The 57,671-nt window shown below is 52.5% G+C and carries 51 protein-coding genes, 1 tRNA gene and 2 pseudogenes (1 of these 54 running past the window's edge); 24 read left to right on the top strand and 30 right to left on the bottom strand.

The window, feature by feature from the left end:
* Positions 1-824, bottom strand: the 5' portion of a protein-coding gene (plsX, locus tag Q0721_RS04620; RefSeq protein ID WP_299026046.1) for a phosphate acyltransferase PlsX. Its footprint begins 202 nt before the window's first position; 824 of the gene's 1,026 nt are visible here — the first part of the coding sequence; its start codon is at positions 822-824; the stop codon falls past the left edge of the window.
* A 91-nt stretch (positions 825-915) separates the two neighbouring features.
* Here plsX and Q0721_RS04615 point away from each other — a divergent pair.
* Positions 916-997 (top strand) — tRNA-Leu (locus Q0721_RS04615).
* Between the two features lie 32 nt (positions 998-1,029).
* Here Q0721_RS04615 and Q0721_RS04610 read toward each other — a convergent pair.
* Genes Q0721_RS04610 through Q0721_RS04600 form a run of 3 tightly spaced genes read right to left on the bottom strand, consistent with a single transcriptional unit; the run spans position 1,030 to position 4,236 of the window.
* Positions 1,030-1,992: a polyprenyl synthetase family protein gene (locus Q0721_RS04610; protein WP_299026235.1), complete on the bottom strand. Its 963-nt coding sequence runs from the start codon at positions 1,990-1,992 to the stop codon at positions 1,030-1,032.
* A 5-nt stretch (positions 1,993-1,997) separates the two neighbouring features.
* Positions 1,998-2,831, bottom strand: coding sequence for a TatD family hydrolase (locus Q0721_RS04605; protein WP_299026043.1), 834 nt, complete (start codon positions 2,829-2,831; stop codon positions 1,998-2,000).
* Entirely contained in the window at positions 2,815-4,236 is a 1,422-nt protein-coding gene (locus Q0721_RS04600; protein ID WP_299026040.1) for a phosphoglucomutase/phosphomannomutase family protein, read from the bottom strand. Before Q0721_RS04600 ends, Q0721_RS04605 begins: the two co-directional genes overlap by 17 nt.
* A 202-nt stretch (positions 4,237-4,438) precedes the next feature.
* Here Q0721_RS04600 and Q0721_RS04595 point away from each other — a divergent pair, with 202 nt between their 5' ends.
* From Q0721_RS04595 to alaS, 3 genes are all read left to right on the top strand, one after another.
* Positions 4,439-5,653, top strand: a complete 1,215-nt coding sequence (locus Q0721_RS04595) for a cysteine desulfurase (protein ID WP_299026037.1) — start codon at positions 4,439-4,441, stop codon at positions 5,651-5,653.
* Between the two features lie 3 nt (positions 5,654-5,656).
* On the top strand, positions 5,657-6,598 hold the full coding sequence (locus Q0721_RS04590) for a thioredoxin domain-containing protein (protein WP_299026034.1): 942 nt from the start codon (positions 5,657-5,659) through the stop codon (positions 6,596-6,598).
* Between the two features lie 137 nt (positions 6,599-6,735).
* Positions 6,736-9,483: an alanine--tRNA ligase gene (gene alaS / locus Q0721_RS04585; protein ID WP_299026031.1), complete on the top strand. Its 2,748-nt coding sequence runs from the start codon at positions 6,736-6,738 to the stop codon at positions 9,481-9,483.
* A 68-nt stretch (positions 9,484-9,551) separates the two neighbouring features.
* On the opposite strand, the gene Q0721_RS04580 is transcribed toward alaS, so the two are convergent.
* The 6 genes from Q0721_RS04580 to Q0721_RS04555 form a co-directional block, all read right to left on the bottom strand.
* Positions 9,552-10,097, bottom strand: a complete 546-nt coding sequence (locus Q0721_RS04580; RefSeq protein ID WP_299026029.1) for a type 1 glutamine amidotransferase domain-containing protein — start codon at positions 10,095-10,097, stop codon at positions 9,552-9,554.
* A 139-nt stretch (positions 10,098-10,236) separates the two neighbouring features.
* Entirely contained in the window at positions 10,237-10,845 is a 609-nt protein-coding gene (locus tag Q0721_RS04575; RefSeq protein ID WP_299026026.1) for a DoxX family protein, read from the bottom strand.
* A 211-nt stretch (positions 10,846-11,056) separates the two neighbouring features.
* Positions 11,057-12,532, bottom strand: coding sequence for an aminomethyl-transferring glycine dehydrogenase subunit GcvPB (gcvPB, locus tag Q0721_RS04570; protein WP_299026023.1), 1,476 nt, complete (start codon positions 12,530-12,532; stop codon positions 11,057-11,059).
* Positions 12,525-13,877 carry an aminomethyl-transferring glycine dehydrogenase subunit GcvPA gene (gene gcvPA, locus Q0721_RS04565; RefSeq protein ID WP_299026020.1) on the bottom strand — a complete coding sequence of 451 codons (1,353 nt, stop codon included), beginning with the start codon at positions 13,875-13,877 and terminating at the stop codon, positions 12,525-12,527. Before gcvPA ends, gcvPB begins: the two co-directional genes overlap by 8 nt.
* Position 13,878: 1 nt before the next feature.
* Entirely contained in the window at positions 13,879-14,271 is a 393-nt protein-coding gene (gene gcvH / locus Q0721_RS04560) for a glycine cleavage system protein GcvH (RefSeq protein WP_299026017.1), read from the bottom strand.
* 120 nt (positions 14,272-14,391) lie between these two features.
* Positions 14,392-15,942 carry an AAA family ATPase gene (locus Q0721_RS04555; protein ID WP_299026014.1) on the bottom strand — a complete coding sequence of 517 codons (1,551 nt, stop codon included), beginning with the start codon at positions 15,940-15,942 and terminating at the stop codon, positions 14,392-14,394.
* A gap of 528 nt (positions 15,943-16,470) precedes the next feature.
* Here Q0721_RS04555 and glmS point away from each other — a divergent pair.
* The 4 genes from glmS to Q0721_RS04535 all read left to right on the top strand — a co-directional run bounded on the left by glmS (position 16,471) and on the right by Q0721_RS04535 (position 23,446).
* Positions 16,471-18,312, top strand: coding sequence for a glutamine--fructose-6-phosphate transaminase (isomerizing) (gene glmS / locus Q0721_RS04550; protein WP_299026011.1), 1,842 nt, complete (start codon positions 16,471-16,473; stop codon positions 18,310-18,312).
* Positions 18,313-18,631: 319 nt separating this feature from the next.
* Positions 18,632-20,803 carry a cytochrome c3 family protein gene (locus Q0721_RS04545; protein ID WP_299026009.1) on the top strand — a complete coding sequence of 724 codons (2,172 nt, stop codon included), beginning with the start codon at positions 18,632-18,634 and terminating at the stop codon, positions 20,801-20,803.
* An 86-nt stretch (positions 20,804-20,889) separates the two neighbouring features.
* The gene (locus Q0721_RS04540) at positions 20,890-22,251 is read left to right on the top strand and encodes a cytochrome c3 family protein (protein ID WP_299026006.1); all 1,362 of its coding nucleotides are present in this window, start codon (positions 20,890-20,892) and stop codon (positions 22,249-22,251) included.
* A 4-nt stretch (positions 22,252-22,255) separates the two neighbouring features.
* Positions 22,256-23,446, top strand: a complete 1,191-nt coding sequence (locus tag Q0721_RS04535; protein WP_299026003.1) for a cytochrome b/b6 domain-containing protein — start codon at positions 22,256-22,258, stop codon at positions 23,444-23,446.
* A gap of 27 nt (positions 23,447-23,473) precedes the next feature.
* Here the strand turns inward: Q0721_RS04535 and Q0721_RS12355 are convergent, their stop codons facing one another.
* Positions 23,474-24,070 (bottom strand): hypothetical protein, encoded by a 597-nt coding sequence (locus Q0721_RS12355; RefSeq protein WP_366519177.1) that lies wholly within the window; start codon positions 24,068-24,070, stop codon positions 23,474-23,476.
* On the opposite strand from Q0721_RS12355, the gene Q0721_RS04530 reads away from it, so the two are divergent.
* From Q0721_RS04530 to Q0721_RS12340, 15 genes and pseudogenes are all read left to right on the top strand, one after another.
* On the top strand, positions 23,954-24,205 hold the full coding sequence (locus Q0721_RS04530) for a hypothetical protein (protein WP_299026000.1): 252 nt from the start codon (positions 23,954-23,956) through the stop codon (positions 24,203-24,205). The genes Q0721_RS12355 and Q0721_RS04530 overlap by 117 nt on opposite strands.
* Before the next feature lie 73 nt (positions 24,206-24,278).
* Positions 24,279-24,917, top strand: coding sequence for an NADH-quinone oxidoreductase subunit NuoB (nuoB, locus tag Q0721_RS04525; RefSeq protein WP_366519176.1), 639 nt, complete (start codon positions 24,279-24,281; stop codon positions 24,915-24,917).
* Positions 24,910-25,290, top strand: a pseudogene (locus Q0721_RS12350) (NADH-quinone oxidoreductase subunit C); the annotation flags it as partial. The gene nuoB and the pseudogene Q0721_RS12350, both read left to right, overlap by 8 nt.
* Before the next feature lie 273 nt (positions 25,291-25,563).
* The gene (locus tag Q0721_RS12345) at positions 25,564-26,649 is read left to right on the top strand and encodes an NADH-quinone oxidoreductase subunit D (protein ID WP_366519175.1); all 1,086 of its coding nucleotides are present in this window, start codon (positions 25,564-25,566) and stop codon (positions 26,647-26,649) included.
* Positions 26,650-26,662: 13 nt separating this feature from the next.
* Complete coding sequence (locus Q0721_RS04515; protein WP_299025994.1) at positions 26,663-27,271, top strand: 4Fe-4S binding protein; 609 nt, start codon at positions 26,663-26,665, stop codon at positions 27,269-27,271.
* A 5-nt stretch (positions 27,272-27,276) separates the two neighbouring features.
* Entirely contained in the window at positions 27,277-27,609 is a 333-nt protein-coding gene (locus Q0721_RS04510) for a hypothetical protein (RefSeq protein WP_299025991.1), read from the top strand.
* A gap of 45 nt (positions 27,610-27,654) precedes the next feature.
* Positions 27,655-28,740, top strand: a complete 1,086-nt coding sequence (locus Q0721_RS04505) for an Mrp/NBP35 family ATP-binding protein (RefSeq protein ID WP_299025988.1) — start codon at positions 27,655-27,657, stop codon at positions 28,738-28,740.
* Between the two features lie 4 nt (positions 28,741-28,744).
* Complete coding sequence (ricT, locus tag Q0721_RS04500; RefSeq protein WP_299025985.1) at positions 28,745-29,626, top strand: regulatory iron-sulfur-containing complex subunit RicT; 882 nt, start codon at positions 28,745-28,747, stop codon at positions 29,624-29,626.
* 22 nt (positions 29,627-29,648) lie between these two features.
* Positions 29,649-30,368, top strand: coding sequence for a PIG-L deacetylase family protein (locus tag Q0721_RS04495; RefSeq protein ID WP_299025982.1), 720 nt, complete (start codon positions 29,649-29,651; stop codon positions 30,366-30,368).
* Positions 30,369-30,377: 9 nt separating this feature from the next.
* Positions 30,378-31,556 carry a M20 family metallopeptidase gene (locus Q0721_RS04490; protein ID WP_299025979.1) on the top strand — a complete coding sequence of 393 codons (1,179 nt, stop codon included), beginning with the start codon at positions 30,378-30,380 and terminating at the stop codon, positions 31,554-31,556.
* Positions 31,553-32,455 (top strand): helical backbone metal receptor, encoded by a 903-nt coding sequence (locus tag Q0721_RS04485; protein WP_299025976.1) that lies wholly within the window; start codon positions 31,553-31,555, stop codon positions 32,453-32,455. The genes Q0721_RS04490 and Q0721_RS04485 overlap by 4 nt, the downstream gene beginning before the upstream one ends.
* 144 nt (positions 32,456-32,599) lie before the next feature.
* On the top strand, positions 32,600-34,000 hold the full coding sequence (gene gdhA / locus Q0721_RS04480) for an NADP-specific glutamate dehydrogenase (protein WP_299025973.1): 1,401 nt from the start codon (positions 32,600-32,602) through the stop codon (positions 33,998-34,000).
* Between the two features lie 151 nt (positions 34,001-34,151).
* Positions 34,152-36,407: a GAF domain-containing protein gene (locus tag Q0721_RS04475; RefSeq protein ID WP_299025970.1), complete on the top strand. Its 2,256-nt coding sequence runs from the start codon at positions 34,152-34,154 to the stop codon at positions 36,405-36,407.
* Positions 36,394-37,485, top strand: coding sequence for a response regulator (locus tag Q0721_RS04470; RefSeq protein WP_299025967.1), 1,092 nt, complete (start codon positions 36,394-36,396; stop codon positions 37,483-37,485). The genes Q0721_RS04475 and Q0721_RS04470 overlap by 14 nt, the downstream gene beginning before the upstream one ends.
* Positions 37,486-37,573: 88 nt before the next feature.
* A complete protein-coding gene (locus tag Q0721_RS12340; protein WP_366519171.1) occupies positions 37,574-38,053 on the top strand; it encodes a YkgJ family cysteine cluster protein in 480 nt (159 codons plus the stop codon).
* 30 nt (positions 38,054-38,083) lie between these two features.
* Here the strand turns inward: Q0721_RS12340 and Q0721_RS04465 are convergent, their stop codons facing one another.
* The 4 genes from Q0721_RS04465 to Q0721_RS04450 all read right to left on the bottom strand — a co-directional run bounded on the left by Q0721_RS04465 (position 38,084) and on the right by Q0721_RS04450 (position 41,423).
* Entirely contained in the window at positions 38,084-38,485 is a 402-nt protein-coding gene (locus Q0721_RS04465) for a zinc ribbon domain-containing protein (RefSeq protein WP_299025965.1), read from the bottom strand.
* A 147-nt stretch (positions 38,486-38,632) separates the two neighbouring features.
* On the bottom strand, positions 38,633-40,054 hold the full coding sequence (locus Q0721_RS04460) for an ATP-binding protein (RefSeq protein WP_299025962.1): 1,422 nt from the start codon (positions 40,052-40,054) through the stop codon (positions 38,633-38,635).
* A complete protein-coding gene (locus Q0721_RS04455) occupies positions 40,051-40,755 on the bottom strand; it encodes a response regulator transcription factor (protein ID WP_299025959.1) in 705 nt (234 codons plus the stop codon). The genes Q0721_RS04460 and Q0721_RS04455 overlap by 4 nt, the downstream gene beginning before the upstream one ends.
* Positions 40,756-40,778: 23 nt before the next feature.
* Entirely contained in the window at positions 40,779-41,423 is a 645-nt protein-coding gene (locus tag Q0721_RS04450) for a corrinoid protein (protein ID WP_299025956.1), read from the bottom strand.
* Between the two features lie 87 nt (positions 41,424-41,510).
* Between Q0721_RS04450 and Q0721_RS04445 the strand changes: the two genes are divergently transcribed.
* Positions 41,511-43,427 carry an ASKHA domain-containing protein gene (locus tag Q0721_RS04445; protein ID WP_299025953.1) on the top strand — a complete coding sequence of 639 codons (1,917 nt, stop codon included), beginning with the start codon at positions 41,511-41,513 and terminating at the stop codon, positions 43,425-43,427.
* On the opposite strand, the gene eda is transcribed toward Q0721_RS04445, so the two are convergent.
* The 15 genes and pseudogenes from eda to Q0721_RS04370 form a co-directional block, all read right to left on the bottom strand.
* The gene (gene eda, locus Q0721_RS04440; protein ID WP_299025950.1) at positions 43,424-44,074 is read right to left on the bottom strand and encodes a bifunctional 4-hydroxy-2-oxoglutarate aldolase/2-dehydro-3-deoxy-phosphogluconate aldolase; all 651 of its coding nucleotides are present in this window, start codon (positions 44,072-44,074) and stop codon (positions 43,424-43,426) included. The genes Q0721_RS04445 and eda overlap by 4 nt on opposite strands.
* A gap of 11 nt (positions 44,075-44,085) precedes the next feature.
* Positions 44,086-45,018: a phosphotriesterase gene (locus Q0721_RS04435; RefSeq protein ID WP_299025947.1), complete on the bottom strand. Its 933-nt coding sequence runs from the start codon at positions 45,016-45,018 to the stop codon at positions 44,086-44,088.
* Between the two features lie 18 nt (positions 45,019-45,036).
* Positions 45,037-46,161: a uroporphyrinogen decarboxylase family protein gene (locus Q0721_RS04430; RefSeq protein ID WP_299025945.1), complete on the bottom strand. Its 1,125-nt coding sequence runs from the start codon at positions 46,159-46,161 to the stop codon at positions 45,037-45,039.
* Between the two features lie 31 nt (positions 46,162-46,192).
* Positions 46,193-47,488, bottom strand: coding sequence for an FAD-dependent oxidoreductase (locus tag Q0721_RS04425; RefSeq protein ID WP_299025943.1), 1,296 nt, complete (start codon positions 47,486-47,488; stop codon positions 46,193-46,195).
* Positions 47,489-47,498: 10 nt separating this feature from the next.
* The gene (locus tag Q0721_RS04420) at positions 47,499-48,281 is read right to left on the bottom strand and encodes an SDR family NAD(P)-dependent oxidoreductase (protein ID WP_299025941.1); all 783 of its coding nucleotides are present in this window, start codon (positions 48,279-48,281) and stop codon (positions 47,499-47,501) included.
* On the bottom strand, positions 48,278-49,075 hold the full coding sequence (locus Q0721_RS04415; protein ID WP_299025939.1) for an SIS domain-containing protein: 798 nt from the start codon (positions 49,073-49,075) through the stop codon (positions 48,278-48,280). Before Q0721_RS04415 ends, Q0721_RS04420 begins: the two co-directional genes overlap by 4 nt.
* A gap of 35 nt (positions 49,076-49,110) precedes the next feature.
* Complete coding sequence (locus tag Q0721_RS04410; RefSeq protein WP_299025937.1) at positions 49,111-49,878, bottom strand: GntR family transcriptional regulator; 768 nt, start codon at positions 49,876-49,878, stop codon at positions 49,111-49,113.
* 120 nt (positions 49,879-49,998) lie between these two features.
* The gene (locus Q0721_RS04405) at positions 49,999-50,976 is read right to left on the bottom strand and encodes an ROK family protein (protein ID WP_299025936.1); all 978 of its coding nucleotides are present in this window, start codon (positions 50,974-50,976) and stop codon (positions 49,999-50,001) included.
* 79 nt (positions 50,977-51,055) lie between these two features.
* Positions 51,056-51,970 (bottom strand): sugar phosphate isomerase/epimerase, encoded by a 915-nt coding sequence (locus Q0721_RS04400; RefSeq protein WP_299025934.1) that lies wholly within the window; start codon positions 51,968-51,970, stop codon positions 51,056-51,058.
* A 17-nt stretch (positions 51,971-51,987) separates the two neighbouring features.
* Positions 51,988-53,154, bottom strand: coding sequence for a Gfo/Idh/MocA family oxidoreductase (locus tag Q0721_RS04395; protein WP_299025932.1), 1,167 nt, complete (start codon positions 53,152-53,154; stop codon positions 51,988-51,990).
* A gap of 30 nt (positions 53,155-53,184) precedes the next feature.
* A complete protein-coding gene (gene deoC / locus Q0721_RS04390) occupies positions 53,185-53,892 on the bottom strand; it encodes a deoxyribose-phosphate aldolase (RefSeq protein WP_299025929.1) in 708 nt (235 codons plus the stop codon).
* A gap of 27 nt (positions 53,893-53,919) precedes the next feature.
* Positions 53,920-54,864, bottom strand: coding sequence for an ABC transporter permease (locus tag Q0721_RS04385; protein ID WP_299025926.1), 945 nt, complete (start codon positions 54,862-54,864; stop codon positions 53,920-53,922).
* Positions 54,861-55,838 (bottom strand): ABC transporter permease, encoded by a 978-nt coding sequence (locus Q0721_RS04380; RefSeq protein ID WP_299025923.1) that lies wholly within the window; start codon positions 55,836-55,838, stop codon positions 54,861-54,863. Before Q0721_RS04380 ends, Q0721_RS04385 begins: the two co-directional genes overlap by 4 nt.
* Before the next feature lie 9 nt (positions 55,839-55,847).
* Positions 55,848-57,347: a sugar ABC transporter ATP-binding protein gene (locus Q0721_RS04375; RefSeq protein ID WP_299025920.1), complete on the bottom strand. Its 1,500-nt coding sequence runs from the start codon at positions 57,345-57,347 to the stop codon at positions 55,848-55,850.
* A 6-nt stretch (positions 57,348-57,353) separates the two neighbouring features.
* Positions 57,354-57,671 (bottom strand): annotated as a pseudogene (locus Q0721_RS04370) (sugar ABC transporter substrate-binding protein); the annotation flags it as partial.

Genomic DNA, 57,671 nt, shown 5'->3' with positions numbered 1-57,671 from the left:
TCAAGCATTTTGCGAATGTGGCTGAAGGCTGGTTTTGCTAGCAAGGCCCCCAATTTGGTGCGCCAGGAGGCCATAAGTGCTTCGCGTAGTACGTCTGTGATCAGTTTGGCCACCGCTTCACTAGATTTTAGCATGACGTTGCCTGTGAACCCATCGGTGACCACAACATCGGCTTCCCCATTGAAAACCTCTTTTCCCTCTACATTCCCGATGAAGTTCAGGCCGCTTTTCTCGAGCAGGGGGTAGGTTTCTTTCACCAATTGATTGCCTTTGCCTGGTTCTTCGCCGTTAGAAAGTAATCCCACGCGGGGGTGTGGCTTGCGCAGCACTTTTTCGGCGTAAACACTTCCCATAATGGCAAACTGGAGCAAAAATTCCGGGCGGCAATCGGCGTTCGCGCCAATGTCTAGAACGACGCAGTAACCACCCCGAACTGGGAACAGAGCCGTTAAGGCCGGTCGGGCAACGCCGGGAACGCGACCGAGAACGCGCAAAGCGTTGAACATGACCCCACCCGTATTTCCGGCACTGACAAAAGCCTGAGCCTTACCCTTTTTGACCAGTTCAAGCCCTACGGCCATTGAATTGCGGGGCTTTAGGCGCGCTGCTTCAACGGGTTTATCGGCCATTTCCAGCACGTCTGGGGCGTGCTCAATAGATATGGGCAAATTGTGAGTGTTAAGGGCGCGGAGGCGGGGTTCAAGGCGGGATTGATCACCAACTAAGATGACTTCAAGGTTCAGGGCTTCTGCTGCCATAAGCGCGCCCTGGATTTCAGGCTCGGGATAGCGATCGCTTCCCATTGCATCAAGTGCAATAGCCATGGTCTCTCCTTCTCTCAGGGTGAGTGTTTAATTGGGTAGTCATCGGCTTGACATTAATACCTAGTAAATTATATAATAAGCCGCGGATGATGCGCTGGTGCTGGAACTGGCAGACAGGCATGGTTGAGGGCCATGTGCCGAAAGGCGTGCGGGTTCAACTCCCGCCCAGCGCACAGGAAAGGGCCCATCCCTAAGGATGGGTCTTTTATGTCTTTCGGCGGGTGACAAACCAGGTTAATTCCTCTAGATATTGACGTTCTGGGCTTTCGGGCAGGGCATATAGATCATCCAGTGCGTTTTGGACAAACCGCTCGGCCTCGTGATGCGCTTCTTCGATGGCTTGGCTTTGTCGAATGCGTTCAATCAAATCTAGAATGTCTATTTCGTTTTGAAGGCATTTGCCTTGAAGCAGCGTTTTTGAAAGGGGATCCTCCGGGTAGGCGCGCAGATAGTTAATCGTGGGCAGGGTAATGATTCCCTGGCGTAGGTCGCTACCAATTGGCTTGCCTAGTTGGGGCTCTTCTCCAGTGAAATCAAGGATATCATCAACGATTTGAAATGCCATTCCTAATTCACGTCCAAAATGGCGTAATCGTGCGATCAAATTGTCGTCCTCGGTACTGATCATTGCTGCGCAACCGGTGGATGCCTCAAACAAGGATGCTGTTTTGGCGTAAATGCGCTGGTAGTAATGATCGAGTGCAGTTTGGCACGGTTGCCCAAACATCTGGCTAATTTCTCCGTTGACAATGATGGTCAGAGTCTCAGCAAAGAGGCGCATTACAGGGATGGAATTAGTTTCAGCAGCCAGTTTCGCCGCACGTGCGAAGAGAAAATCACCGGTGAGCACTGTTGCCCCAGGTGACCAGCGCGCATTAAGCGTGGGAATGCCGCGGCGGAGCAGAGCACCATCGATGAGATCGTCGTGCACCAGTGTAGCCGTGTGAAGTAATTCAATCGAAGCCGCCAGGGTGATCAATTGAGGTTCCGATGCACCCAACATTCGGCCCACCAGCAGGGTTAGGGTGGGGCGAATCCGTTTCCCGCCAGATTTCAAAAGGTGATCGAGCGCAGCCTGTAAATCAGTATGATACCCCTCGGCTTGGGCTCTGATTAATTCCTCAACCTGGTGAATTTGATCTAGGACAGGGACAAAGAAAGAGGTCATGGTGCTCAAAGCAAACTCCAATATTGGGGCAGATTAAAGAGACGAGTAGCGTTTGTACTAGTTATGCACGCTAGTTCCTTAAGAGGGATGTCTCGCAGAGCACAAATTTTTTCGGCTACCAGTACTAGGTTGCTTGGTTCATTACGCTTTCCCCGGTACGGGATAGGGGTCAAATATGGGGAGTCGGTTTCAAGGACCAACATCTCCAAAGGCATATTCTGGATGATGGCTTGGGTGCGCTCATGGGTGCGATAGGTGATGGACCCCGCCAGACCGAGGCAGAACCCTAGCCGGGTGATCCAGGTCATTTCGTCGAGGTCGCCTTCGAAGGCGTGAAAAACCCCCATAGATGGCTTGGCCGAGGCATGGGAGAAATGGAGGGATTCTACCCACTGGCCTATTATTCTTTGCAGATCCTGGAAGGAGGCGCGCTGGTGCAAGATTACCGGCAATCCCCGCTCCGCCGCCAGATTCAGCTGGGCGGTTAAGATGGCTTGTTGCAGTTCGGGTGGGGCGTAGTTACGGTAGTAATCCAAGCCAATTTCACCAATGGCCACTACTTTAGAGTGCGTGCAGAGGGCTCGAAGTTCCGCAAGGGTGCGGCTGTTCCAAGATGTGGCGTAGTTCGGGTGCACACCAACTGCCGCGAAAACAGTAGGGTAGTGCTCGCTAAGAGCGACGGCTGCCTGGCTGGTTTCAAGGTCAATACCCGGCACAATCAACATGCCTACCCCACGAGATTGAGCCCGGGCTATCACCTCGTGAAGATCATGCTGAAACGGCTCCAGATAAAGGTGGCAGTGTGTATCTATCCAGATGGTCTCAGGCAAGTCCGGCAATGCGTAATCCATCCTGTAGAATGGGCTGAACACGGTCGGGATACGTAGTTTCACAGTACACACGAATAATCGGTTCGGTGCCTGAGAAGCGGATAAGCATCCATCCGCCGTCCTCTAACAAGAACTTAAAGCCGTCTAGTGTGTTGAGCCCCACTACCTTAAGGCCGCCAATCGTCTGTGGATTGGCATTGAGGATCATAGCCTCGCGCGTCTTTCGGTCTCCTGTGAACTGTTTATCAATGCGATCGTAATAGTGAGGTCCCACTTTGCTGAAAAGGAGGTCAAGGAGTTGGGAGGGCTTGCGATTGAGGCGTACCATCATATCCAGGAAATACAACCCAGCTAAAATACCATCCCGTTCTGGGACATTGCCGCGGAAGGCATAACCACCTGATTCTTCACCTCCGATCAGGGCGTTAGTTTCCAGAAACTTGGGTGCCACATACTTAAACCCAACGCCTGTCTCATATACAGGGACACCGTAAATCTCCCCAAGTTTTTCCAGCATGCTAGTAGTTGAAAGGGTCTTAATGATGGGCCCACGTTCGCCGCGTACCTCAAGAAGGTAAAATGCAAGTAGCCCATATACCTGCAACTGATTAACAAACCGTCCGTACTCATCGCCGATACCAACACGATCGGCGTCGCCATCAGTGACGATTAGCACATCGGCTCCGCGCTCAACAGTCGTTCGAAGCCCCACATCAATGTTGGGGGGGATGGGTTCAGGACGTTTCATTTCTGGAAAGATTGGATTGCGGGTGTTGTGGATTTCAAAGATCTCGGTTTTTCCACCAGCCAGCAAGCGTGGAAACCATCCGGCACCGTTGCCCCACATAGCGTCAACGACAATTTTCAAGCCAGCATCTCGAATGGGTTGCAAATCAATGAGCGATTGGAGATGTTCAATGTAGGCGGGGGCAGGATCAAAGCGCACTAGGCGCCCCTGCGCCTCGGCTTCATAGGCGGACATTCGCTGGACAGCACTTATATCGTCGGGAATGGCGCTTTCGATTTGCTTGAGTCCCTCGGGATCAATGGCTCCTCCTCTAGCATCCCGAACTTTGAAACCATTGTCCGTAGAAGGGTTGTGCGAAGCGGTAATGTTGATAGCTCCAACCGCCTTTCGCTCAACCACCGCATAGGCAATAACCGGGGTGGGCGTGGCTTTGTCGGTGAGATAAACGCGGAATCCGTTGCCACATAATACCTCGGCGGCTGCTTGGGCAAAGTTTTCAGAATGAAAGCGTTTATCGTAGCCGATCACGACCCATTCATCGTTGTGTCCTTTGGTTTTCAGGTAGTGGGCGAATCCCTGGGCACACCGGCGAACATTGTCAAATGTATAATCCTCGGCAATGACGCCGCGCCATCCGTCGGTGCCAAACACGATTTTATGTCCCATAGCGTCCTCCCCGTTGTTGCCGAATGTGATAATCCTAACAAAAGTAACCCTATTATATCAAGGGTAGCGTAGATGTGGCGGTGTAAAACAGATTTTGTCCATGCTTTGCTGTTGCAGGATAGTGCTTTCGATCACAATCTGCCTTATAATTAGGGAGTAACTCCTGAGCCGATGCCGGAAAAAGACTTTGGGAGAAGTGTCCATGAATATAACCAAAATCCGCGCCGATTTTCCGAGCCTGGAAGTCGGAAATGGGCGTAAACCGGTGATTTATTTTGATAACGCTTGCCAGACATTGAGACCACGCCAGGTGATAGAAGCGGTTCAGCGCTACTATCAGGAATTTCCGGCATGCAGTGGACGCAGCATGCATCGTATGGCTACCGAAGTAACGCGCGAGGTTGACCAGGCCCGCGAGAAGGTGGCTAAATTCCTGAACGCGGGTCGCAAGGAAGAGATTATTTTTACCCGAAACACCACGGAGGGAGTAAACCTTATTGCTTCGGCTCTTAACTGGAAAGCCGGGGATGTGATCCTGGTTTCGGACAAAGAACATAACTCCAATCTCATTCCCTGGCAGATGGTAGCAAAACGACATAGTGCTATTCTGCGCGTTGTACATACTCGTGCAGATAATACATTTGACATGGAAGCCTTTGAGCAAGCCCTAAAAGCAGGTCCGGTTAAACTGGTAGCGATGGGGTACACGTCCAACCTGGATGGGGTAACTATCCCCGCGGCCGAGATTGTCAAGCGGGCCCATCAGCAGGGCGCTTTGGTGTTCCTGGATGCGGCCCAGACGATCCCTCATCAACGAGTCAATGTGCGTGCCCTGGATGTGGATTTTCTGGCGTTTTCGGGACACAAGATGATGGGGCCTTCAGGGACAGGGGTGCTGTATGGAAAGTATCGCTTATTGGAGCAACTGGAACCCTTCCTGGTAGGTGGAGACACCGTTTCGTCTTCTACTTATGAAACATGCCAGTTTTTACCCCCGCCAGAGAAATTTGAAGCCGGGTTACAGGATTATGCCGGAATAATCGGATTAGCGGCAGCCGTGCAGTACATACAATCTATAGGTTTTGATACCATAGAGAAGCAAGAAAGGCTGCTCAACGAGTTCCTGAGCGAGGGCTTAGAGGAGATTCCTGGGGTCCGACTCATCGGGCCTTCCGATCCGCGTCTGCGGAGCGGAATCGTTGCTTTCTATATTGAAGGGGTTGATCATCATCGTATTGCTCTGATGTTGGATCAAATGGCCAATATTGCGGTACGCTCCGGGCAGCATTGTGTTCATTCTTGGTTCAACGCACGAGGTGTGGCGGGCTCAGTGCGGGCTTCGGTTTATGTCTATAACACCCTGGAAGAAGCCAAGCTGTTTCTCGACTCGCTTATCAAGATCCGAAAGGTGTTGTAAACCATGTTTTGTATTATTGCGTTCATTGTTCTTTCGATCCTGGGCATCTTCAGCGCATCCAATCGCCAGTTAGCTAAAGAGGCCTTGGATTGTGTTCTACGCCGGGTAACTCTGCGTCCATGTACTACCGGCTTTGATGAGAAAATGAAGGCAAAGATATTGGGGTACGTGATCACCCGTTCTGAAACCGGTGCCCGTTTTCTAAATCGCTATTTTGAGCCATTGTCTTGGATATTCTTTTTCCTGTTGGTGGGGAGCACATTTTTTGCAGCACGGGGGGTCTTCCTTTACTACACTACAGGAAGTTGCAATGGCCTCAATCAGAGTGGGTTTTGTGTGTTTGATCCTACTGGGCAGAACACGCAATTTTCCAGCGTAGATGAAAGCTGTCCGGTAACCTCAGGGGGCGATGTTGTATTAACTCTTGAGGGTGTGAATCTGAGCGGTTTTCCAAGACTCACCGGCGGTGCAAACGCCAAGCCAATTGTCTTTATTGGGTCCTATGGTTGTGATTACTCGCGCAAAGCCTATCCCATGATCCGACGGTTGGTTCAAAGGTATGGTGCGGAGTTGATTTTCCTCTACTATCCGGTCAAAGAGCACAGCGATTATTTGGCAAAAGTGGGTTATTGTGCCTATAAACTGGATCCGCAAAGGTTCTGGGATTTGAACGATCGCCTCTTTGCAGCCGATAAATCCCGGCTGGAGGATGAGGCGTTTGTGCAGGGGGTGTTGGAAGAAAGCGGTTTCAATGCTCAGTCGGTGCAGTTTTGTGCCAAGGATTTCCAAACTGAGTGGGTGGTGAAGCAGCAATTGGCAGAAGTGCGAAAGACAAATTTCTATGGTACCCCCACTGTATTCATTCAGAACGAAGCCCTGATTGGCCCTAAACCCTATCGGGTGTATGCAATTGCTCTGGAAGGATTGCTTTACTGGCTAAAGTAGAGCAGACGGGCGGGTACAAGCGAATTTACCCAAAGCGAACCCCACCCAATCAGGTACGGTTGATTCTTACCTGAGGATGTCTTATAATCTTCGTCAGACAATTTATGTCCGAAAACTTTGTGTGTTAGAGGCGGCCTATGACAAACAAACGATTTAGTGGAGCCTATATTCGACAGTCATTCATTGATTTCTTTGTGGAGCGTGGTCATACTTTTGTGCCTTCGTCTTCATTAGTGCCCGGGGGGGATCAGACCTTGCTTTTTACGAATGCTGGCATGGTGCAGTTTAAAGATGTATTTCTAGGTACGGATCAACGCCCTTATAAACGGGCAGTCAACTCGCAAAAGTGCATGCGTGTAGCCGGAAAGCACAATGACCTTGAGGATGTAGGACGGGATGACACCCATCACACCTTTTTTGAGATGCTAGGCAATTGGTCCTTTGGTGACTACTACAAAAAGGAAGCTATTGCCTGGGCCTGGGAGTTGCTCACCGAGGTATGGGGGTTGGATAAAAATCGGCTGTGGGTGACTTGTTTCAAGGACGAATATGGGGAAATACCCACAGACGAAGAGGCAGCAGAAAACTGGGCCAAGCAACCGGGGATGGATTCCGGTCATATCCTTTTCTTTGGGCGTAAGGACAACTTTTGGGAAATGGCCGAAACCGGGCCATGCGGGCCTTGCAGTGAGATTCATATCGACTTAGGCCCCGAGTTTTGTGATAAACGTGATGTGCCAGGGCATGTTTGTCGTGTTAATGGCGATTGCAAGCGTTTTTTGGAACTGTGGAATCTCGTGTTCATCCAGTACAACCGGTTAAGCCCTACCCGGTTGGAGCCTCTACCGGCCCGCCATGTTGATACCGGGATGGGGCTGGAACGAATTACGGCCATTCTGCAAGGGGTTTCTTCTAACTACGCCACGGATTTGCTTGCGCCTCTTTTAGATAAAGTGCAAAAATTAACCGGACATACCCTTGAGGAACGTAAAGCCAACATCACCCCTTACCGAGTCATTGCCGATCATTCCCGTGCGGCTGCTTTTCTGATAGCGGATGGTGTGGTGCCTGGCAATGTGGGCCGCAATTATGTGTGCCGAATGATTATCCGTCGGGCAGCACGGTTTGGACGCAAAATTGGTCTGTTTGATCCCTTCCTAGCCAAAGTGGCTGACACGGTGATTGAGATTTATGGGGATGCCTACCCCGAACTGGTCAAAAACCGCGACGTGATCAGGGATAACCTGACCCGTGAGGAAATTCGTTTCCGGCGCACAGTTGAACAGGGCTTGAGCCAACTTGAGGTTTATCTGGCGGATGTGCAAGCGCGCGGTGAGCGCATCCTGGATGGGGAGCGTGCTTTTGATCTTTATGCCACTCATGGACTGCCGTTGGAGTTGATCCGCGACGTAGCCCAGGAGGAAGGGTTGGACGTAGATCAAGAGGGCTTCTTGCGTGCCATGGAAGAGCATCGAACGATCTCAGGGGCCGGTAAAGCCTTTGGCCCTCTGGGAGGTGAAAATGTGGACGTTTACCGCTCTATTCTGCAAGAGTTGCAGCAACGTGGCCAGTTAGGGCCTGAGGGAGTGATTTATGACCCCTACACCAGTCTGGAGGTCGAGGGGCGGGTACTGGCCCTAGTTCGCGACGGTACCCGCGTAGAAGAGGCCATTGCCGGGGATGCGATTGAGGTAATCTTACCTCGCACATGCTTCTACGTTGAAGCGGGTGGCCAGGTTTCAGATACTGGTCGTATCGTTGGTCTGGAGGGCGCCGATTGGGAAATTCGGGTCAATGATACGCGCAAACCCGCGGCGGGGGTGGTAGTCCACATTGGTGAGGTGGTTCGTGGCCGGCCACGCGTGGGCGATAAGGCTCTGGCGCAGGTGGATGCTGAACGTCGGCGTGATATTATGCGCAATCACACGGCTACGCATCTCTTGCATGCCAAATTACAGGCTATTTTGGGGAAAGAGGCGCGTCAGGCCGGCTCATTGGTAGCGCCTGACCGTTTGCGCTTCGATTTCACATACCCCGAAGCGCTAACTACGGAACAATTGGAAGCCATTGAAGCCGCTGTTAATCAAGCGATCTATGAGGATTACGAACTGGAAATTGAGCACAAACCCTTGAGCCAAGCCCTGCAGGAGGGGGCTATGGCGCTGTTTGGTGAAAAGTACGGCGAGGTTGTACGTACCATTGTGATTGGTGAAGAAGAGCCGATCTCTTATGAATTGTGCGGAGGAACTCACGTAGAGTCCACGGGAGACATTGGGATTTTCATCATCACCAGTGAAAGCAGTGCTGCTGCCGGAATTCGCCGTATTGAAGCGGTGACTGGGCGCGAAGCGTATGCTCTGATTCGTAAGCGCTTGAATGAGCTTTCCAATGTTGCGGCGCTGTTGAATTGTGGTGTAGATGAGATTCCAGAGAAGGTAATGGCTTTAGTTCAAGAGGTGGAGCACCTGCGTAAGCAGAATACCCAGTTGCGTCAGCAAATGGCGTTGGCGGAATTTGAGCAACTGATGCAGCGGGTGCACTCTGTTGATGGAATCCGGGTGCTCACAGCAGTGATAAAAGAGGCCGATGCAGAAATTCTACGACAATTGTGTGATCGCTACCGTCAACAGTATCGTGAAAATGCGGTAGTAGTGCTTGCCACAGTAAGCGAAGAGCGTCCAATCATCATTACCGCCCTGACCGAGGATCTTGTGAACCGCGGTTTCCATGCTGGCGATTTGGCGAAGGAGGTGGCTCAAGTTGTTGGCGGAAGCGGCGGTGGCCGTCCTCATATGGCACAGGCGGGCGGGAAGGATGCTACTAAGCTCTCGGCTGCGCTGGATAGGGTGATTCCCTGGATACGGCAACGCTTGAGTAGCCGATGATGGGTCTTATAGATGTAATAAACCATCCCTCTATTAGAGGGATGGTTTATTGATAAGGCTTAGGAGTTTCACCGTTTGGATTGTTTCTCTTTTTGTTCAAGCAGGGCCTGAACAAGTTCACGACAAAAATCAGGGATATCAGCCACCACCCGTCCCCACACAATATTGCCGGAACGGAAGGCAGGGGCATCGCGCCAGGTGGCCCCGGCATTAATGAGATCGTCCTTGATCCCCTCACTGCCAGTTGCTTCATGCCCCTTCACGATGCCTGCACTAATACCGACCAGACCCGCATGGCAGATCATGGCAACTGTCTTGCCTTGGCTGTAGAAATCGCGAACCAGCCTCTTGACCGCTTCGTAACGGCGAAGTTTATCGGGGGCCCATCCCCCCGGAATCACGATGGCGTCAAAGTCTTCGGCTTTCAGGTCGGCCACATTGACCTCAGCGCGCCCTGTCAAGCCCCCTTTGCCCACCAGTTCTTCACCTGCTTTGAGGCCAGCAACGACAACCTCAGCGCCCTCTTCCTTGAGGCGCATTAGGGGAACATAGAATTCTAAGTCCTCGAATCCGGGACCAATAAGATAAACAATTCGCATCCCCTTGAGTCGCATGGGTCAACTCTCCTTATAAAGTGGGATTTATATCCTTTGCTTTCAGGGCAATTATAATGTGAGTTGAGGGAGTGTATTGGTTGGGAATGAAACAGGCCGCCCATGGAGGCGGCCCATTGATTCTTGTATGTCAGTGTTATCAAACTGCTGAGGCTGTTTTCTCGGTGGTCTTGGCCTCTTTCTGACGGCGGAAGAGCAACCCTGGTTGCCAAGGGGTGCCAATGTAAACCAATAGCCAGCGATCGAGCCCGATCCACCCGGCTGTCTTCCAGGCTAGGATGAGCAAGATAGAAAGCACTAACATTACCGGGTTCGTGCTGGCCGTGCCGGCCATCATGAAATTCCAATTCATGAACCCTCCTATGAAGGCTGAAAACCAGACGAAGATGCCCAAGATCAGTGCAATTCCGACAGCAATCTCGCCGAACACCACGAGCTTGGCAAACCAGGTATAGCTGCCACTGTCGAGAAGCATTTGGATAAAGGCACGGTACCAGTCAAAGGCAATGGGAGGACGGGCTGGCGGTTCAGGTATAGTGACGGCGCGTTGCCAGAAACCCTTAAGGGCCTCACCCGTTTGTACCCAGGCCGGATTAGAAAGCTTGCCTAGACCCGATTCGAGCCAGGTGTATCCCAGATAAAGTCGTGTGATCAGCCAGAGCCACGCCGATGCTGTTTTATTAAACAGAAAATCCGTCCACGGTGGGCTGGCAAGGCGGTACTCTTTGATGGACTGCAAAGTAGCCATAGTTCTCGCTCCTAATTTGAAGATGGTTTTCTACTTTCAATTTTAGGTGGGTGGATTGGGTTTTTTAAAGAGGGAGAATACTCAATCTCACATAGGCGTTTTGGCTAATGAAGAAAATCACAATATTGGGGTGATAAGTGTAAAAACGGGACGGGCTTTTCTTTTGCCGTCCCGTTTTTAGTCTTTATGGTTTGGTTGGAGAAGTTAGGATCTATGCAGGCTGTCTTTCTCTTTCAGGGAACCAGCAACAAAGAACCAGTTCTTTGGCAGCCTTAACCTCGTCTAGGCGTCCTACTGGTGTGTTGTGCGGTGCGCTCTTGAGCAGTTCGGGCTGGGTGTGAGCTTCTTCAGCGATTTTAATCATAGCGTCGGCGAATTTATCCAGCGTCTGTTTGCTCTCGGTTTCGGTGGGTTCAATCATAAGCGCTTCACGCACAATCAGCGGGAAGTAATTGGTCGGTGGATGAAAGTCGTAATCAATTAGGCGCTTGGCCACATCTAAGGCGTGAATTTCTGGAGCGTCGTCCCAGATCCCCTCTGTGACGAACTCATGCTTGCAAATGCGGTCGTAGGGCACTTTGTAAACGTGACGCAAGCGGGCCAAGAGATAGTTAGCATTAAGCACAGCATGTTCGGCGACCTTGCGGAGACCCTCGGCGCCGTGCATCATGATATAGGTGTATGCGCGCACCATGACGCCAAAGTGACCGTGGAAGGCTTTAACGCGGCCGATTGAACGGCTGGGCATTTTGAATCCATAGAGCGGAGGAACCTCATCGCTGCCTTCCTCAAGGATGGTCACGATGGGGCCGGGAAGGAACTCGGCTAGGGGTTCGATGACCGCAACCGGGCCTGACCCCGGGCCACCTCCGCCATGGGGTGTAGAAAACGTCTTGTGCAAATTGAGGTGGAGGATGTCGAAGCCCATATCGCCGGGGCGAGCGATGCCTAAAAGCGCATTCAGATTAGCCCCATCACCGTATACAAGGCCGCCGGCTTCGTGAACAACGCGGGTGACCTCGAGGACATTTTCTTCAAATAATCCTAGAGTATTGGGGTTGGTTAACATCAGCCCCGCTACCGTCTCGTCGCAGGCGGCCTTGAGGGCTTCTAGATCCACGTTGCCGCGTTTATCACTGGGTAGTTGCACCACCTCGTAACCGCTCATTGCCGAAGAAGCGGGATTTGTGCCGTGTGCCGAGTCAGGAATGAGGATTTTCGTGCGTTTAGTGTCTCCGCGAGATTTGTGATAGGCCCGAATGATCAGCACCCCGGTTAGTTCTCCATGGGCCCCGGCGGCAGGTTGCAGGCTGACTGCACCCATTCCAGTGATTTCCTTGAGTAGTTCCTGTAATTCATACATCAAGGCCAGGCTGCCCTGAACCGTATCTATGGGTTGTAGGGGATGAGCCAGGGCGAAACCGGGCAAGCGGGCCATATCCTCATTGATCTTGGGGTTGTATTTCATGGTGCAGGAGCCCAGAGGGTAGATCCCATAGTCAACGGCGTAGTTCTTCTGGGAGAGGTGTACAAAATGGCGCACAACATCCACCTCGGTGAGCTCCGGCAAGGGTAGTTCTTTACGCACAAAGCCCTCAGGGAGGGCGCTCTTAGGAACATCGGGTTCAGGAAAACGCACACCGCGGCGGCCAGGGGAAGATAACTCAAACAAAGTGGGCTCAGTCATGGGCGAACTCCTTCAGATACTCAACCAGGGTTTCGATTTCCTCACGGGAGTTCATCTCAGTTACGGCAATCAACATATGATTCGTGAGGGCGGTGTAGTCCTGACCAAGATCATACCCGCCCAGGATGCCGTAATCGAGCAGGTACTCATTGATCTCCGCCACCGGTTTAGGGCATTGCACGACGAATTCGTGGAAGAACGGTTGGGTGTTCAAGACACGGTAACCAGGGATTTCGGCAATGCGTTGGGCGGCATAATGGGCTTTGTGATAACACAATTCCGCTACCTGACGTAGCCCTTCTTTACCTACCAGAGCGAGGTAAACGGTGGCAGCTAGGGCCATTAACCCCTGGTTCGTGCAAATGTTGGAGGTGGCTTTCTCACGGCGGATATGTTGCTCTCGGGCCGTTAGGGTCAGCACATAACCCCGACGCCCCTGAGTATCTACGGTTTCACCAACCAAGCGACCGGCAATGCGGCGTACATATTCCTTGCGGGTAGTGAAAATGCCAAGGTAAGGACCACCAAACGATAGTGGAATGCCCAAGGGTTGCCCATCACCGACCACAATGTCTGCACCGAACTCTCCCGGTGGCTTCAGGAGCCCCAACGCGATAGGATTAACTACCACACAAAGAAGCCCACCTGCCTGATGAACTTTTTCAGCCAGGGGAGCAAAGTCGTGAATTTGACCGAAGAAATCGGGATATTGCACGATTACCAGCGCTGTGTTGGAATTTACCAGACCCCCTAGGCGTTCCAAGTAGTTCATGGGGTTGTCTTCAACTTCATCGCCCACGATTTCCAGATTCTCATAACCCGACATGTAGGTGCGAAAGACCTGGCGATATTGAGGGTGAATGCCGGGTGAGAGAACAAAACGGGTGCGTTTGCCACGGAAGGTGTGGTAAGCCATAATTCCAGCCTCAGCGGTGGCAGTGGCACCATCATAGTGGGAGGCGTTGCTCACTTCCATACCAGTAAGGGCGCACATCAGGCTTTGATATTCAAAGATGGCCTGCAGCATGCCCTGTGAAACTTCGGGTTGATAAGGAGTGTAGGCAGTATAAAACTCGTTGCGACGCAGGATGTGATCAACGGCAGCAGGAATATAGTGGTTGTACGCACCTGCACCGAGAAAACAGGCCAGATCCTGGGTGGTCTCATTGGCCAGGGCCATCTGTTGGAGTTGCGCCGACACCTCCATCTCGGTCAAGGCTGGAGGAAGGTTGAGGGTGGGGTAGCGCACTTTTTCGGGGACATCCTGGAACAGATCATCAATGGAAGATACCCCGATCGTCTTCAACATTTCGGAACGTTCGGAGTCAGTGTGGGGTAGGAACATATCAATGCTCCCTTTCTTCGCAATACTTCTGATAGGCGACGGCATCCATCAGGCTATTTAATTCCTGAGGGTTGCTGATCTCAATTTTCAACATCCAGGCTTCGCCATAGGGATCGCTGTTGATTAGTTCAAACTTTTCAGTCAGGGTTTCATTGCGAGCAACGACTTTACCGGAGATTGGCGCATTGACATCCGCAGCGGCTTTTACCGATTCTAATGTTGCAATAACTCCTCCTTTTTTGACTTCATCGCCAATCTCAACATGAAACTCGAAGAAAACAATGTCGGAAAGCTGAGACTGGGCATAATCAGTAACCCCCATGATGGCAGTGTTCCCTTCCACTCTAACCCATTCGTCTGTGGTGGTGTACTTGAGTTCACTGGGGATATTCATAATTTGACCTCCTGGGGTGAGATGAGAGTTTTTCAGGTCTATGCCCGACCTGTGTTGACCCACACAAAATTATTATATCTCCAATAAAGTGAAGATGTTACTGCCATATCTATAGAGGGCTCAGTGACGTTTGACATCCAATTGTATAGGAACGAACTGATTCTCGGCCTCAGTAACCTCGCGGAAAGAGGCTGACTGTGCTCTTCCTTCACGTAGCCAGTTGCGAAGCATCTGGATGGTCTCGCGTTGCGAACGCGATAATGGCACCTGCTTGCTCAGGGCGAGCAGGACATCCTCAGTGGTGAATTCACGTTGTCCGTCATTAAAACCGATATACATCGCATCAATGATAGCTTGCTCGATCTCAGCGCCTACATAACCTTCGGACGCAGCAGACAGACGATCCAGATCGTAGTCTTCCGGTATGCGGTTACGCTTTCGTAAGTGAACGGCGAAAATTTCGCGCCGTTCTGAGAAAGTAGGCAGGTCAAGGAAGAAGATCTCGTCAAATCGTCCACGACGTAGTAATTCGGGAGGCAGGGCTGAAATATCGTTAGCCGTTGCTACGACGAAGCAGGGTGCGGTTTTCTCTTGCATCCAGGTCAAAATCGTGGCAAAAACACGGGTGCTGGTGCCACTGTCCAAACCGCCATGAGCCAGTGCCTTCTCAATCTCGTCAATCCAGATGATGCAGGGCGCAATTGTCTCCGCCAGGCGTAGGGCACGACGGGTACGTTCCTCTGATTCGCCGACCAGGCTTCCAAAGAGAGCCCCAACATCGAGCCGAATTAAAGGAAGGCGCCAAAGACCGCCGATCATCTTAGCGGTTAGGCTTTTCCCTGTGCCCGGAATGCCGATGAGACCAATGCCTTTGGGAGCGGGTAAGCCATACTGGCGTGCCTCCTGGGTGAAAGCTTTTTCGCGTAGGCGCAGCCATTCTTTGAGTACTCCTAGCCCGCCCACGTCATCGGGCGTCTCGGTGACCGGGTAGAATTCTAATGCCTCGCTTTCACGAATGATCTGCTTCTTCTCTTCGGTGACTAGGTCAATGTCACGGTCATCCAGAACGCCGTCTTTGACAATGGCTTTGGCAAACACGCGCTGAGCTTGGGAGGCGGTCAAGCCGATAGCTGCCTGCACCAATTTCTCACGCCCTAGGGGAGTTAAGTTAACTTTGACCCCTGGGGTGGCGGTCAGGCGATTAAGCACTTCTTCAAGTTCTTCGGCAGATGGAAGAGCAAAATCAATAATGACAGCCTCATCGCGCAGCTCGTCGGGAATGCGCGAGGTTACGGTTGTAATTAGAATGGACTTTTTAGTAAATTTAAGACGTTGGGCCAGGTTGCGTAACTTGCGCTTAATTTGAGGGTTAGACCAAGCCTCGTGAAAATCCTTAAGAACGAAGAGGGTGCTGGCTGGTGCTTCTGTGTGATCAACTTGCTCCAGTGCGGTTAATGGATCGCGAGCAACGGGAAGAGGACCTTGGCCGACTAGCCGTTGAAAGCCATCGGCAATATCCCAGGTCAAGCAGTGGCGCTGGGTGCGTTCACATACCTCACGAATCTTCTGTAAGGCGCGCTCTTCTTCCTGAGTGACCAAGATCAGCAGTGTAAAGCGAGCGCGAAGGTAGATGTCAAGTTGTTCTTCAAAGCGCTGGAAGTGCCTGACCATGTGAAAACTAACCTTTCTTTGATTATAGCACGCGCAAAGCCCATCATCCAGGAATTTTAGAGCTTGTCTGATATTTATTTCGGCGTGGTCGGTATCGTACTGACTCCAAACAAACAGGTATAATTACCCTGTTATTGAGGTTGCCCTAAAACTGTGAATGCTAATTTTAGGGGCCGGAAAGGAGGACTAGGATTAGCCATCGTTGAGCGGCAGGATCGTGGGAAAGTTAAGCGCATGGCCTTGGGTCACGGGGGGTGACCAGACCTAAGGTGACGAGGAGGAAGGTTCCCCATCGTCAAGGTGGGGTTAACCGGTGAGAACAGGCTGCTAACCTGGTCGCCGGGAAAATCGAGAGATCAGCGGAAGCCTTCCCATTGCCATTTGGCAATGAACACTTTCCCCAAAAGGTCATAAACCTATAATCACCCAACTGTCTTGAAAAGTTGGGTACAAGAGGGGTGTTCTGGCCCAATGCTTGCCAAGAGCATCTGGTTATTTGTGGACTTTGCAAATCGAGGAGGTAATTCCATGTGTGGGATAGTGGGTTATATTGGTCATCGCAATGCCACTCCGATTATTTTGAACGGGTTAAAACGTCTGGAGTATCGTGGGTACGACTCGGCGGGGTTGGCCGTCTTACAGGATGGCCGCATTGAAATCCGGCGCGAGGTAGGCAAACTCAGTAAATTGGCTGCGCTGGTGGAGGCTCAACCTCTGAATGGTCATGTGGGAATTGGGCATACCCGATGGGCGACTCATGGAGAGCCGAGTGCGCGTAATGCCCACCCTCACATCGGGAGCACCGGCGAAGTAGTTGTTGTGCATAATGGGATTGTTGAGAATTTCCTTGAACTGAAAGCTGATTTGGAGGCAGAGGGGGTTAAGTTTAACTCTGAGACCGACACTGAAGTGATTGTACATTTGATCGAGCGTTTTCTTGCCAGCGGTATCGCCTTAGAAGAGTCGGTGCGTCAGGCTTTGCGTCAATTGCGAGGCGCCCATGGCATCGTTGTGCTCTCCTCTCGCGAACCAGATAAAATCATTGCTGCCCGCATTGGCAATGCCGGGGGTGTTGTAGTCGGCTTAGGAGAGGGGGAAATGTTTGTCGCCTCTGATATTCCAGCCATTCTGGAACATACTCGACAGATGGTCTTTCTGGATTCCCATCAAATGGCTATTGTTAGAGCCGAGGGAGTAGTTGTAAAAACGCTAAGTGGTCAGCCAGTGACTCCTCAGGTTCACAGCATCAGCTGGGATCCAGTGGCAGCTGAGAAGGGGGAGTATCGCCACTTTATGCAAAAGGAAATTCATGAGCAGGTTCGTTCGTTAACGGACACCCTGGCAGGACGAGTGGATTTTGATGAGGGTACTGTTCGTCTGCCCCAACTTAACCTTACCCCTGAGCTAGCACGTCGAATCCAACGCATCTACATTACAGCATGTGGTACCGCTGCGCATGCTGGCATGGTGGGGAAAATACTCATTGAACGCATTGCCCGCATTCCGGTTGAGGTGGACATCGCTTCGGAATTTCGTTATCGTGACCCAATTATTGATAGGGACACTGTGGTCTTGGCGATCAGCCAATCAGGTGAGACAGCAGATACGCTAGCGGCCATGGACGAGGGACGGCGCAAAGGAGCTACTTTATGGGCAATTGTCAATGCAATTGGGTCCCAGGCAATGCGCATTGCCGATGGCTATATCGCTATGCAGGCCGGGCCTGAGATTGGGGTGGCGTCTACGAAGGCCTTTACCGCTCCCTTGGTGGATCTTTACATGTTGGCCGTCTTATTGGGGGATTTGCGGGGAACGTTGCCCAAAAAAGAGCGTAAGCGCCTTGTGGCAGATTTACGTCTGATTCCAGATTTGGTCAGCCGTTGCTTGGACCGAGAAGCCGATGTGATCCAGGTGGCGCGGGAGATGCGTTATATTCGCAATATCCTTTACTTGGGACGCGGGATTAACATGCCCATCGCCTATGAGGGAGCCCTTAAACTAAAAGAAATTTCATACATCCATGCTGAGGCTTATCCGGCTGGAGAGATGAAACACGGTCCCATTGCCTTGATTGACCGGGATATGCCAGTGCTGGCGATTGCTCCTAGGGATCCCTGGTACGAGAAGATGATCAGTCAGATTGAACAGGCTAAAGCCCGCGGCGGAAGTGTGATCGCTGTTGCCACTGAAGGGGATGAACGCTTGCCTGCGTTATGCGACCATATCTTTTGGGTGCCAGATGCGCCTTGGATGCTCTCGCCAGTGGTAACAGTGATCCCGCTGCAGCTTTTCGCCTATCACATTGCTGCCCTGCGAGGGCTGGATGTGGATCAACCTCGCAATTTAGCCAAGTCAGTAACCGTCGAATAAAAACCACGACACAGTGTAAAGTTGATGGTAGACCACCCTCAACCCTTGAAAGTTGAGGGTGGTATTGTTGGTTTTTGAATTCACGTTCTCGATAGAAATACATAAGAAAAATCTTATCAAAAAAGTGATGGATTTCACGGATCGATTATGACAGAAAAGGCCATCTTCGCCCTAACATTAATCTTGTATTAATGGCCTTATTTTTCTATAATGTAGCCATCCCAAGGACAACATTCAATTAAAGGAGGTGATGGAAAGGCAAAAAGAATGAAAAAGCACCTTGATCCTAATACTTTACTTTTATTGCAAGGGAGGGCATATGAAGCGACCATCAAAGTATGTGTTTTACCTCATGGGTGTACTGGTTATTATGGCGGTTCTGGTGGGGTGCCAATCTCAGACTCCGACGCCAACTGCGGAACAGCCTACAGTGGCGCCCCAGGTCTGCCCAACTCCCGAAGCCTGTCCACCGGATTTGAGCAGTGAGATTCCATTTTGGCAAAAATGGCAGGCCTCTGGGCATGCTGATGCCGAGGCAGCGGCATTTACCCACTGGAACGCTGAGCAGCCCCCGGAAATTCCTGCGATGTGTGCAAAATGCCACAGTTCGCAGGGATTTTTGGATTACATAGGAGCAGATGGCAGCGAAGCCTTTAAGGTAAATGCAAACGCCCCTGTTGGCACGGTGATTACCTGCAATACCTGCCATAATGAGGCCACGCTGACCCTCAACACTGTCAAGTTCCCTTCAGGGGCTGAACTTACAGGGTTGGGGCGAGAGGCCATTTGTATGACCTGTCATCAGGGTATGGCTTCGAAAGTGCAGGTGGACGAGGCGATCCAGAAGGTCGGGGCCACCAATGAAGACCAGGTGGTGGGTGAACTGGGCTTCATTAACGTGCACTATTATGCTGCCGCTATCAGCCGTTATGGTGCGCAGGTCAAGGGCGGCTATGAGTATGATGGTAAGCGCTACGATGTGCTCTTTGAGCATGTCGCTGGTATGCAGACTTGCACGGATTGCCATGACCCCCATTCATTGGAAGTCAAAGTGGACACCTGCGCTACTTGCCATGAAGGGGCTACTTCTGTCGAGGCGCTGCGGGATATCCGCATGGCTTCCTCACAGGTGGATTACGATGGAGATGGCAATGTAGAAGAGGGTATCTATTACGAAATTGACGGTCTGCGCCAGTTGCTGTATCAAGCCATTCAGGCCTATGCCTCAGAGGTTGCTGGTACGCCCATCGTCTATTCGGCTGAAGCCTACCCGTACTTCTTCATTGATGCTAACAAGAATGGGCAGGTTGATGGTGATGAAGCCCAGTATCCCAATCGTTATAACGCCTGGACACCGCGCCTAGAAAAGGCAGCCTTTAATTATCAGGTGTCGGTTAAGGATCCGGGTGGCTATGCTCATGGGGCGAAGTACATCATTCAGTTGCTCTATGATTCCATTGAGAGCCTGAATGAGAAACTGAGCCAGCCAGTGGATCTGAGCAAGGCCCATCGGAATGACCCTGGGCACTTTGCCGGCTCGGAGGAGGCCTTCCGCCATTGGGATGCTGAAGGAAAGGTCCCCAATGCCTGTGTCAAATGCCACACGGCTGAAGGTTTGCCACAGTTCTTGGCAGAGGGCGTCAATATTTCCATGCTGCCTTCCAACGGTCTAAGGTGCGAGACCTGCCATAGTAGTGTAACCACCTTCGAGCGTTACCAGGTTGAGGCGGTCACCTTCCCCAGCGGTGCAAAATTGGGTTTTGCAGATAAGGCAGATGCCAATCTGTGTCTGAACTGCCACCAAGGACGCGACTCCACGGTGACGGTCAACCGTGTCATTGCCGGGAAGGATCCCGACACTGTGGATGAGAAGCTGTCCTTCCGTAATATTCATTACTTTGCCGCTGGAGCGACTCTCTTTGGAACTGACGCCAAGGGCATCTACGAGTATGCGGGCAAGACCTATGCAGGGCCATTCAAACATGTCCAGGGTGTAGAGACTTGCACGGACTGCCACGATGCCCATGGCCTAGAGGTCAAGGTAGCCAGTTGCAAAGGATGTCACCAGGTGGATGACCCGGCGCTAATACGGATGACCTCTAAAGCCGATTACGATGGCGATGGTGACACTCAGGAAGGCCTGAAGGGCGAAATTGAGACGATGAAGGAATTGCTCTACGCTGCTCTCCAGGCTTACGCTAAGGACGTAGCCGGCAAACCCATTGTCTATTCGCCTGTAGCCTATCCCTATTTCTTCGTGGATACTAACGCTAATGGACAGCCTGATCCTGATGAGATCAATTTCCAGAATCGCTACAATGCCTGGACACCGCGGCTGCTGACTGCGGCCTACAACTATCAATATGCGATGAAGGATCCGGGCGGTTATGTCCACAATGGGGTGTATGTGTTGCAGGCGCTATATGACTCAATTGCAGATCTAAGTACGAAGGTCAAAGTTGTGGATCTTGGTAAACTAGTCCGGCCGTAAGCGGTGTTATGGGGCACCCCCTATGGTCCCTTTGTGTAGGGAAAGGGGGTGCCCTCATCCCGAACTAAGGAGCAGAACCACCAACAATGCGTAGGCTACAACTTCCCTGGATCATTGCAGTAGTGATTTTCACCCTGGTTGCAGGGTTTTTGATTTTAACCGAAGGCGTGCAAGGCCAGATGCTGGCTGCTCCCTCTAAAGGAGAGGTAGCCCAAAAGCCAGATAACTCGGCTTGCTTGAGTTGTCATCAGCGCGAGGGAATTACCTGGTCTTTGCCGAATGGTGAAGTCCTCCCTTTGACCATTGACCCCAAAGCGTATGATCACTCAGTTCATGCCCGCCTGAGCTGTCAGGTCTGTCACACTAATATCACTGGTTTTCCGCACCCTGAGAATACGGCTCAGGATCGGCGAGACTACACGCTTCAGTATCAGAATACATGCAATCAGTGTCATCCCAATCAAGTCAAAGAGTTGGCCGATAGTGTTCATGCTCGGCTCTTTCAGGAGGGAAATCGGGAAGCCCCCATTTGCGCAGATTGCCACAACCCGCATACCCAAGTAGCGATCGAGAAGACGCCGGATGGACTGCCTGCTCCATCCGAGCACGCGCGAATCGCCCAAACGTGTGCCACCTGCCATGCGGCTATTTACGAAGAGTATCTGAGTAGTGTGCATGGTTCCGGAATCATAGAAAACCGTAATCCGGATGTGCCCGCATGCACCGATTGTCATGGGATCCATCGCATTACCAATCCCAAGACTGCATCTTTTCGTCTTTCCTCGCCTCAGCTGTGTGCGAAGTGCCATACAGACGAAGCAATTATGAGCAAGTATGGCCTTTCCACCCAAGTGTTGAACACTTATGTGGCTGATTTTCATGGCACTACGGTGGTTTTATTCCAGAAGACTGATCCAGACCAAGAAACCAACAAGCCGGTCTGTTATGATTGTCATGGTGTTCATGACATTCGACGGGTGGATGATCCTGAAAAAGGGGTCGCTGTAAAGGAAAATTTGCTAAAGACTTGTCAACGGTGCCACCCAGATGCCTCAACGAATTTTCCCGATTCATGGCTTGGCCATTACATCCCGAGCCCAGATCGTCATCCACTGGTGTACTACGTTAACCTCTTCTATAAAATCTTCATCCCCACTGTATTAGGTGGAATGGCGGTCTTTGTGATCAGTGATGTTTACTATCGTCTGTGGGGACGTAAACGCCGCTCGTCAGGGAAAGAAGCGGTGATATCATCGCCCCCACTCGAGGGGCAAAGCGCTGTGGACGAGGCTCGGTCCACCGAACCGACATCTGAAGAGGCTCAATCCACTTATAGAGAGAGTTTGCCTGAAAAACCGCTTAACCCCCCAGAAGAAAGCGCTGCGGGCCAAGCGGAAGTGGGTGAGGATGAATCTGTTTCATCTGGTCGTACCTCTGATGAGGAGTAAGAAAATGGACACCTCCACTGTAACACCGACGCCTAAGGTTTATTTGCGTTTTGATATCATTCAACGGGTCGAGCACTGGTTGCTTGTTGCCTCGTTCACAACTCTGGCCGTCACCGGGTTAGTACAGAAATTTGCTCTTTTTCCTTTATCTCCCGTGATTGTGCGCTTGCTGGGTGGCATTGAGATGGTTCGCATCCTTCACCGTGTTGCGGCTACTGTGTTCATGGTGGAAGCGATTTACCATCTTGTTTCAATTGGATATAAACTCTACGTTGAAAAGAAGTCAGCCAGTATGCTGCCAGGCTTTAAGGACCTCCAGGATGCCTTTCAGACCCTGGCTTTCAATCTAGGCCTGGCAAAGCAACGCCCGAAGATGGGGCGTTATAACTTCATCGAGAAAGCCGAGTACTGGGCACTGGTGTGGGGGCTAGTGATCATGGCCCTAACCGGCTTCATGCTTTGGAATCCGATTGCCACAACCCGCTTCCTTCCGGGTGAGGTCGTCCCGGCTGCGAAAGTTGCACATGGTGCAGAGGCGGTTCTGGCTGTGCTAGCGATCCTGTTGTGGCACTTTTATCATGTACACATTCGCCGTTGGAATGCCAGTATGTTCACCGGGTATTTAACCCGCGAGGAGATGGAAGAGGAACATGCCCTTGAGTTGGAAATGCTGGAGCAGGGGCAGGCCGAATCCGAAATTAGCCCTGAGGAACGGAAGCGCCGATTGCGAGTTTACATCCCAGTGGCAAGTATCTTATCATTGGCGTTGTTGTACGGCGTATTTCGCTTCGTCACGTTCGAAGAAACGGCCATTACCACGTTGCCCCCTGCTGAGCGCGAGGTGGCAGTTTTTGTGCGACGCACCCCTACGCCTCTGCCCTCTCCAACCGTGACCGCAACGGCACAGGCTACTCAGCCAGCAGCCATGGCCGACAACCTGAGTTGGGAGGGAGGAATCGCAGACATCTTTGCTCGACGCTGTAGCGCTTGCCATGGACAGGCAGGTGGCTTCTCGGTAGTGGACTATCGTTCGGTCATGCGGGGAGGCGAGGGTGGCCCTGTCATTGTGCCAGGTGATCCAGACCGCAGTCGCCTGATCTTGATAGTGGGCTCGGGGAATCATCCTGGGGCATTTACTGAGTCTGAATTGATGGTGATTCGAGAGTGGATTACCGCAGGTGCCCTGGAACGATAATTTTACAGTTGAAACCCCCCGGCGGTTTTATGCGCTGGGGTGTTTCAACTTAAATAGGCAAGTCGTCAGCCCTTCATCTAAGTTAGCGCGTTCAACCTGTTCCAGGGTCAATCCACTCAAGCGTTCCAGGAGATGCCTATCGAATAGGCATAAGTGGGGAAGGCGCAGGGGGAGAGGCCAGAAGGGGCAGTTGGAAAGGGCAATCATAGGGCCGGAAGATCGAGCTTCCCAACGTGCCTCATATCCCTTGTTTTTTAAGTAGTGCATCATCTCATTGAGGCGCTTAGCAGGGGGCGAGGCTGAAGAGGAAAAGGACTCAAGGGGAAGGGACTCTACTAGGCCTTTAATGGAGTCCAAGAGAGATAGCCCAGACTGTGTAGGGAGGGCGCGCATCAAAGTCTCGCATAGCCATAATAAAGCATGCGGTGATGGGGTATGGACTGGGAAATAAACAGCGGCCGGACGCCCGCGTCTTGGATGGTACCGAGGAGGTAAGAGGCTACGCAGGTGCCCCTCTTTGACCAAGGCCCTGATATGGTAACGAATATCCGCGGGGGTGAGATCGAGCCCACGCGCAATTTCATGGGCGGTGCTGAATGGATGGCGCCGGACAAAATTAAGAATAAGGGAACGCGTATCCTTCATCGGGTTTTAAATCTATTTTATCACTTTTTGGGTATTAACGTAAAAAATATTTTTTATAAATCAATAGTTGACAAACCGGCAAACTTCGGTACAATGGAAAAAGCACTCCCATGAGATCACCCCCCATGTTTGCAAGTAGGCCCTTAACTGAAGGGATGCGCCAATGAGTGAGAAGGAAATAACTGAAATGACTACCCCAGGTTATGAGATTCCCCCAGAACTTCGCCATCAAGTCACCATCACAACGCTAGAACGCATTTATAACTGGGGGCGGGCTAATTCTCTCTGGCCGATGATGTTTGGGCTGGCCTGTTGCGCAATTGAAATGATTGCCACGGCTGCCAGCCGTTATGATTTGGCGCGCTTTGGTATGGAGGTCATGCGACCAAGCCCTCGCCAGAGCGACGTGCTCATTGTTTCCGGCACTGTGACTAAGAAAATGGTGCCCCAGATCGTGCGCCTTTACAACCAAATGGCAGAGCCGCGTTATGTAATTGCTATGGGGGCCTGTGCTTCTGGAGGTGGGCCTTTTAAAGAGGGGTACAATGTTGTCTCGGGAATTGATAAGTTCATCCCAGTAGATGTTTATATCCCTGGTTGCCCACCCACCCCACAGGCACTCTTGAACGGGCTGATAGCCCTACAAAAGAAGATCGAGCGCCAATCTCTACGTGATTTACCTTGGTACCAAAAAGGCGCGGCTGAACCCATTCCCATACCGGTGTTGGGCCCGGACTTAATGGATCCACGCAAATATGCTTTAATCCGCGAAGTGACCCGCCGCCAAGCGACGCAGGCGCAAGAAGGAGAAGTTTCCAATGAGTGAAGCCGTACCCAAGATTGCCCAGATTCCGGATTTGGTCAACCTGTTCCCCAACAAAGTCCAACTGGATACCCGCCCTGGGTATCAAGGATATATAGTTGGACGCGAACATTTATTGGATGTGGTACGTCAACTACGGGATGAGTACGGTTACGATTATCTTTCCTCGGTGACTGGGGTGGATTATCTCCCTGAGGGCAAGATGGAGGTCGTTTATCATCTCTATAAGACTCTTGGGGGCCCTGCGCTGGTTCTTAAAGTACAAACGCCTCGAGAGGAGCCACGAGTGCCCTCGCTGGTACCGTTGTTTCGAGGTGCGGAGTTTCAGGAACGTGAAGCGTGGGACCTGTTGGGCATTCGTTTTGAGGGTCATCCCGACTTACGGCGTATCCTGATGTGGGAAGGTTTTGCCGGGTTTCCATTGCGCAAGGATTGGCGTGAGCCTTACTTTGAGGAAGAAGCCAAACCCTTTAAGAGCCGTTGGCCGGAGGGTTTTGTCTTTCGCGCAGAAGATCGTAATCCCTTTGGAGACAACGTACAGTACCCTCCTGGCTTTGATCCGGAAACCTGGACGTCTCCTGATGACGAGGCTGTCTATCGGGCTCTCAAGCGCATTGGCGAAGACGACGACTTTCATACGGATACTCTAGTGGTCAATCTGGGGCCCCAACATCCCTCAACCCACGGCGTTTTCCGGATGGTTGTTTCGCTAAGTGAGGAAACCATCCTAGATCTTAAGCCAATCATGGGATATTTGCACCGTAATCACGAGAAAATCGGAGAGCGGAACACATTCCTTCAGAATATGCCCTTTACCGATCGTCTGGACTATCTTTGTTCGATGAGTAACAATTTTGGTTATGCTTTGGCGGTTGAAAAGTTAATGGGGATTAAACCCCCAGAGCGGGCTGAATACATTCGGGTCATGATGGCAGAATTAACCCGTTTTCTCAACCATATTTTTGCAATTGGCTTTCTGCTTAATGATCTGGGGGCTTACTTTACGCCTGCTCTTTATGCCATTGAAGAACGAGAACTCATCCTGGACGTTTTTGAGGCTGTTTCGGGTTCGCGGATGATGTGCAATTATTTTCGCTTTGGTGGTGTGGCACGCGATGTTTCGGCGGATATTTTGGCCAAAGTTCGCCGTCTAGTGTACGACCGCTTGCCGCGCAAAGTAGATGAAATGGATGAGTTCCTAACCCACAATGAAATTGTGCGTGAGCGGTGTGAAGGTGTGGGCGTGCTGACTGCCGAACAGGCCATTGCCAACTCGGCTTCAGGGCCGGTGTTGCGTGCCTCAGGTGTCCCTTACGATGTGCGGCGGGCTGAACCTTATAGCATTTATGACCGGCTGGAGTTTGATGTGGCGGTTCGTTATCATGGGGATATTTATGATCGTTACTTAATCCGGCTGGATGAAATGCGCCAAAGTCTGCGCATTTTGCAGCAAGTGCTACGAGATATCCCTGATGGACCCATCATGACTGGAAAACCACAATATCAGGTGCGGGTTCCGCCGGGTGAGGCTTATGGACGTGTGGAAGGCCCCAAGGGTGAGCTGGGCTTCTATGTGGTCTCAAACGGCAAACCTAATCCTTGGCGTTACCACGTCCGTGCCCCTTCGTTCATCAACCTGACCAGTTTAGCGGATATGGCGATAGGCCACAAGGTGGCAGATGTGGTTGCTATTCTCGGTTCTATTGACATCGTGTTGGGCGAAGTCGATCGGTAGCGAGGAGGTTGGTGTGACTGGTTGGGGCGTTTTGAAAAGCCTGTGGGTGACTTTCAAGCATTTGGTTGTTACATATATTGAGGATTTGCGCTATGGCAAACGACGTTATTTCACCCCTGAGGGGGTTGAGGCGCGTCGTAGTAGCGATGTGCGCGGGATATTCACCGTGCAATATCCGGAGGAGAAACTTCCGGTCCCAGAGGCGTTCCGTTATCTGCCTTTTCTGGTTTATGAGGAAGGTCCTAATGGTGAGAAGCAGATGCGGTGCACTTCTTGCGGGATTTGTGCTAAGGTATGTCCACCCCAGTGCATTTGGATTGTGCGCAGAAATGACCCGCAGACGGGACGACCCATTCCTGCACCAGCAGCGTTTTATATTGACGTTGATATCTGCATGAATTGCGGATTTTGCGCTGAATTTTGTCCTTTTGATGCGATTAAAATGGATCACGATTATGAGATTGCCTCATATAATCGCTTGAGCGAGCATATTTACGACCTTGAAAAACTTGCTAAGCCCGTCTCTTATTACGCCTCTATACGACCAACGGATTATGCTCTCGAAGAGGCAGCGCGGGCTCAGAAGGGTGATGCGAAAAAGGCTGGATCTACGGCGGGATAGTTGCCATGTATAATGAAGATACCGAATTGCTGTTTCCGCTGCGAGTGCTACCCTACCTGAAGGATTTGCGCGGTCCCCTCTGGCAAGATTTGATTGCTCGATTAGAGGCGGAAAATATCCCGTTGATTGATCAAGTGGCTTTCACGCTTTTGATGGCACGAGTGAGTAACTGTTTGATCTGCAGTGCTGACTCCTTTCGTGGAATGCGGGGATGCACCCAATGTGCCCGCATGACCATTCGCCGCTATCGAGGTCAGGATAAAGAATTAATTGAGCAATTCGAGCGTTGCCGTGCTGAGGCGGAGGCATTTTTATTGGAGCGGGCCAAAAGTGTGTGAAGTGTCTCAGTTTGCATTACAATTGGACTTACGAAAGGAGTAATCATGAGCCCAAATACTTTATCCCAAGAGTCTCTTTTGGCGGCTCTCCGCCAGGTAAAAGACCCCGAATTGGGACGTGATATTGTCAGTTTAAATATGGTGCGTCGCCTTGAAATGGTGGATGGAGTAGTTGAGGTCGAAATCGTTTTGACGACCCCAGCCTGTCCGTTGCGGGACCAAATTACAGATGAAGTCAAGGCAGCCCTGCTCTCGCTACCCGGGGTTAAGGAAGTGAAAGTTAGTGTGCAGGCTACGGTGGCTTCAGATGGTCGTATTCGCGGTAGCCTGCAATTGCCGGTAAAAAACGCAGTGGCGGTAGCCTCGGGGAAAGGTGGAGTTGGAAAGACCACCGTCGCGGTTAACCTAGCGGTAGCCTTGGCGAAGGAAGGGGCTACGGTGGGGCTTATGGATGCTGACATTTACGGGCCCAACGTGCCCACCATGTTGGGCGTGGATCGTTTGCCTCCGTTCCAAGGCGAGAAATTGGTCCCGGCTGAGGCCTTTGGGGTTAAAGTGATGTCCATCGGTTTTCTTGTTCCCCAGGGGAAGCCGTTAATATGGCGCGGCCCAATGCTTCATTCAGCGATTCGTCAGTTCCTCTCGGATGTGAGTTGGGGGGAATTGGACTATCTGATTATTGATTTGCCCCCTGGCACCGGGGATGCTCCCCTAAGTTTGGCACAATCCATTCCCTTGACCGGAGCTGTTATTGTAACTCTGCCGCAAGCGGTTTCTGTGGAAGATGCTGCCCGAAGCCTGGAGATGTTCCGCGAACTCAACGTCCCAATTCTAGGGGTCATTGAAAATATGAGTTTTCTGGAACTTCCAGACGGTAGCCGTGTGGATGTCTTTGGGCAAGGAGGCGGTGAAAAGCTGGCTCAAAAAGCCGGTGTTCCATTTCTAGGGAGCATACCCCTAGATCCTGCCGTGCGTATCGGCGGTGATCATGGTTCACCTATTGTGCTTGCCCAACCTGAATCCGCGTCAGCCAAGGCGTTGTTAAATATTGCTCGCCGTCTGGCCGCACAGATCAGCATAACGGCTTTGCAAGGGGAACAGCCGCTCCCAAAGATTGAGATCACGGGTTAGTGGTATGGCGTCAGGCACCGACCCCTTGATTGTTGGGGTTCGATTTTCGAAGGTAGGAAAAGTTTATCATTACAATGCCACCCATCTGGGAGTAGTAGAGGTGGGGGATCGTGTGGTGGTAGAAACCACGCGGGGTTGGCAGATTGGGGAGGTTGTTCAGATCGTGACAACGCCCGGTCGCCCTCCCGAGGGAGAATGGAAACCCATTAGCCGTCTGGCAACCCCACGCGATCTGCTCTTGCGCCAGTTGTGGCAGGCCAAGGAACAGCAGGCCATCTATTTGTGCACGCAAAAAGTTAATGAATTGGGCTTGAACGGGGTCAAAGTTATCGGTGCAGAGTACAGCCTGGATGGAACTCACCTGGCGATTTTGTACAGCAGTGAAACGGAGGAGAAGCAAGACCTCAAAGCGTTTCGTCAGGCGGTGCAAAAGCTCTTTCCTACTGTGCAGATCGAGTACCGCCTTTTGGGGCCACGAGATGTGGCCAAGTACATGGGTGGAATGGGTGCATGCGGCCTGGAAACGCGTTGCTGCGCGAAGTTTTTGACCGAGTTCAACTCCATCTCAATACGCATGGCCAAAGAGCAGGACATCTCCCTTACCCCGGCCGAGATCACTGGGATGTGTGGCCGGTTGCGTTGCTGTCTTATCTACGAATACGAACAATATTGCGAGGCCTGCCGTGATCTTCCTAAGCGCAACAAGCGTGTTCTTACTCCCGCGGGTGAGGGGAAAGTGGTGGACCTGAACATCTTGATGGGAAAGGTAAAGGTGGAAATTCCTGAGGTGGGGGTGCGCGAATTCTCAAAAGAGGAAATCAAACCCGCCAATGGCGGGGGATCACCTGCTAATCCGTCTGCGGATAAATCAAAAGGGAAACGTTAAATTTAGTGTTATGGAAAACAGAATGGAACTCTTCGTGGATTGGGACTCACCCCGCAAAATCCTGGTTTTTCTGGCGCATCCGGATGACCCTGAATTTTTCTGTGGCGCCTCCATCGCCTATTGGTGCGCGCGTGGGCATGAAGTTGTTTATTGTCTATTCACAAAAGGAGATAAAGGGGTCAATGGGCGAATAATTCCACCGGAGACACTCAAGCAAATCCGGGAAGAGGAGCAGCGAAAGGCGGCGATGCTCTTGGGAGTCAAACGCGTGCGATTCTTGAATTATCCAGATGGCTACTTATTGCCCTCGCTGGAGGCGCGGCGCGATGCCGTGCGGATTATCCGCCAGGAGCGCCCGGATGTCGTGGTTACTTGTGACCCATTGAATTATTTTCCAGGGCCCAATCGCATCAACCATCCCGATCATCGCGCTGCCGGGCAAATCGTTTTGGACGCGGTTTTTCCGGCGGTGGGGAATCCAATGTTCTTCCCCGAACTGATTACCGATGAGGGCTTAGAACCACATGAAGTTAGAGAAGTATGGTTTTCGCTGACACAGCAGCCAAACGTACGCTTGGATGTGACTGAGTACTGGGAGCAAAAGATTGCTGCACTCGGAGCCCATCGCAGCCAGATTGAGAACATGGTTGAATTAGAAGAGCGTCTGCGCGCCCGGTTGGCACCGGATAGCACGCCCGAGCACCCGCGATATGAGGAGTATTTCTACCGGGTTGTGAAGTAAGGAGTTGCCATGAAGTTCTTACTGGAACAGGCCGAGGCTCTTTTTAGGTATACGCAATCATTGCGTCGTGATTTCCATCGTCACCCAGAACTGGGTTTTCAGGAGCACCGTACCGCAGGGATTGTAGCCCGTGAACTCCGAAACCTGGGATTGGAAGTCACCACAGGAGTGGGCAAAACGGGGGTAGTGGCAATTCTGGACGGAATGCATGATGGCCCGACAGCGTTACTAAGATTTGACATGGATGCACTGCCCATTCAGGAGGAAACAGGAGCTGAATATGCTTCCACTCATTCGGGTGTGATGCATGCTTGCGGTCATGATGGCCACACTGCGATTGGCCTCACTGTGGCCCGGATTTTGGCCCAGCAGCGTGAAGCTCTGCACGGGAGAGTGAAGTTTGTTTTTCAACCCGCCGAGGAGGGATTAGGCGGAGCCCAGGCGATGCTTGAAGATGGTGTGCTTGAAAATCCGCGGCCTGACTTCTCGCTGGCACTGCATCTCTGGAACGAAAAACCGGTAGGTTGGGTGGCGGCGGTACCCGGGCCCTTCATGGCCGGATCTGATATTGTGGAGATCACCCTACGTGGTAAAGGAGGGCACGGGGCTTTACCTCATCAAACGCGGGATCCCATCGTTGCTGCCGCTCAGCTGGTGCTGGCATTACAGACCATTATCTCGCGGAATGTTCCCCCGCTGGAGGTGGCTGTTCTCAGCCTCACGCAAATACATGGAGGCGAAGCCCATAACGTCATTCCCGAAAGTGTTCAACTGCGCGGCACATTGCGCACCTTTGCCTCGTCCGTTCGTGATCTAGTTCTGAAGCGGACGGCTCAAATTACACAAGAGTTGGCTCAGGCGATGGAGTGCGATGGGAAGATAAAGGTCACAGATCTAACGCCGCCAGTTATTAATGATGAGGCGATGGCAAAATGGGTGGCTCAAGTCGCCCAAGACCTTATCCCCGAAGTAAATGTAGATACCACATATCGGACTATGGTCTCAGAAGATATGGCCCTTATGATGGCGCAAGTGCCCGGATGTTACTTTATGATAGGCAGTGCCAATCCCGAGCGTGGTCTTATCTATGGGCATCATCATCCGCGGTTTGATTTTGATGAGCGGGCTTTGATTTATGGAGTGGCATTGATGTGCGCGGCGACTCTGGCAAAGTTGGGGGCACGATGAGGGGCAAGGATTTGGCCAGCCTGCGCACTCCACCAGTGTTTGATGTCCCGCCTCGGCGAGTAGTATCTCTTGTGCCCTCAATAACCGAATCCATTGTGAGGCTGGGATTGGGGGACGTGCTGGTTGGTGTTACGGATTACTGTATCTATCCCGAAGGCTTATTAGATGCCTACCCACGAGTTGGTGGAACCAAAAATGTGCGTGTGGCAGAGGTCATTGCTCTACAACCCGATCTTATTATCGCCAGTCAGGAAGAAAACACTCCTGAGGTTATCTGGGCATTGGTCAAGGCTGAACAGCGGGTGTGGGTTACGTTTCCAAAAACCGTACGTGAAGCATTGGCTGATTTGTGGAAACTTATGCATCTGTTTGCCCGTGATCATGCCTTTCAGGCGCTACGCGTTTTAGAAAGAAGTGTTGAGATTGCCGAACTGGCGGATGATGAACGCCCCAAGGTTCGTTATTTTTGCCCAATTTGGGAGGAAGAGCATCCGCGATATGGGCGCTGGTGGATGACCTTCAACCGCGAGACGTACTCCAGCGATCTTCTGCGAATTGCCGGGGGAGAAAACGTTTTTGCGGGTCGTGAACGCCGCTATCCTTTGGAGGCCGAGTTGGGCGAGACCTTGGGTGAACCCCCGGGCGAACGTGATGTTCGATACCCTCGGGTGAGTTTAGAAGAGGTGTTGCGTGCTGACCCTGAGATCATCCTGGTCCCCAGCGAACCCTATCCCTATCGGCTTGAGGATTGCCAACGCCTGGCGGAGATTTTTGCTGAAACATCTGCAGCTCAAAATGGTCGGATTTATTACGTTGAGGGCTCCTTGATCACCTGGCCGGGTGTACGTATGGGCGAAGCACTTGCGCAATTACCTCCCTTGTTTGAGATGACGGCATAGTTTTATATTCTTTGGGTAGGGGGAAATGGTCTTTCTTGTGGGCCAGATGTTGAAAATTGACCCTTTCGGGTAATAGGCAGCGTGGGGAAAAGCGGCTAGGATTGGGGAGAAAATCACCAATACATTGCTCCCAAGGAGGCAGCTATGAGTATTCTCCCCTCAACCCAATCTATCACCACAATTGGCATTCATGCCTATCCTGACGCTCAGGAGGTTGTTGAAAGTGTTTATGATGAGGTGGTGCGTCGCAATCCGGGGGAAATTGAATTTCATCAAGCGGTGCGTGAGGTGTTAAACTCACTGGTCCTGGCGCTGGAACGGCATCCCGAATTGCGCCGGGAGCGCATCCTTGAACGCCTATGTGAACCCGAACGTCAAATCATCTTTCGGGTTACCTGGGAAGATGATCAGGGGCATGTCCACGTTAACCGCGGCTTTCGAGTGGAATTCAATAGTGCGCTGGGTCCTTATAAAGGGGGATTGCGTTTTCACCCTTCTGTTTATCTGGGAATTATAAAGTTTTTGGGCTTTGAGCAGATCTTCAAAAATGCGCTGACCGGGTTAGGCATGGGAGGTGCAAAGGGTGGAAGCGATTTTGATCCCAAGGGGAAATCAGATCGCGAGGTAATGCGTTTCTGTCAATCCTTTATGACGGAGTTATATCGTCACATCGGCGAACATACAGACGTTCCCGCGGGTGACATTGGTGTTGGGACGCGGGAAATAGGGTATCTTTTCGGGCAGTATAAACGGTTGACCAACCGATTCGAGGCCGGTGTGCTGACGGGAAAGGGAGTAGATTGGGGTGGCTCCTTGGTTCGCACGGAAGCAACGGGTTACGGTCTGGTCTATTTCGTTGAGGAAATGCTTAAGATACGGGGTGAGACCCTTGAGGGTAAGACGTGTGTGGTCTCTGGCGCAGGAAATGTAGCCATTTACACGATTGAGAAAGTTCACCAGTTGGGTGGAAAAGTGATAGCGTGCTCGGATTCGGACGGCGTAGTGTACGATGAACAGGGGATTGATGTGGCGCTGTTGAAGCAATTGAAAGAAGTGGAACGACGGCGCCTGAAGGACTACACACAATATCGGCCGCAAGCCAAGTATATGCCCAAGGGGAATATCTGGCGCGTTCCTTGTGAGATAGCCTTTCCTTGTGCTACTCAAAATGAGATCTCCGGAGATGATGCGGTTGCGTTGGTGCAAAATGGTTGCCGTGTAGTGGCCGAAGGGGCAAATATGCCTACCACTCCTGAAGGAGTGAGGGTATTCCTTGAGGCGGGGGTCTTATATGCCCCTGGCAAGGCCGCCAATGCTGGAGGTGTGGCTACTTCGGGACTGGAAATGTCGCAAAATGCCAGTCGCGAGCAGTGGGATTTTGAGACGGTGGATCAAAAACTTCGTAGGATTATGCAAAATATCCATCAGCAAGTTTATTTAACGGCTGAGGCCTTTGGTGTGCCAGGAAATTATGTCCACGGTGCGAATATTGCGGGTTTTTTGCGGGTTGCGCGAGCAATGATGGCCATGGGACTGGCCGGATAAAAAGCATCTTTTTCTCCTGAGGTGTTGGTCCTTTGAGCGCGGGGTGTCCTGAAAGCAGGCACTCCGTTGCTCTTTACGTCCCCTAAATCTTGCATATAATATTATCTTCAACTATCTACGTTTGTACGGACAAGTTTTTATAAACCTTTTTATGGTACCTGCGGAGAGCGAGATTAATCGTATTCTCAATACCTTGAATCAATCTTCGACCCTGGTTAATCATCTGGGGCTGAGTGATTCAATCACGTTGGAAGGGCTGTTGAACCTGGTAGTTAACAGCGTAGTATGCATTGTGCCGGGCAGTTGTGCGGTGTTGTTTCTTTACGATGCCACGCGTGAATCGTTCCTCCCCGCTTCACGAGCGGCTGCCGGAGAACGGCTAATGATTAGTGATCCCAACCAGGACCTTCCGCGTCCTCAAGGGTTGGGGTGGCGTGCGGTTAATCGTCAACGTCGGGTGTTATTAGAGGAGGAGCCTGATCTGAATCTCCCCGTACATCGCCAACGCGAGGGTGCTACAACGGCGGCAGCGTTTCCGCTCATTGTCGCTCGCCGTGTGGTAGGCGTGCTTTATGTCTACTTGTATGAACCCCGCTCATTTACCCCCATGGAAATCTTTGCCCTTGAAAACTTCACCAATCAGGCAGCAATGGCTGTCTATCATGCACGCCAGGTTGAGCGCGCACGGGAGGCAATTTGGCGTCGTGACGAAGAATTGGTGCGGTTGCGGCGAGCGGGGATGCTGATTTCCTCGCGCCCACGCCTTGAGGATACCTTGGATACTATCTTGAGGATGGCGCTTGAGGTGACCAACGCCGAGTACGGAAGTTTTCGGCTGGTGGATGCCAGTGGAGACTACTTGTTACCCAGTGTGGTGATTGGAAAATCCATTCACGGTCAAAAAGCCGAGAAATTACCTGTTGATACAGGGAGCGTTACGGGATGGGTGGCTTTGCACCGCCAACCTCTGTGCATTCCGGACGTTCGGGAGGAGCCGTGGGCGAAAATGTATTCTCCCCTTGATCCGGGCCTTGAAATTCGCTCCGAACTAGCGGTGCCGTTGATCAGTGCTAGTGGTCGGGTGGAAGGGGTGTTGAATCTTGAAAGCCCGATTCCAGGAGCGTTCTCTGAGGAGGATAGTCACTTGGTGCAGGCACTGGCCAATCAGGCCGTTATTGCCATTCAGGAAGTTAGACTGCTCGATGCCTTGCAGGAATTAACCGAGAAACTACTGACCGAACCATGCCAAATAGTTTTGCACCATCTGGTGGCAAAGGCCTGCCATCTCCTCAATGCGGCGACCGCGGCGATTTGGTTGCTGGAGGGGGATGATCTGCGCCTGGTGGCTGCGTTGGAGGGGCATCAGCATGCCGAGGTGCTTCCCCTAAACAACTCCCTAATAGGGCGCGCTGTGTTACATCGAGAAGTGGTTATCTCCACCAATCTGCCCGAAGAGGCCTGGTTCTTTCGCCCAGAATTGGCCCGTCAACAAGGTTGGCAGCGTGCGCTGGTCATGCCGCTGGTGGGGCGACGTGAGGCTGCCAGGGCCCTCGGGGCTTTTGCTGTGTACAGCACCCAGCGCGACCCGGGACATTTCATCGAATCAGATTGGGACAAAAAAGTACTTACCATCCTGGCCCGTTATGCTGTCCTGGCCATAGAAAGCGCCGAACGTCAGGCAGCCATCCGAGCGGCCCACGAACGGCAAATGCTCAGCGAAACATTTGCGGCTCTGGGGGATGTGGCGGCTAACCTATTGCACCAGATGAACAACAAATTGGGGGTGATCCCGGTCAAGATCGAGACTCTTCAGGAGAAAAGCCGTGCGACTCTCGAAGAAGATGTTTATCTTGCCCGTAATCTGGAGGAAATCAAAGAAACTACTCGCAATGCATTAAATGCTTTGCAGGAGAGTTTGATCCTGTTACATCCGATTCAGCCCAGCCCAGTCTCTATTTTGGCGTGTGTCCAAGGTGCCTTGCGTTCTACTTCGATCCCAGAAGGTATTGAGGTCACCTTGGTTAACCTCGAACAATTGCCCTGGGTCATTGCCAGTGAACCTAACTTACGCCTGGTGTTCCAGAACCTGATTGAGAACGCCTGTGAGGTTCTGGAGGGACAAGGAAAGATTGAAATTGCAGGTCGGGCTGAGGGAGATTGGGTTGAAGTCAAGGTTAGCGATAATGGGCCGGGCATTCCATCAGATATTCAGGACCGCCTCTTTGAGTTACACTTTTCCAGTCGTAAACCCAGTCACATTGGGTTTGGCCTGTGGTGGGTTAAAACCTTGATGACACGATTGGGTGGGTCAGTGAAAGTAAGAAGTCATCCTGCCCGGGGAACTAGTTTCTATCTGCGATTGCCGGTTGCGCCTGAAAGTAAAGGGGGTAATAATGAAAGTGTGTGAACGATTGGGACGTGCATTGATTGTTGAGGATGACCCGGCGTGGCGCTCAATTATTGCGGAAGCCTTGGCCGACGAAGGGGTAGAAACGGATTTTGCTGAGTCGTTGGTTGAAGCCCAGCAGTTGATGCACTTCCATATCTATCGCCTGGCAGTGGTAGATTTATCTCTAAGCGAGGCATATCAGCCTAATCGCAAAGGCCTGGAAGTATTGGCGGCTATCCGCCGCCAAGCGCCTTTTTGTCCTTCCATTTTGTTGACCGGTTATGCCACAGTGGAAATTGCTGTTGCGGCATTGCGCGAGTACGGAGCGCTAACCTGTTTGCGTAAGGAGACCTTCACGCGTGCCCACTTTCGTGCTCTGGTGAGGGAAATTCTTGCTAGTGCACCGGTTGCTATATCGTCAAAGGAAGAGCGGACAAGGATTCCTGAGCCGCTTTCAGAAGAGAAGGAAGAGAAAAGGGAAAGTGCTTTAGTGGTGGATGATGATGCAGGGTGGCGCGTCTTATTGGGCGAGCTTCTGAGCGAAGCAGGGTTTCGTGTACAAATCTGCGGTGGGCTGGGTGAGGCTCTTAGCCGTTTGCATCGTTATCATTTTGATGTTGCCGTGGTGGATCTCTCGCTGGTGGAGGGGAAAGATGAGAGGAGGGGCGGGGAGATATTGGAAGAAGATGAGAAGTTGAGTGGAATTCGTCTGTTGGATCACATTCATGCACGAGGGATTCCAACGATTGTTGTTAGTGGCCTTTCATCCCCCCGGCTGATTGAGCGACTCTACGCAGAGGGACGCATACACACTTTCTTAGAAAAGCCAACCTTCGAGCGGGCGATGTTGTTAAGGGTGTTGGCAGAGATTCGATCACGACGCAGTGCCGAATCTCCTTGGGGAGTGCTTACTGACCGGGAACGCCAAATCCTGGAACTCCTGGTAGAGGGGTACTCGAACGCACAGATTGCGGAAAAACTGGTGATTTCGTTAAATACGGTAAAACGTCATTTGAAATCCATCTTTGCCAAGTTAGGAGTGCGTAGTCGAGCCGGTGCAGTGGCGTTGGTTATGAAGCATCGTGAGCAGGATTGAGTGTAATTTCTTAATCCTTGGCAAAGTTGGGGAAATGAGATACTAATTTGGTAAACCTAAACTCATCCTTACACGTAAAAGGTGGGGTATGTGGGCAAGGGATACCGCCAATCCTTGCCGAACCTGCGGTGCCTGTTGTGCTTACTTTCGGGTCTCGTTTTATTGGGGTGAGACAGATAAGGCGCCAGGTGGGTATGTCCCTGCCGAGTTGACTGTCCCCGAGCCACCATTCTATCACCTCATGCGTGGGACGGAGCGCATTCCTCCGCGCTGTGTTGCCTTAGAAGGGGAAGTGGGACATGCAGTACGCTGTCGGATCTACGAACGTCGCCCTTCACCTTGCCGAGAATTTGGAATTCAATGGAAAAGCGGTCGAGTGATGGTAACGCTGGAGGCCTTGGAGCGGTGTAATCGGGCCCGTGTAGCATGGGGTTTGCCTCCCTTCAAGATTGAGATGTTTTCCACTCAACTCAATCGAAGTTTACGTTCCTCAAGAAAGAGCCTTCAAAACCGAGCGGGTGCCGTGCACAGTACCCGCTCGAAAAGATCAAGGCGATCAGCAGGGTGAGAGTTCCTGCCAGTTAGGGAAAGTAGGGACTCAGGGATTAAGAGAGGCTTGTTGTTGCAGTTGCGCGCCACAGTAGGGGCAAATTTGCCAATCATCCCGGATAGGGCGCTTGCACTGTGGACAGTGTAATTGGGGTGGGGTGGAGGTGGGCGGGGTGGAGTTAGTTGGTGATGCGCCCTGTGTCAGCCAGATCATACCCAAAACCAGGAAGACGATCAGCAAAAGCAATATGAGAATCATCGCTAATGGACCGAACCACCCCATGAAAGATGGATAGACCCACCGGTGCAATCCCCAAGGTCGCATAGGCATTCCGTAAAATCCCAACCCCCAGCGATTAATGAAGAGAAGTACCAGGCCAATGAGTAACACTACCCCTAAGAGGCTTCCGACTACGAACAGAACTACTGACCAACCGGATTTTTTATTCATTCATACCTCCTTGGATAGACGGAAGTAGTCACGATTCTCATCATTCGTCTATGAAGCATAAAACAAAGGTAAGATTCCCTTATGAAGTTTTTATCAAGCGGCGGTGAAGAAAGTGTGAATAATGGTGAGATTGGGTAGGAAGCGGACTCAGGGGGCGGTATTCGTGTTTGGCTTGTTCAAGGGTAAAGATACATGGAAACAGCATCCTTGCCCAGGGGTGCTTTCAACTTCAATATGTCCCTGATGAGCATAAAGCAGATCGCGGGCAATGGTCAGCCCCAGCCCCATTCCTTGGGGGAAACGCTGCGCAGCGCTGCCTCGTTCAAACGGCTCAAAAATGCGCGTTAGTTCTTCGCGTGGAATCCCTGGGCCACTATCACACACAATGAAGTGAAATTCGGTTGCGCTGGTAAAGGCCCGAATCCGAATGCTTCCCCCTGCAGGGGTATAACGGATGGCATTGCTGATTAGGTTACCTAGAGCCTGGGCGAGGCGATCCGGATCTGCTTCAAGGTTGACCAGTGTCGGCGCAAGGTCCACAATCCATTGTTGGTGTTTTTCTCGGGCAGCATGAGCCCACGTGGCCAGGAAAGTTGCTAGCCATTCAGAGGTGTTGATGCTCTGATAGCGAAGTTCGAATACTCCAAAAGCCTGATCGTGCAGGTGGGCAAGTTCCTCGGTGAGCCGCTTTAAGCGCTGGAGCTCCTGCTCCATACCGCGCAGAAGTTCATTGCGCAACTCGGTTTCCTCTGCTGCTCCAGAGAGAAGTGCCTGCACAGCTGAAAGGAGTGCTCCCAGGGGAGTCCCTAGTTCGTGAACTAGGTTTGCTAGGAGACGTTTACGGGCCTTTTCCAGAGTTTGCAGGCGTTCAAGGAAGGCATTGAAAGCCTGGGCCAACAATTGCAATTCCCGAGGACCCTCCTCCGGCAGTGGCCGGGGAGGCGCGGTACCAAGCGCAAGTTCGTAAGCGGTGCGACTTAGTCGTTGGAGCGGGTGTTCGAGATTTCGAGCCAATTTCAAGGCGAGGAGAGTGCCTAACACCAAGCCCCCTCCACCTGTAGCAAGCAGAATCCAGTGTAGTGCCGCGGTTCGGCGGGTAATTTCGACAAAGGGGGTGTTGAGAAAGACAAATCCTCGGAGGTCGTTTGAGCCGTCCAAGATGGGAGCAAGAAGCCCCTCATCATTCCTTACCTGGACAAGGACAATATTACCTGCGGTAAATGCTGTATTCTGGCTGGGAAATTCAAACCGGGTGCCAATGAGCAGAGCATCCCCCGGGTCTGAAGAGGCTACCAAGTAGCCTTGGGCATCAAAGAGTTGTAGGCGAGTGGGAATGATATCGGCAATACGCGCGAGAAAGTCCTGCGCGAGGCGGCGATTCTGCCAAATTTCGGGGCGGTTGGCCAGAAGTTCGGAAACAAGAAGGGCTTGGCGGGAGTAATCGCTTAAGAGGTTGTTAAGGATGAGCTGAGAATGCACCAGGGTACCACTGGTCAGAATAACCATGGGCATGATGAGTAGCAGCGGCAGAAGACCTAGTAGAAGAAGGTGATAGCGCAGACGGTTCATGAGGAATCACCCCGGCGCTCATACCGGTAACCAATCCCACGTACAGTTAGGATGCGCTGAGGGTGGTCGGGATCGCTCTCTATCCTTTCGCGTAGCCACCGAATGTGCACATAGACTACTTGAGGCTGTCCTTGAAATTCAGGTCCCCATACCTGGTTAAGCAGATCTTTAGTCCTAATAACCTGCGGTGCGTGACTGACCAGAAGATAGAGTAAGTCGAATTCGCGAGGTGATAATGAAAGGGGAGTGCCCCTCAGGGTGGCTTGACGAGTTTGGGGATCAAGGGAGAGATCGTCAAGAGTAATAGGCGGGCGTGAAGCCGGTTGCCCCGTAATCTCAGAACGGCGCAGAACGGCTTTGATGTGAGCAAGCAAGACATCCGTGTCAAAGGGTTTGGTCACGTAATCATCGGCCCCTAATTCCAGCCCTAAAATCTCATCCAACTCGCGGCGCCGTGCTGTGAGAAGGATCACCGGAAGCATGGGCCATTCGCGCCGGAGGATACGCAGGGCTTCTAGACCGTCCATCTCTGGGAGGGTGATGTCGAGTAATACGAGGTCGGGCTGGTTGGCTTTGAGCCAGGCCAGGGCGTCTTCTGCTGTTGCCATTGCATGTACCCTGTAGCCGGCACGTTCAAGGCTGAAACCCAATGAACGGCGAAGAAGGGCATCATCGTCTATAAGGAGAAGCGTGCGTGACATAGAATCCTCGATGAACGCCCTGCCTAAGCGATTTGAAGCAAGCGCTTGACTAGAGCGACAGCACGGCTGGCATCTGGCGCATAGCCATCTGCGCCGATTTGTTGCGCAAAGGCTTCAGTGACTGGCGCACCCCCCACAATCACCCGAACGCGGTCACGCCAATGAGCCTGTTTTAGAGCTTCCAGAGTGGCTTTCATATTTGGCATTGTGGTGGTCAAAAGGGCTGACATCCCTAGAATATCGGGCTGGTGCTCTTCCAGAGCGGCAATAAATTTCTCAGGGGCCACGTCGGTGCCCAAGTCAATGACTTGGAAGCCGGCCCCTTCCAACATCATACTCACCAGATTCTTGCCAATATCATGTAAATCCCCTTTGACAGTTCCTAGGATAATCTTTCCTAGGGGTTGAACGCCTTGTGCAACCAATAATGGGCGCAGGCGATTGAGGCCGGCCTGCATGGCGCGCGCTGCTACCAGCATCTCGGGAACAAAATACTCGCCTTCTTCAAACAAGCGGCCCACCTCACCCATAGCTGCAATTAACCCTTGATTCAGGATCTCCTCAGCCCCGATTCCATGGTTGAGGGCACGATCAACACCCTCAAGCACTCCCCGGGTGTTGCCATCTACAACGGCTTGAAAGATTGAGGCGATGGTTTCTATAGGCATGTTTTCCTCATCAGATTTGTGTGTGGAGGTAATTATAACCAGGAGAGCATGTCCGGGCTATAATCAGGAATCAGAAGAACGCTTTTTGTGAAGAGTTTCCCTAAAATGCCAGAGGTGGTGCTGCTTCCCGAAAATTGTTCGATCCCAGCTCAGCCTGGAGAAACTCTGCTTGAGGCGCTTCAGCGGGTGGGTGTGGATCTCCTTGCGCCTTGTGCAGGTAAAGGCTGGTGTGGAAAATGCGTAGTGGCTGTAGAAACAGTGGACCCTGATGCTCTTTCCCCGCTGTCGGCAGAAGAGAAGGCGCTTTTGAAGCGGCAGGGATACCCAAGGGGTTGGCGTTTAGCGTGTCGAGCCCAAGTAAGGGGGCAGGTGTGGGTTCGAATTCCCGAAACATCCCGGCGGCGCCGTTGGGTTAAGGAAAAGACCCTTTTTAGCAAGGAATTCTTGACTGATCCAACGGTGCAGTTACTGCAGGTAGCCTTGTATGAAGACACTCTCTCCTCCTCGGAGATGGCGCTATCCTATGTCAAAGAAAGTGTGCAGGCTATAGCGGGGAAGAAGTCTCTGGAGTGGGAACCTTCTGCCGAGGAGGAACTTCTTTCTCTCTGGCAGGGTGGAGTTCGGGAGGTGACAATCACTTTGCGTGATGACCGCGAAGTGATTCACATTCAGCCGGGGTTTCACGAGCATGGTTATGGCATTGCCATTGATGTGGGAACGACTACATTAGCGGTTTATCTATGTGACCTGATCCAGGGACGTATTCTGGCATCGGGTTCTGAACTCAATCCCCAAATGGCCTATGGAGCGGATATTGTCTCGCGCATTGGGTTTGTCCAGAACCATTCGGAAGGTTTGAGATACCTGCAGCAAATTCTGATCAAAGCGCTTAATGAGGTAATTGCTCGGTTGGCCTCGCAAGTGGGTATTCGGGTAGGGGATATTGTGGAGGCCGTTTTGGTGGGCAATAGCGTGATGCATCATCTGGCACTGGGGCTTGATCCTTCAGGACTCGGCAGTGTGCCTTTTGAACCGGTGCTTCAGCAGGCCCTGGATATCCCCGCTAGTGAGATCGGATTACGTCTGGCTCCTGCAGCACGGCTGCACGTCTTGCCGCTCAAAGCAGGGTATGTGGGGGCCGATGCGGTAGCCGCAGTCCTGGGGAGTGGCATTGAAAGCGTTGAAGGCCCTGCTTTGCTCGTGGATATAGGGACAAACGGCGAGATCATCCTAAAACATGCCGATCAGTTGATCTGCGCTTCTGTTCCGATGGGACCAGTCTTTGAGGGGGCTCACATTACGTATGGGATGCGTGCAGAGGTGGGAGCGGTAGATCATGTCAAATTCGATCCCTGGAGCGGACGCTTTGTTTTCTCGCTGGTTGGTCAAGATTGGATTGAAATGTCGAGATCTGATCTTAAGGCAAGGGGGTTTTGTGGTTCGGCGGTAGTCGAGATCGTTGCCGAAGCCCTGGCTGCTGGGTTGATTACCCCCGACGGGCGCATCCACGAGCGAAATGGTGCGGCATGTGTAACTCGAACCCATACTCATCAGTTGGCGCTCGAGATTGTGCCTGCGCAAGAAAGTAGCACGGGTTCGCCTTTGCTGATTACCCAGGGGGACATTCGGGCGGTGCAATTGGCTAAAGGCGCTTTGGCCTCGAGCCTGGCTCTTGTGCTAGAACGGGTGGGTATCAGAAGTGAAGGTCTTACCACAATTCTATTGGCAGGAGTTTTCGGGAGTGTACTAAGTCCACGTCATGTAATGGCATTGGGGATGCTTCCCTCTGTGGATCTGGAACGCATTCAATCAGTGGGAAATGCAGCTGGTGCGGGGGCCTGCATGGTCCTGCTCAATCGTGCTTTGCACCACCGCGCTGTGGAGCTGGTGGAACGAATGGAGCATCTGCTCATCCCTCAGGATGTGGCCTTTCAAACCTATTTTGTCAATGCTCTGCGATTCCCCGAACCAGGAGAAGCGCGCACGATTCTCGGTTACACCTAAGGAGAGTGGATCCAGGTTAGGACTTGGGCAACTGCCTGTTCGATCTTTTCAAAGGCTTGCGCTGCAATCCACTCCGGACGCACGAGTTGGTTGCCCATGCCAATTGCCACTGCACCGGCTTCGAACCAGGCGCGAATTGCTTCCTCTTTGAGGGGAATGCCACCCGTAGGGAGAAGTTTTAGCCAGGGTATGGGACCACGCAGACTGCGAATATAGTCAGGACCACCCAAGGAATCAGCGGGGAAGAGCTTGATGATTTCCACTCCCGCTGAGAGGGCGTTAACAATCTCGGTGGGAGTAGCAGCGCCAGGAACGTAAGCTACTCCCCGGCGATGGCAAAGGGTGGCAAGAGTGGTATCGAATATGGGGCTGACAATAAAATTGGCCCCCCGATCTATATAAAGGGTGGCTGTTAAGGTGTCTAGAACTGTGCCGGCACCGATCACCACGCCGGCTTTTTCAAATTCTTGGTATAGTGTCGCAAAGACCTCTAAAGCATTTTCGCCCCGATGGGTAAACTCAATTACGGTGGCGCCTCCTCGCAGGCAGGCTCTAGTGATTTCGATAGCGGTCTGCGGATGGGGGGTGAAAAAGAGAGGGATAAGCCGCGTTTCTAGGATAGCGCGATAAACGGTGAGGCGATCCATCTCAACCTCCTTTACGTTTCCACCCAGGCCAGGAAGCGAGCAGGGTTATCCACTAGAAAACGCTGCACGGTGGTGGGAGGAAGACCTTCTTCTATTAGACGTGATGCAAAGCGCCAGAGAATGTAAGTCAGGCCCGGCCCGTTTCCAAAGCCGAAACTTGGCCAATAGCTCTTACGGGCCAGGTCTCCGGAGAGCATGATTTGATCGGCGTATCCCTCGGCAACCAGTTGCTGGATGATCTCAATTCGCCGGCTATCAGGGGCGTATTTTTCTTTACCAATTTGATCAAAACCCAAGTAAACACCAGTGCGGGCAATGGCGAGCAAGTAATCCAAGTCCAGACGACGATCCAAATGCCCAATCAGAATACGTTGGGGCGAAACCCCCGCGCTGGTGAGCAGTTGAATTTGTTCTATGGCCATTGTGCCGGCCTCGGTGTGGGTGGAAATTGGCGCTCCAGTGGCATGGTGAGCCAGCGCGGCAGCCCTAAAAACAGTAACCTCAGCGGGGGTGATCTCATTGAGACTGCTGGATGCCTTGATGACTCCTGCACGTACTCCAGAATGGTTGATCCCGTGGGTCAAGTCCCGGATCATTACCTCTGCTAGTGCTTCCGGGGTGCGCTCGGCTACCCAGGGTACACAAAATTTGGCCTTGTTGAATCCGGTGGCCGCAATGATGTGAACACCACTGGCTTCGGAAATACGTCGCAGCACTTCAGGATCGCGGCCAAGTTCTGCCGTGGTCATTTCCACGATGGCGCTTCCTCCGGCTTTTTTGAACCAAGTGACCTCACGTATGGCTGCACTTGGATCGTCCAAGCGCAGATCGGGATCTTGAGAAGCAAACGGTTCCGGGGGCAGGAAGTAAAGGTGCTCATGCATGTATGTGAACCCCAGGTCGTTCGGGTTTAGATCGCCGCGTACGGTGCGAATCAAAGCCATGGCTGACACCTGCCTTTCTCAGATGAGTGGGTAGCGGCCAAAATCCCGCGCCGCCTTGAACAAAATTACTACGTTTTGGGGTGGAATGTCAGGTTGTAGATGATTACTGGGGGCTAAAACATACCCGCCACCTACTCCTAAAAGACGAATTCGGTTTTTAACCTCTTCAACAACTTGCTCAGGAGAGCCCTGTAGTGCCTTTTTGATGTCGATCCCGCCCCAGAAACATAACTGGCCCTTATAACGAGCTTTTGACGCGGCCCAGTCCACGCCGGGCAGCGGTTCAACGCTGTGGAAGATATCCACCCCAAGAGCGACCAGCCGCCCTAGAAAAGGCACCATGTTCCCGTCAGAATGGAAGAGAAGTTTGATATGTGGGGTGAGGCTTCGAATGGTGTTGATAAGCCGATCCCAGGCGGGGGCGAAGAAGCGGTCAAACATGCGCGGGGAAATGATCGGGTGTTCCCCTGCATAATCGTCCCCAGGCAGTTCCAACACATCCAGCCAGGCGCCAGCAGCCTCCAGATAACGGACGAGTAAGGTCTCCAGGACTTGTGTGACATGAGAGATCAGCGCTTCGGCAAACGAAGGGTTTTCGACCAGGTCAACCAAGAATTGCTCAGTCCCGCGCAGGGTACAACAACGCTCGAAGATCCCGTAGGAATCTGGAGCGCGCCCAACCACCGCGTAGGCGGTGTGCTCGCGCAGGTAACGCGCGCGTTCTTTGAGCTCATCCAGACGTAGATAAGTGTCTACCCTGGGCCAGGAATAAGTCTCCAGGTCGTCCAATGTGGCGGTGGAAAGGGGATGAGATGTGGCAGTGAGATAGGGGCCACCTTGGGTGTAAGTAACGCCCCAGGCGTCGGCTCCACCCCCCTTTTGAGGACCGCCCAGGTCGGTAAATCCACACCATACATGGCGCACGTCAATCTCTAAGGCCTCAAGGATGCGGTCGTCGTAATAATTCACGGTATGCCCAAGGCGGCGGCGAAATGGGCGGACAGGTTGACCGAGATTGAGGTGTTCCACAAGCCTAAAATACAATCCATCGGTGATGCCGTAGGCACTCCCCCAGAGGGCAGCGGGAACACGATCGGGTTCGGTGTGATGCAATGCTGCTAACAGGCGTTCGCGGGGTTTCATAGTGGCAGTCATATTCTTTTTACCATAATAATTAGTCCAAAATGGCGCCGATTTGGCACAGGCGTTCCCGTAGCCAGAAGATAGGAACCTCTGTCGGGCTGGTATTGTGCTGTGCTGCCCAGGCAGCCGCAATGCCAGCGGCTTGTCCCATCGCCATACATTGACCCATGCTACGCACCGAGGCGTGTGCATCATGGTCGGCAGACAAGCAGCGCCCTGCAACAATCAACCCCTCACAATTGCGAGGAAGTAGACAACGATAGGGTATATGGTAGGTTTCGCCTTCGGGCAAATACTCCCACCGGGTATCCTTCCCGGCATGGTGCTCTTCAATCGGTGCACCGCATTGGGCAATGGCATCCTCAAACTTGCGAGCCGTCAGAACGTCCTCACGGGTGAGGCGATACTGCCCAAAAATGCGCCGGCTCTCACGCACCCCAATTTGTATACTTAGCCCAGCCAAATGGGCATGCTCATATCCTGGGACGCGTTCACGCAGAAAGCGGAAGTATTCCAGGGCTTGTCGGCGTCCCTCAATCTCGGCGTGGCTAAGTTGTTCGATATCAGTTGGATCAACCTCTACGACGCGGGTCATGTTGGTTGCCATTACACCGGGCAAGGGGGTGATATGAACACTGCCTTCTCTGCGGGGCAGGTCGTAAGCGCCTTCGGCAATGGCCTGGGCCATACGCTCGTGCAGTTCCTTTTTGCTTACTTGGGTGGCGCGTTGTATATCCACATTAAGCAGGCGGAAAGTTGTGGTAAGCGCTTGCACTGGCCCATGAGCAGCACTTTCATAGGGGACGCCTGCCAGGGCAGCGATATCGGCATCTCCAGAAGCATCCACGATCACGCACGGGCGAATGCGAAAGACTCCACTTTTAGTGGCCACTATAACGGTTTCGATTCTCTGTTGGTTAACCGAGACTTCCACGGCCAGGGCATGGAACAAAATTTTGACCCTTGCTTGAATAGCCAGCGTCTCCCAAATAATTTTTAGAATTTCGGGGTTATAGGTAATGCCATTTCCGGCCCCGTAGGTATTCGGGCGAATAAGCATGGCATTGTATTGGGCAAGGGCCTCAACCACTTCATCGGGGATCCCCCCAACGACTTTACGGGGATGGCTACCAGGAGTGTAAAACCCATAGAAAGTGTCTAGAACCTGGGTGCTGATCCCTCCAAGGAAGCCATAGCGCTCAACCAAGAGCGTGGTTGCGCCCTCACGGGCTGCGGCAATGGCAGCGGTCACTCCTGCCGAACCTCCCCCTACTACGAGAACCTCGGATTCAATCTCCTGGTACGGTTTGCGTTGCCAGATGTCCATAGTCCTCTCCTTACACCACTGTCCAGCCACCGTCCACGGTGAGGACGGCGCCGGTGATGAAAGCTGCGTACTCAGAGGCGAGGAAGAGCGCTGCGTAGGCGACATCTTCGGGTTGACCAAAATCTCCCGTGAGTGGCTGTAAACGCGAGAGGCGTTCCCTGATTTTGGGACTTTCCTGGGCACGTCGACTCATGGGCGTGGCGATCAGGCCAGGGCAGATGACATTGGCACGGATGTGGTAAGGAGCGTAGTAGGCTGCAATTGCCCGTGTAAGAGCAATTACCCCGCCTTTGCTGGCTGCATAAGCATGAGTGGCAAAGTCTTCATCGCCGCCCACCAGTCCTAACACCGAGGCGATATTGATGAGCACACCCCGCCCGTGTTGAAGCATAGAGCGAATGGCGGCACGAGATCCTAGGAACGTAGTGCGCAGGTTTAGATCCAAAGTGTAATCCCACCCTTCTTCAGTACATTCGGCTACCGGGCCATCGCCGTACGTGCGTCCACTGCCGCCTGCCACGTTTACCCAAATATCCAGATGATCATAATGATCCCCAATCATCTGGAGAGCACGCTCCAGCGAAGCAGATGAGGTCATATCGGTGGGGATATACATGCCCTGACTTCCGGCCTCCTGTATTTCGCGTAGCCATGACATCTCCACTGCGGGGTTAATATCTAGCCCAATCACTTGGGCGCCTTCCCGAGCAAATAGCCGAGAGGTTGCCCGACCGATCCCACTAGCAGCTCCGGTAATAACCGCAATCTTATCCCTAAGCCAGCCACTATTCACTTTTCGCCTCCGCATCGTCCGTAAACGCGCTGAACTCGTGCGCGGTAGTCATCGTAGCAATCCTCGAACCGTTGACGTGAGCGTTCTTCGCCCAGAAAATAACTGCTGGTTAACACCAAAGGGGGTTTACCCAGTTGAGTCAAGTGCTCGGCAATAGCGCACTTAAGGGCATTGACCACCGCAGCGCCACCGATGGTTGAACCCGGTCCGACCGGATCCTCAAGTCCCTCGATCCAGACCATAGCATCACCCGCGGGTGTACAGTTATCGATGACAATGTCAGCAATATCAGTTAGCTTTTTTCCCGAAGAGTGAAGGGCGCGTACAGCGTGGCAATGCTCAACCGATACCACCGCGATTAATGGCATGTTCTGACGCTTAGCCTCCAATCCCACTTCAACTACAACCTCGTTGACACCGCTGTTTGAAAAAATAATAAAAACATCGGGTGGAGCGAAGACGAAATTGCGCATGATCACCCGCCCCAGCCCTTCAACGTGCTCCAAAAACATGGCTTGTCGTTGCCCATTAGCACCAACGACGGGATTATGATAGGTGAGCGAAAGTTCTACGATGGGATGAAATCCCGGAAAACTTCCATGCCGGGGAAACATTTCTTCCACCATCATCCGAGAATGGCCAGTACCAAATAGATGGACCAGCCCGTCATTTGCAATGGTCTGGGCACATAACTCGGCTGCTTGCTGGATTGCATCCATCTGAGTCTGTCGAATGCGTTCCAGAATACGCATAGCCTGGTTCAAATAGTCGGTAGCTGCACGGCTGGGATCCATTGCATACCTCCTTCCGAGAGTGGAGGGGAACACGTTCATAGCGTATGAACAACAGTGAACTCAAAGCGGTCAGAGCGGTAGTAACTGAGCGTGTACTCGATGGGTTCGCCGTTCTCAAGAAAAGCAGTTGTTTTCACTAGGAGTAGGGGAACTCCAGATACTATCTGCAGGAGTTCGGCTTGGGAGGGGGAGGCCGATACTGCACTGAAGGTATGGGTAATGCGAGCAATGATTAGATGATAATGTTGCGAAAGCACTGCATAAAGGGATTGGGTATTGAATTCATAGGCCTCAAGACCAGGACAGTGCTCGGTCACAATAGTGGCGTGTTGGATACCTAGGGGCTCTTCATCTCCAAAGCGCAGGCGGGTCAGGTAGAGACATGGTGATCCTCTTTTAGGTTGTAATGGCTCCGGGGCCTTTTCGTCTAAAATCCCCAGAGATTGCTTAAGCACTATCGAGTGGGGGCGCCTTCCCATTTCCTCCATTTGTTGAGAGAAGGAACGATCCAGAAAAAATCGCTGTGCGTGTCGGGGAGCCAATACGTAAGTACCGACTCCACGGTGACGTTCTAGCCATCCTTCGTCAACCAGGCGCAATATTGCGCTTCGAACAGTTTGCCGTCCCACTTTGTAGAGATCGCACAGAGTGAGTTCGGATGGGAGCAATTCACCTGGGCGTAACACACCCGTGCGTATGAGACGTTTGAGATCGGTGTAGACCTGGTAGTAAAGGGGAAGAGGGTTGTGCGGATCAGCGGGGTGAATATCGGGATTCAAGGTATGAGAGGGTTGAGATGACATTGTTATCAATCTCACAAATAGTCGAAGGTTGACGGAGAGGATAATTGTCTTTTTTTGTGTTTAAGTGCGAATGTCCGAACAAATACTTCGACGCACCGCGCATCGTTTTTGCGCAGGCGCTTAACCGGTTTGTTGGCTCTGATAAGCCCATAGAGCCGCGCCGATGACCCCGGCATTGTTTCCCAGAGCACTGGGGACGATCTCAATGCGTTCTATGGGAACCACAAAGACACGCTTATGCAATGTGCGTCGAATTGGCTCGAGGAGCAGGTCACCAGCCCGGGCTACCCCACCCGCAATGACAACCCGTTGCGGATTGACGGCGACCACCACGTTAGCCACGGCAGTGCCGATATAGCCTCCTGCAATCTCAAAGATCTCGCGGGCAACCGCATCGCCGTTGTGGGCAGCGCGGGCAATGACCTCGGGGGTGATGCGGTTAAGATCATAATCTACCAAGGCCCCAATTTGCGTAGTCCAGCCTTGGGCTACGGCTTTCATACCCATGGCGGCAATCGCTGGGCCAGAGGCGAAGACCTCTACGCACCCATAGTTGCCACATCCACAACGGGGACCGTTCACGTCTACTGTGATGTGTCCCAACTCGCCGGCAGTGCCTCCAAAGCCCAGATGGAGTTGACGGTTGATCACCAGGCCGCCGCCTATCCCGGTCCCAATAGCAAAGCAGGCCATGGTATCAACCCCCTGACCCGCACCAAAGCGCCATTCCCCGTAGGTGATGGCGCGCACGTCATTGAGAATCACAGTTGGCAGTGTGGTGCCGACTTGTACATATTCTGCTAGGGGCACGTTAGGCCATGTGCTGGGCAGATTGGGCAGGAACAATACAACGCCCCGTTCCATGTCCACTGTGCCGGGTACCCCAATGCCAATGCCTCCGATCTTCTGAAGAGAAAGGCCGCTTTCGCGAATCACCCGGTCAAACAGTTCAATCATGCGTTGGATGACAGCGTTGGGGCCTTCGCGGGCGAGGGTCGGGGTCGAAATAGCATGTTGAACGGCGCCGTTGGTGACGTTTACCAGCGCCGCACGAAGATTGGTACCACCCAGATCACAGCCAATATACCATTCTTTCATAGTCGCCTGTGTTGCTTGAAGTCAGGAATGAAAAGCGCGGGAGGGGTTCGCCCAATTTTAAACCCCTCCCGTATTTTTGTTAATGGACATATGGCCGCAGTACATCTCTAGCGATCAAGAATCCGCGCTTCACCAAATCTTCAGTGCCCTCAAAGGCGCGATCCTCATGTTCAATGCTCAATACATAATCGTAGCCAACTCGATAGAGCGCCCCGATAAATTTACCCCAATCAACCTCTCCAAATCCAGGTAAGCGCGGAACTTGCCAGCCCATACCCTGGGATAGAACGCCATTATTGTAAAGGCCCTCGCGATCAATCATCAGATCTTTGGCGTGCACGTGGAAAATACGGTCCTTAAACTCATAGACCACCCGCACGTAGTCAATCATCTGCAAGATAAGGTGGGAGGGGTCAAGGTTTAGGCCAAAGTTGTCATCTGGGATGATCTCCCACATCTTACGCCAGATGGCGGGTGTGCTAGCGAGGTTATTACCCCCGGGCCACTCATCATAGGTGAAAATCATGGGGCAATTCTCAATGGCGATCTTAACGCCATGCTCACGAGCAAACTTGACAATAGGCGGCCAAACCTTGGCGTACTCCTCCAGGTTTTGGGGGACGGTCTTGTTCTTATCTTTGCCAATAAAGGTACCCACGATGGGGACCTCGAGCATCTCGGCGGCAAGGATAACTTTTTTGAGGTGTTCAATAACGGTTTGGCGATGGTCGGGGTCGGGATGCAGTGGGTTGGGATAGTATCCCAGGGAAGAGATTTGCAGGCCGTAATTCTTCAACATCGCCTGAATTTCCTTGGCCGCCGCAGGGGTCAGATTCGTGACATCAATGTGGGTTACCCCGGCATAGCGGCGTTCGGCTTTCCCAGGTGGCCAGCAAGCAATCTCCACCATTTCAAAGTCATTTTCCGCTGACCAGGCCAGAAATTGCTCTAGACTCCATTGGGGGAATGCAGCACTGAACAGTCCGAGTTTCATGGCAACCTCCTCGTTTACTAGAGATCATACTGAACTTCAATCCAACGGCTCTCTTTAGCACTGCGCTCAATGGCTTCTGCGATTAGCATTTCATAATGCCCATCCAGGAAGGTGGGAAAATCGGCTGGCGCAGTGTAATCCCCGTGTTCGATGTAGTCGTAGATTTTCTTGAAAAGTTGCTTGAAAATGTCAGGAAATCCCTCGTTGTGCCCACCTGGATAGGAGGCAATCGCACGAGCTTCAGGTGAAAGCAGAGAGGGATCTTTCAGAAGCACCTCATTGGGTTTATCGCGGTAACCTAACCAGAGTTCGTTAGGGCGTTCTGAGTCGAAGGCCATGGCGGCTCTGGAACCGTCAATTTCAAAATACAAGCGATTCTTGCGTCCGGCACAGACTTGAGCCACGGTCACCACTCCACGTACGTCGTTTTCGTAGTGGAGAAGGATGGTGGCGTAATCTTCGGTGTAAATGGGCTGATCAACATAATCTTCTGGGGTGAGGAGCTTGCCTGTGTAGGTTTCGACAGGTTTAGAGGGTTTCTTGCGCACGGGGATAAAGGTCTTGAAATCGGCGAACACGGCTTTAACTTTTAGCCCAGTCAAGAAGGTGAGGAGGTCTAGCCAGTGTGACCCGATATCCGCTACAGCACGCAGGGTTCCCCCCAGCTCAGGTTCAAGCCGCCAGTTCCAGTCGGTTGGATAGAGCAACCAGTCCTGCAAATAGGACCCTTGCAAGACAAATAGATCACCCAAAGCCCCTTGTTGGATTAGCGAGCGGGCATGATGAAGCAGGGGATAGAAGCGCAAGTTAAAACAGACGGCGTTGACCAACCCTTTTTCGCGGGCCAATGTGACCAGTTCGGCGGATTCCCGGCTGTTCATCGCCAGGGGTTTGTCGCAGATAACGTGCTTTCCCGCCAGAAGCGCTGCCTTGGCCTGTTGATAATGCAGGTAGTTGGGTGTGGCCAAATGGACTGCCGTGATTTCAGGATCAGCGATCATCTCCTCAAAAGAAGCATAGGCTTTGGGAATCCCCAAAGCAGTTGCTTTTTGGCGGCTCTTTTCCAGGTTGCTGGCAACCAGGCCAATGACAGGAATATTAATGCGTCGTAAGGCTTCAATGTGCGCTGGGCCGATGAACCCAACGCCTGCTACTCCTACCTTGATCGGTTTCCTTTCGCTCATGTTCGTTTCCCTCCAGATGAGAATCAAGCCTTACTGGATTGAATTTTGGCGGGCACGGAAAGCATCCAAGATAGCGGCAGTGGCCGTGGCTCCTACGCGGGTGGCGCCTGCATCTATGATTTCAAGGATGGCTTCAAGGGTGCGAATGCCTCCTGCCGCTTTGACTTGCACGCGAGGACTCACTGAAGCGCGCATCAGCCGCACGTCTTCAACGGTTGCGCCGCTAGGTGCAAAACCAGTAGAGGTCTTGACAAAATGCGCCCCTGCCTGTTCGACCAGTTGGCAGCCACGCACAATTTGCTCTTTGGTCAGGTAGGCGTTTTCGAGGATCACTTTGACAATATGGCCCTTGGCAGCCGCGACCACCGCCTGAATCTCCTGGCGCACAAAATCGTCATTGCCTGAGCGCAATTCACCGATGTTGATCACCATATCAAGTTCAGAGGCGCCATCTTCGAGCGCCTGGAGAGCCTCAGCAACTTTGATGGCTGTGGTGGATGAGCCGTGTGGGAAACCCACCACTGTTCCTACGGCAACGTCACTGCCCTTGAGTACCTCCCAGGCCAGGCGTACGTGGCAAGGTTTGACGCAGACTGATGCCACGTGATAACGGGCTGCTAGTTCGCATCCCTGAACGACCTCTGCGCGAGTCAATTCGGGACGAAGGAGTGAGTGGTCAATAGTTTTGGCAAGTTGCTCATAAGTGATGGTCTGGCTGTTGAGGGTTGGATAGTCCATAGGAACAAACCTCGAGCGAATGTGAGATTACTGTCGCAAAGCGCGTTGGCGACCATAGGCCGCTAGCAGGACTAGCAGGATGGCACCGTAAACGATCTGGCGGAGATGTTCTTCCATCCGTAGTGTGGTAAGCAGGCTGGTGATCAGGGTCAGAACGATAGAACCAGCCATGGTGCCCCAATAACTCCCAACTCCCCCTGAAAGCACAGTTCCTCCCATAACGACTGCTGCAATAGAGGGGAGGGTATAAGGATTACCCAGGTTGAGGAAGACGCGCTCGTAATAACCCAGGAAGATAAAACCCCCAAAGGACGCCAGCGTACTGCATAACATGTATGTCGTAATTACAGTGGCGTTGACATTCACCCCTGAAAGACGCGCGGTCACGCGATTGGTGCCGATGGCGAAAAGGTTCTTGCCGTAGCGAGTTCGCTGTAGAAGTAGCCACATCAGGCCGGCAAAGGCTGCCCAGATGTAAAGGATCCCGGGAATGCCAAAGAGTAGCGGTTCGGTGGTGATCTTGGAGAGGAGGGGGGCTGACCCTCCTTCCAGGCTACCCTGGGTTACCGCAAAAATGAGTCCCTGGATGACCGTGGCCATGCCAAGGGTCATGACCAGGGGTGGAATGCGCAAGTAAGCTACACCAATTCCGTTGAACGTACCGATGATCATCCCTGCGCCAAGTGACGCCAGGAGTCCAATCAGAATCCGGTCATCTCGCTTACTGATCAGACCATAGGATATGATGGCCCCTAGCGTGACCATGGCGCCTACAGAAAGATCAATTCCCTCACCTCCGCTAATAATTACCAGCGTTTGCCCCGCAGCCACGATGCCAAGGAAGGCGGCCAAGCGTAGGATATTCATGGCCAGTTCAAAAGAAGTGAAACCGGGTTGAATCAAGCCGCCCACAAAGAACAAGAAAACCGCCAGAGCCAGCGCGATCAGGGTAGGACTGATGCGTCGTTTCATGCCTCACGCCTCCCGCGAATAAGTGCCCACAGCCCCGGCCCGGCCAGAATTAACATGACCACCAGGCCATTAACAAGTGTTTGCCACCATGAAGGAACATTGGCAAACGAAATGATGTTGCGGATAATTGCAAGGATAAAAACCCCCAAAATGGTACCGATCACCCCGCCAGCACCTCCGCTAAGGGCGGTGCCCCCCAGCACGACCGAGACGATGGAGGGCATGGTCATATCCAGCCCGATCAAGGCGGAGCCCGTACCAATGGACATGGTTAACAACACACCACTCAGGGCGGCCATGAGACCGGAGATGACGTAGGAGAAGAATTTGATCCATTCAACAGGGACGGCGCTCATGTAAGCAGCGTAGGCATCACCCCCGGCGGCATAAAGATAACGCCCAAAGCGTGTAGAACGCAGATACCACCAGATCAGAGCCACTCCCAGAATAACCCACAGCGGGAAGGTGACTCCTAAGGGGGCACTGCGGTAGGGTTGCATAAAGAAATCGGGAACGCTGCCTCCCGGACGTGGCAAGATCCAAACGGCAATCCCGGCAAAGATGGAGGTGGTAGCAAAAGTAGTGACTAGGGGCTGAAACCGCAGGAACGCAATACATGCACCGTTGAGTGCACCCGCTAGGGTGCCGGCCAGGATACCAAAGGCTAATGCCGTCAGAACCTGGGACTGGGTAGCATCGGCGCCCATACGGGTGACCAGAATTACATTCACCATGGACACAATGGCGCCCACTGATAAATCAATCCCACCCCCAATGATCACCACAGTTTGTCCCGCCGCCAGCAAGACAAGGGGGAGGTAGGTGCGTAGAAGGCCCACTAAAGCAATGGGCTTAAAGAAGTTTTGTTGTAAACTGGCGTTGATGATCACCCCCAGAATCAGCAAAAGGAGCGAAAACAGAAAATACTGACGCCCTAAGCGGCGAAGCAGACCCGAATTCAATGCTGCTTTCATGACCCACTCCTAGGCACTGCTGCCCATTGAGGCGGCAACCAGTTCCGAGTGGACCAGTCGCTCGCCCGAGAGATCGGCAGTGATTTTGCCATCGTGTAAAACCAGTACCCGGTCGCACAACCCCAGTAATTCTTCGTCGTCGGTGCTGTAAAAGAGGATAGAAGTCCCTTCAGCGCGTAACTCAGACAGAATCTTGTAAAATTCGCTTTTGGTGCCCACATCTACCCCTTTGGTGGGGTCATCCAGGAGGAGGATCTTGGGACGGCGCAAGAGCCACTTGCCCAGAACCACTTTTTGAGCGTTGCCGCCGCTTAAGGTATTGACCGGGGCGTCCAGCCCGGCCATAACCAGCTTAAGCACATTGGTCACCCTTGTGGCATCTTCCTGAGCCTGGCGAATGCGCAGCGGAAAGCCGTATTGCTTCCAAGAGGGGAGGAGCAAGTTATCCAGAATGGATTGAATGGGGAGAAGTCCAGCGGTGTTGCGTTCGCCAGGTACATAAGCAATCTGGTGACGCATGGCTTCCTGGGGGCGGTGCAAGGTTATTGGCTGGCCGTGCAGAAAAATACGTCCCGTGTAGGGAATAGCACCAAAAAGGGCCAGAAGGAGTTCGGTTTGTCCTTGGCCCTGCAAACCACCCAGCCCTACCAACTCACCGCGTCGCAGGACAAAACTGACCCCTCGCAGGGTGGTTGTGGAAAGCGCGTCTACCCTCAGAATCTCTTCGGTCTGGGTAGGGCCAGGTTGCTTGCCGTTGGTGCGGGCTGCTATGCCTCCCTCGATCATCAGATTGATGAGTTCTGGCTGGCTGAGTTCATTTATAGGTGCGATTGCCACTGTGCGGCCGTTACGCAACACCGTCACACGATCGGCAATGCGATAAATCTCGTCTAGGCGATGGGAGATAAACACAATGGCCATTCCCTGACGCTTCCATTCGTGGATCAGTTCAAAGAGCCGGTTTACCTGTCGTGAATCAAGAGAGGCGGTAGCTTCATCCAGGAAGAGAATGGAAGGCTGCCACGAGAGCGCTTTAAGAATCTCGACAATCTGTTTTTCACCCGGAGAAAGTGAAGCAACGGGCAGGTCGGGATCTAGGTGGTTATGGGTTGTTCCCTCGAAGAGCGCCAGCAGCTCCTGCGTCTTTTTGCGCATCTCGGTGTCACGAAGTATAGCCCCAGCGCCTTGCCGCTCGTGTCCTAACCAAATGTTCTCTGCGATGGTCATTCTGGGTACTAAAGAGAGTTCCTGGTAGACCGCTACAATGCCAAGCGCACGGGCTGCCTGGGGAGATCGGAAGACCACCTCGCGATCGTTGAGGAGTAGCCGCCCCCCGTCGGGAGCGACTACTCCGGTCACGATCTTACCAAGGGTGCTCTTCCCGCTTCCATTGGCCCCTACCAGGGTCATGACTTCGCCGGCGTTAACCTCAAGGTTGCCATCGGCAAGGGCAACAACACCCCCATAATGCTTGACCAGATGCTGAGCGGAAAGGGACACCTTGTTCATAGGGCACTATTTGAAGAACGCACTAACCTCAAGATCGTTCATAACCGAATCCAGGGTGTACCAATCGGTTTTGTCCTTGACCATTTCGTAGTATGTCTCAAAGTTATCCTTGGTCACAACTCCTGGGATGGGTACGTAAAGGGTGTTTCCAGCTGCACCCTTGAGGATGCCGTCCTTAAGTTGCTTCCCCTGAAGCAATTTGACGGCGACGCGGAGGCCGGTTGCGCACTGGCCGGGCGGGTTGATGACACCGATGGACTCGAAATCGGGCTTAGACTGGAGGACTTCCTTCCAGGCTTGGAGGTAGCCGGCACGGGCTTCGCC

This window comes from uncultured Thermanaerothrix sp., assembly GCF_938028735.1.
Taxonomy (GTDB): Bacteria; Chloroflexota; Anaerolineae; order Anaerolineales; family Anaerolineaceae; genus Thermanaerothrix.
This window is presented reverse-complemented; position numbering and strand designations above follow the sequence as displayed.

Coding starts and splice junctions, on each gene's coding strand:
- Q0721_RS04610 (WP_299026235.1), bottom strand. CDS start 1,992: ATGACCTCTTTCTTTGTCCCTGTCCTAGATCAAATTCACCAGGTTGAG.
- Q0721_RS04600 (WP_299026040.1), bottom strand. CDS start 4,236: ATGGGACATAAAATCGTGTTTGGCACCGACGGATGGCGCGGCGTCATT.
- Q0721_RS04595 (WP_299026037.1), top strand. CDS start 4,439: ATGAATATAACCAAAATCCGCGCCGATTTTCCGAGCCTGGAAGTCGGA.
- Q0721_RS04590 (WP_299026034.1), top strand. CDS start 5,657: ATGTTTTGTATTATTGCGTTCATTGTTCTTTCGATCCTGGGCATCTTC.
- alaS (WP_299026031.1), top strand. CDS start 6,736: ATGACAAACAAACGATTTAGTGGAGCCTATATTCGACAGTCATTCATT.
- Q0721_RS04580 (WP_299026029.1), bottom strand. CDS start 10,097: ATGCGACTCAAGGGGATGCGAATTGTTTATCTTATTGGTCCCGGATTC.
- Q0721_RS04575 (WP_299026026.1), bottom strand. CDS start 10,845: ATGGCTACTTTGCAGTCCATCAAAGAGTACCGCCTTGCCAGCCCACCG.
- gcvPB (WP_299026023.1), bottom strand. CDS start 12,532: ATGACTGAGCCCACTTTGTTTGAGTTATCTTCCCCTGGCCGCCGCGGT.
- gcvPA (WP_299026020.1), bottom strand. CDS start 13,877: ATGTTCCTACCCCACACTGACTCCGAACGTTCCGAAATGTTGAAGACG.
- gcvH (WP_299026017.1), bottom strand. CDS start 14,271: ATGAATATCCCCAGTGAACTCAAGTACACCACCACAGACGAATGGGTT.
- Q0721_RS04555 (WP_299026014.1), bottom strand. CDS start 15,942: ATGGTCAGGCACTTCCAGCGCTTTGAAGAACAACTTGACATCTACCTT.
- glmS (WP_299026011.1), top strand. CDS start 16,471: ATGTGTGGGATAGTGGGTTATATTGGTCATCGCAATGCCACTCCGATT.
- Q0721_RS04545 (WP_299026009.1), top strand. CDS start 18,632: ATGAAGCGACCATCAAAGTATGTGTTTTACCTCATGGGTGTACTGGTT.
- Q0721_RS04540 (WP_299026006.1), top strand. CDS start 20,890: ATGCGTAGGCTACAACTTCCCTGGATCATTGCAGTAGTGATTTTCACC.
- Q0721_RS04535 (WP_299026003.1), top strand. CDS start 22,256: ATGGACACCTCCACTGTAACACCGACGCCTAAGGTTTATTTGCGTTTT.
- nuoB (WP_366519176.1), top strand. CDS start 24,279: ATGACTACCCCAGGTTATGAGATTCCCCCAGAACTTCGCCATCAAGTC.
- Q0721_RS04510 (WP_299025991.1), top strand. CDS start 27,277: ATGTATAATGAAGATACCGAATTGCTGTTTCCGCTGCGAGTGCTACCC.
- Q0721_RS04505 (WP_299025988.1), top strand. CDS start 27,655: ATGAGCCCAAATACTTTATCCCAAGAGTCTCTTTTGGCGGCTCTCCGC.
- ricT (WP_299025985.1), top strand. CDS start 28,745: ATGGCGTCAGGCACCGACCCCTTGATTGTTGGGGTTCGATTTTCGAAG.
- Q0721_RS04495 (WP_299025982.1), top strand. CDS start 29,649: ATGGAACTCTTCGTGGATTGGGACTCACCCCGCAAAATCCTGGTTTTT.
- Q0721_RS04490 (WP_299025979.1), top strand. CDS start 30,378: ATGAAGTTCTTACTGGAACAGGCCGAGGCTCTTTTTAGGTATACGCAA.
- Q0721_RS04485 (WP_299025976.1), top strand. CDS start 31,553: ATGAGGGGCAAGGATTTGGCCAGCCTGCGCACTCCACCAGTGTTTGAT.
- gdhA (WP_299025973.1), top strand. CDS start 32,600: ATGAGTATTCTCCCCTCAACCCAATCTATCACCACAATTGGCATTCAT.
- Q0721_RS04475 (WP_299025970.1), top strand. CDS start 34,152: ATGGTACCTGCGGAGAGCGAGATTAATCGTATTCTCAATACCTTGAAT.
- Q0721_RS04470 (WP_299025967.1), top strand. CDS start 36,394: ATGAAAGTGTGTGAACGATTGGGACGTGCATTGATTGTTGAGGATGAC.
- Q0721_RS12340 (WP_366519171.1), top strand. CDS start 37,574: ATGTGGGCAAGGGATACCGCCAATCCTTGCCGAACCTGCGGTGCCTGT.
- Q0721_RS04465 (WP_299025965.1), bottom strand. CDS start 38,485: ATGAATAAAAAATCCGGTTGGTCAGTAGTTCTGTTCGTAGTCGGAAGC.
- Q0721_RS04460 (WP_299025962.1), bottom strand. CDS start 40,054: ATGAACCGTCTGCGCTATCACCTTCTTCTACTAGGTCTTCTGCCGCTG.
- Q0721_RS04455 (WP_299025959.1), bottom strand. CDS start 40,755: ATGTCACGCACGCTTCTCCTTATAGACGATGATGCCCTTCTTCGCCGT.
- Q0721_RS04450 (WP_299025956.1), bottom strand. CDS start 41,423: ATGCCTATAGAAACCATCGCCTCAATCTTTCAAGCCGTTGTAGATGGC.
- eda (WP_299025950.1), bottom strand. CDS start 44,074: ATGGATCGCCTCACCGTTTATCGCGCTATCCTAGAAACGCGGCTTATC.
- Q0721_RS04435 (WP_299025947.1), bottom strand. CDS start 45,018: ATGGCTTTGATTCGCACCGTACGCGGCGATCTAAACCCGAACGACCTG.
- Q0721_RS04430 (WP_299025945.1), bottom strand. CDS start 46,161: ATGAAACCCCGCGAACGCCTGTTAGCAGCATTGCATCACACCGAACCC.
- Q0721_RS04425 (WP_299025943.1), bottom strand. CDS start 47,488: ATGGACATCTGGCAACGCAAACCGTACCAGGAGATTGAATCCGAGGTT.
- Q0721_RS04415 (WP_299025939.1), bottom strand. CDS start 49,075: ATGGATCCCAGCCGTGCAGCTACCGACTATTTGAACCAGGCTATGCGT.
- Q0721_RS04410 (WP_299025937.1), bottom strand. CDS start 49,878: ATGTCATCTCAACCCTCTCATACCTTGAATCCCGATATTCACCCCGCT.
- Q0721_RS04405 (WP_299025936.1), bottom strand. CDS start 50,976: ATGAAAGAATGGTATATTGGCTGTGATCTGGGTGGTACCAATCTTCGT.
- Q0721_RS04400 (WP_299025934.1), bottom strand. CDS start 51,970: ATGAAACTCGGACTGTTCAGTGCTGCATTCCCCCAATGGAGTCTAGAG.
- Q0721_RS04395 (WP_299025932.1), bottom strand. CDS start 53,154: ATGAGCGAAAGGAAACCGATCAAGGTAGGAGTAGCAGGCGTTGGGTTC.
- deoC (WP_299025929.1), bottom strand. CDS start 53,892: ATGGACTATCCAACCCTCAACAGCCAGACCATCACTTATGAGCAACTT.
- Q0721_RS04385 (WP_299025926.1), bottom strand. CDS start 54,864: ATGAAACGACGCATCAGTCCTACCCTGATCGCGCTGGCTCTGGCGGTT.
- Q0721_RS04380 (WP_299025923.1), bottom strand. CDS start 55,838: ATGAAAGCAGCATTGAATTCGGGTCTGCTTCGCCGCTTAGGGCGTCAG.
- Q0721_RS04375 (WP_299025920.1), bottom strand. CDS start 57,347: ATGAACAAGGTGTCCCTTTCCGCTCAGCATCTGGTCAAGCATTATGGG.